Here is a 54,390-nt window from a genome sequence, read left to right as displayed (position 1 = left end):
ACCCATAAGGTCAGCGCGACCACCGCCAGCGTCATCAGGCTCTGCACCGCATAGGCGAGCGGGATCGCGCCGCCCCAGCCGCGCACCGCGCCGAACGGCGTCATGATCTTGTGGAAGCCGGTCGCGCCCTGCTCGATCACCACCGAGCGGGTGAGGGGGAGGCTGTCGAGGAAGGCCGCCCAGACCGGCCAGCCCCACAGGGCCATGGTGACGGCCACCAGCAGCCCCGCCGACAGGCAAGCGCCGAGGATCGCGCGCCACTGCCGCGCGGCCAGCAGCATCACCGGAATGACGAGGGCGAACTGCGGCTTGTAGATGAGGCAGCCGAGCAACAGCCCGGCGGCAAGCGGCCGGCGCTCGAGCAGGAACAGCCCGCCGCCGAGGAGCAGCGCGGTGAGGAAGCCGTTATGCCCGTGGAGCAGGCAGATCATCGTCACCGGCGCAGCGAGCGCGAGGAGGATGGTCTCGTGCCGCGGCACCATGCGGTGGAGCAGCCAGAGGAAGGGCAGCAGCGTCGCCAGCTGCCAGACGATCAGCGCGGTCACATAGGGCATGGTTGCAAGCGCGGTCGCGACCAGCAGGAAGGGCGGCGGATAATGCCAGCCGAACAGGTCGACGTCGGGCTTGCCGTGTACCGCCCGCTGGACCGCGAAATGGTCGGGCCACGACCAGACCGCGGGCGCGCGTTCGTCGAGCACCATCCGCCCCGCCGTCCAGACATTGGAGAAATCGGTCCCGAGCGGACGCCCCCGCGCGTCGAGCGTCCCGTGCGCGGTCAGCAGGGTCCAGCCGATCATCACCGCCGAGGCGAGCAGGCAGAGAAGACCGATCCGGACGATGCGCGCGCGGTCGAGCCAGCGGCCTGATGCAAGACTTTCCACGGCCACGCTCATGGCCGGATCGCGGTTAAGAAAAAGGTCACCATGGCGCGCCCGAGAGGATGCGCGATGCAACGGCACTCGTGCTGTATTGCAATTGCGCCACACCGACTCCTTGTCGCCGCTTTCACCCTCCCTATATCGCCGCCGAAACATGGAAACGGATGGTCCGGAAAACCGGGCGTCCGGGGGCGAGTGAAAGGGTAGAAGAACAATGGCGAAAGTGATCGGGATCGATCTCGGCACGACCAACAGCTGTGTTGCGGTGATGGAGGGCGGCAAGCCCAAGGTCATCGAGAATGCGGAAGGCGCGCGCACCACTCCGTCGGTGGTCGCCTTCACCAAGGATGGCGAGCGCCTCATCGGCCAGCCGGCCAAGCGCCAGGCCGTCACCAACCCGGACAATACGATCTTCGCGGTGAAGCGCCTGATCGGCCGCCGCTTCGACGACCCGGTGACCAAGAAGGACACCGAGCTGGTCCCCTACAAGATCGTCAAGGGCCAGAATGGCGACGCCTGGGTCAATGCCGGGGGGCAGGACTACAGCCCGTCGCAGATCTCGGCCTTCATCCTCCAGAAGATGAAGGAATCGGCCGAGGCCTATCTCGGCGAGACGGTCACCCAGGCGGTGATTACCGTCCCGGCCTACTTCAACGACGCGCAGCGCCAGGCGACCAAGGACGCCGGCCAGATCGCGGGCCTCGAAGTGCTGCGCATCATCAACGAGCCGACCGCGGCGGCGCTCGCCTACGGCCTCGAGAAGAACGACGGCAAGACGATCGCGGTCTATGACCTTGGCGGCGGCACCTTCGACGTCTCGGTCCTCGAGATCGGCGACGGCGTGTTCGAGGTGAAGTCGACCAACGGCGACACCTTCCTCGGCGGCGAGGATTTCGACGCCAAGATCGTCGAGCATCTGGCGGCCAAGTTCCAGGCCAAGGAAGGCATCGACCTGCGCAAGGACCGTCTTGCGCTGCAGCGCCTCAAGGAAGCCGCGGAGAAGGCCAAGATCGAGTTGTCGTCGGCCCAGACGACCGAGATCAACCAGCCGTTCATCACCGCCCGCATGGAAGGCGGCGCGACCACCCCGCTGCACCTCGTCGAGACGATCACCCGCTCGGATCTCGAGAAGCTGGTGGCCGACCTCATCGACCGCACCCTCGAGCCCTGCAAGAAGGCGCTCAAGGATGCCGGGCTCGACGCCTCGGCGATCGACGAGGTGGTCCTCGTCGGCGGCATGACCCGCATGCCGCGCGTGCGTGAAGTCGTGAAGGAGTTCTTCGGCAAGGAGCCGCACACCGGCGTCAATCCGGACGAGGTCGTCGCCATCGGCGCCGCGATCCAGGCCGGCGTGCTCCAGGGCGACGTCAAGGACGTGCTGCTGCTCGACGTGACCCCGCTGTCGCTCGGCATCGAGACCCTCGGCGGCGTCTTCACCCGGATGATCGATCGCAACACGACGATCCCGACCAAGAAGAGCCAGGTCTTCTCGACCGCCGACGACAACCAGAATGCGGTCACCATCCGGGTCTTCCAGGGTGAGCGCGAGATGGCGGCCGACAACAAGATGCTGGGTCAGTTCGACCTGGTCGGAATCCCCCCGGCGCCGCGTGGCGTGCCGCAGATCGAGGTCACCTTCGACATCGACGCCAACGGCATCGTCAACGTCTCGGCCAAGGACAAGGGCACCGGCAAGGAGCAGCAGATCCGCATCCAGGCGTCGGGCGGTCTTTCGGACGCCGACATCGACAACATGGTCAAGCAGGCCGAGCAGTTCGCCGAGGACGACAAGAAGCGTCGTGCGGCGGCCGAGGCGAAGAACCAGGCCGAGAGCCTCGTTCATTCGACCGAGAAGCAGCTCGCCGAGCATGGCGACAAGGTGTCGGCCGAGGTGAAGACCGAGATCGAGACCGCGATCGCCGAGACCAAGACGGCGATCGAGAGCGGCGACGGCGAGGCGATGACCGCCAAGTCGAACGCGCTCACCCAGGTCGCGATGAAGCTCGGCCAGGCGATCTACGAGAGCCAGCAGGCGCAGGGCCAGGCCGGCACCGCCGACACCGAGGCCCAGCCGCAACAGGCGGACGAGGAAGTGGTCGACGCGGAATTCTCCGAAGTCGACGACGAGAAGAAGGCGTAACTAGATGACCGACGTCGTCCCGGCGAAGGCCGGGACCTCAGGGGGGTGGGCGAAAAGCTCGTTCGCTGAGGTCCCGGCGTGCGCCGGGACGACGGTTGTTGGGAAGCGTCAATGACCGTTCACACCGACTATTACGAGCTGCTCGGAGTCCAGCGCGGCGCCGACGATCGGACCATCAAGGCCGCCTATCGCAAGCTCGCGATGGAATGCCATCCGGATCGCCACGGCGGCTGCACCGAGCAGGAAGCCAAGTTCAAGCAGTTGAACGAGGCCTATGACTGCCTCAAGGACCCGCAGAAGCGCGCCGCCTACGACCGCTTCGGCCATGCCGCCTATCAGCAGGGCGGCTTCAGCGGGGGCGGGGGCGCGGGTGCCGGCCCCGACTTCTCCGACATCTTCTCGTCGATCTTCGGCGAGTTCATGGATCCGCGCGGCGGTGGCCGCCAGAATGCCGCGCGCGGCTCGGACCTTCGCTACGATCTCGAACTGACGCTCGAGGAAAGCTTTGGCGGCAAGTCGGCGACGATCGACATCGAGACCATGGCCGCGTGCGAGCCGTGCGAGGGCGACGGCGCGCGCGGCACCAGCGTGCCCGAGCGCTGCAACACCTGCGGCGGCGCCGGCAAGGTCCGCGCCCAGCAGGGCTTCTTCGTGGTCGAGCGCGCCTGCCCGACCTGCTACGGCCATGGCGTCACCATCGCCGACCCGTGCCCGGTCTGCCAGGGCGAGGGCCGGGCGCTCAAGCGTCGCACCCTCACCATCCAGGTCCCGGCCGGAGTCGACGAGGGCACCCGGATCCGCGTCGCCGGCGAAGGCGAGGCGGGCGTGCGCGGCGCCCCGGCGGGCGACCTCTACCTCTTCGTCCACCTCAAGCGGCACGCCCTCTACGAGCGCGAGGGCACGACCCTCATCGCCGAATGCCCGGTCAGCTTCACCACCGCCGCGCTCGGCGGGTCGATCACCGTCCCCGGGATCGACGGCGAGAAGATCGAGGTGAAGATCCCGTCGGGCATCCAGTCGGGCGAGACGCTGCGGATGCGCGGCAAGGGCATGGCGGTGCTGAACGGCCGCGGCCGCGGCGACCTCGTCGCGCGCATCCTGGTCGAGACCCCGACCAAGCTCAGCGCCAAGCAGAAGGAATTGCTCTGCCAGTTCCGCGAGACCGAGACCGGCGAGGAATGCCCGGCGAGCAAGAGTTTCTTCTCGCGCATCAAGGACGCGCTCGGCTAGGCTGCGGACATTGTTCCGCTTTCTTCCCGAGGCACGATGACTGAACTCACCCGGCGCTCCTTCGTGGGCGCCGTCGCCGCCGTGCCGATCCTCTCCGCGGCGCGGCCCGCGTCGGCCGCGGCCACCCTGCCGCCGGGCGCCGCGGCGCTGGTCGACCGTTTCATCGCCGAGCAGGGCCTCAGCGGCTCGGTTGCCTTCGGGCGGCAGGGGCGGGTGACCGCCTTCCGCGCCTTCGGCCTCGCCGACCGCGAGCGCGGAATTCCCTTCACCGCCGCGACCACGGTCCGGATCGGGTCGGTCTCCAAATGGCTGACGAGCGTCGCCGTGCTGCGCCTCGCCGAACGCGGCCTCCTCTCGCTCGACGCGCCGCTCCGCGCCGCGCTGCCAGAGCTCACCGGCCCCTATGGCGGCGTGCCGCTGGTGCAGCTCCTCGCCAACAGCAGCGGCATTCCCGACCGCGTGACCCAGGCGATCGGGGCCGAGCCGTCGCTTCGCTCGTCGCGCGCCGGCTCGCGCGAGATGGTTGCCCGCTTCGGCAGCGGCGACCTCGCCTTCGCGCCCGGCACCCGCTTCGACTATGCCTTCCACAATTGGGTGCTGGTCCATGCCGCGATCGAGCGGGTGGCCGGCGCGCGCTTCGAGGAGGTGCTCGCCCGCGAGGTCTTCCGCCCCGCGGGCCTTCGCCGGACGGGCTTCGCCGACACCGTGACCGGCCCCCTGCCGGGCTCGGCCCGCGCCTATGACAAGGCCGGCACTCCGAAGGAGGCGCTGGTCCCGCCCTTCGGCGGCGCCAGCGGCAATATCGTCAGCGGGGCGGCCGACCTCGTCCGCGCCGCGCACCTCATCTTCGATACCTCCCGCCTGCTCCGGCCCGCATCACGCGCGCGGCTGGTGACGGTGCGGATGGCCGACGACCATTATGCGCTCGGGGGCCGGGTCCGCGAGATCGCCGGGCGACGGATCGCGTGGGAGACGGGCAAGGTCCAGGCCTATCGCACCCACCTCGCGCACGACCTCGGGAACGGGCGCTCGGTTGTCTTGCTGTCCACCTCCGACACCAGCCAGGACGACATGACCGCTTTGGTCGAGCGCCTCCTGCCGCTCGCCTGACCCCAAGGGCGGTCTTCCCGCCGGGCGCCAAGGCGACTAGCCTTCGTGCCGACACAGGGGAGAAACTGATGCGCCGTCTTGCCGCCCTCATGCTGGTGGGCCTCGCCACGCCCGCCGCCGCCACCGCCGCCGTCCAGCAGGACGACATGAGCAAGGTCGAAGTCCGGCTCGAGCAGCTCGCGCCCGGGGTCGCGGTCCTGTTCGGCGCGGGCGGCAACATCGGCCTCAGCTATGGCGCGGACGGCAACATCATCATCGACGACCAGTTCGCCCCGCTCGCGCCCAGGATCGTCGCCGCCATCCGGACGGTCGATCCCGATCCGGTCAAGTTCGTCATCAACACCCACTGGCACGGCGACCATACCGGCGGGAACGAGGCGATGGGCAATGCCGGCGCGGTGATCGTCGCCCACGACAATGTCCGCCGCCGGATGAGCGTCGACACCTTCTCCAAGCAGATGAACCAGACGATCAAGGCCAGCCCCAGGGCCGGGCTCCCGGTCGTGACCTTCGCGCAGGGCGTCAACCTCAACCTCAACGGCGATCGCCTCGAGGTGACCCATGTCCGCAACGCCCACACCGACGGCGATGCGCTCGTCTACTGGCGGAACGCGAACGTCATCCACATGGGCGATACCTTCTTCTTCAAGGCGACCTATCCCTTCATCGACCGCGAGAGCGGCGGCTCGATCGACGGCATGATTGCGGCGGCGAGGATCGGCCTCGGCATCGTGAAACCCGGCGGCAAGGTCATCCCCGGCCACGGCCCCGTCGCGGCCCGCGAGGACTTGGCTGCCTATCACGCCATGCTGGTCGACGTCCGCGCCAAGGTCGCCGCGGGCATCCGCGCCGGCCGCACCAAGGCGCAAGTCCTCGCCTCCCGCCCGACCGCCGCCTACGACGGCAAGGTCGCCACCAACGGCTTCATCACCCCGACCCGCTTCGTCGAGACGATGTATGACGAGCTGAAGGCAAAGGCGAAAAGATAGCGACCCGGGTGAAGGCGCGGGCGCCCGCCACGTCCGCTTCCGACCCATTGCGGACGTTAAATTTCAATGCGAGCTTGGGGAAATGGTCCTGCACGACACCGAAGCTGAGAAGTCCTTCACTGCACCTTTTGACTGCCGTTTCCCGTATGACGACCCGTCGGCCTCCGCGCTCATCAGGCAGGGCTGGGGAATCTCTCTGAATGCGGCCTTTTGCGTCTTGCATGAGCTATGCCGCCCACCTCAGCATGGCGTCGTGACCAAAGATCGGCTTCGGGAACTCGTCGCCGAATGGGCGGCGGGTCCCGACCATCCCATCAAGGCTCCCATCCTTGATGCTGCTCATGCCCTTATCGATGGCACAGCTCTTCCTTGGCCTGAGGGCGTCCGATTGATGAAGCGTGTGGCGGACTATGATGGCCAGCGTGCCGCTCTCGCCATCGCCTATTTTGCCTCGGACTGCGACAAACCCGAAGGTGACGATGCGCTCACTCAAACGGACATGGAGATACGCCAGAAGTGGTATGCGAAAGGCGTCTGACGCAATTTCTGCTTCCGACCCATTGCGGACATTCGAGCCACGTCGCATTCTCGGCAGATGACCGACGAGGGCAGAATAGTAGAGACGGCTGTCAGCATCGACGCTGAGCGCCGATGGGCGCTCCGCGAAAGAGCAGACGGTCGGTTCGACTACGCTGAATACCTGTATGTAGATTTGCGGCCTGATGGAGCGATCGAGGGCTACTGGATCCAGAGTTACACTTCGGGTCTTTTCGAGAGTGCTCGCACGGCACGCGATGATGCGCTTGACGCCATCGAGTGGTTGCCGGGCCAGCTTTAGAGCCGATGCAAGGAACGTCTGCAATCCACCCAAAGCAGACCTCCGCCGTTGCCATTGCAAAGTAGGATTTGCCCTGCTCTACTAACCGGAGCGGTTAAACGCTAGGCTCTTTCCATCCATCGATCAGCATATTTGCCCACAAGCGCGGGCAAGGTCACGGCATGTCGCCTTCGTACTTTTCTGAGGAACGGCGGATTTCAGAGACAAAGGGCCGGATCCGGCGCTGCAGCGCCACCCCGGCCTGTGTCACCTTCGTGACCTCTCAGGCCGAGCGGCCGAACACCCGCTGGAAGATCGTGTCGATCTGGCGGAAGTGATAGCCGAGGTCGAAGCTCGCCTCGAGCTGCTCGGGGCTGAGCTTGGCGGTCACCTCGGGATCGGCCTTCAACAGATCGAGCAGCGACAGCGCTCCGTCCGATTCCCACACCTTCATCGCGTTGCGCTGGACCTTGGCATAGGCTTCCTCGCGACTGAGCCCGGCCTGGGTCAGCGCCAGCAGCACGCGCTGCGAGTGGACCAGCCCGCCCATACGGTCGAGGTTCTTCTGCATCCGCTCCGGATAGACCAGCAACTTGTCCATGACGCCGGTCAGCCGGGCGAGGGCGAAGTCGAGGGTGATGGTCGCGTCGGGGCCGATGAAGCGCTCGACCGAGCTGTGGCTGATGTCGCGCTCGTGCCAGAGGGCGACATTCTCCATCGCCGGGACGACCGCCGAGCGGACCATCCGGGCAAGGCCGGTCAGATTCTCGGTCAGCACCGGGTTGCGCTTGTGCGGCATCGCGCTCGAGCCCTTCTGGCCGGGCGAGAAATATTCCTCGGCCTCGAGCACTTCGGTGCGCTGGAGGTGGCGGACCTCGACCGCCAGCCGCTCGATCGACGAGGCGATGACGCCGAGCACCGCGAAGAACATCGCGTGGCGGTCGCGGGGGATGACCTGAGTCGAGGTCGTCTCGGGCGTGAGGCCGAGGCGCTTGGCCACATGCTCCTCGACCCGCGGGTCGATATTGGCGAAGGTCCCGACCGCGCCCGAGATGGCGCAGGTGGCGATCTCCTCGCGGGCGGCCTCGAGCCGCTTCAAATTGCGGGCGAATTCGGCGTGCGCCTGCGCGAGCTTGAGGCCGAAGGTGACCGGCTCGGCATGAATTCCGTGGCTGCGCCCGATGGTCGGGGTCAGCTTGTGCTCGAAGGCGCGCCGCTCGAGCACCGCGAGCAGGGCCTTCAGGTCCTCGATCAGGATGTCGGCGGCCTGGCTCAGCTGGACGTTGAGCGCCGTGTCGAGCACGTCCGAGCTGGTCATGCCCTGGTGGAGCCAGCGCCGCTCGGAGCCAAGCTTCTCGCCGGCCCAGGTCAGGAAGGCGATGACGTCATGCTTGGTGACCGCCTCGATCGCGTCGATCGCGGGGACGTCGACCGGCTCGATCACGTTGCGGCCATGCGCGGCGACGATGGTCCGGGCGTCCTCGGCCGGGATCATCCCGATCTCGCCCATCGCCTCCGCGGCGTAGACTTCGATGTCCCACCAGATCTTGAAGCGGTTTTCGGGCTCCCAGATGGAAGCCATGGCGGGACGGGAATAGCGCGGGACCATGGCGCGGGCGGCTAGCAGGAGAGGGCGGTTGCCGCAATCAGGCGGCTTGCATCTCCAGCTGTTCGCTCAGCTCCATCCAGCGCGCTTCGGCCGCTTCGAGCGCGGCGGCGACCTTGGCCCGGCGCTGCGACAATTCGCTCATCGACAGCCTGGCCAGCGCTGGCTCGGCGCCCGAGGGGTCGAACATCGCCTTGTCGAGCGCGCTGCGCTGCTCGGCGAGGCGGGCGCTTTCCTTCTCGGCCTCGGCCGCCGCCTTCTTCAGTTCGCGCTGCTCGTCGCGGGCCTTCTTGTCGTTCTTGCCCTTGGCCTTCGTCTCCGACTTGGGCTGATTCCGGCCGAGGACGAAGTCGATGTAATCCTCGATGCTGCCGTTATAATCGACCGCGCGGCCGTCATCGACCAGCACCAGCCGGTCGGCGGTGAGCTCGACCATGTGGCGGTCGTGGCTGATCAGGATGACCGCGCCGTCATAGTCGTTCAGGGCCTGGACCAGCGCTTCGCGGGCGTCGACGTCGAGGTGGTTGGTCGGCTCGTCGAGGATCAGGAGGTGCGGGGCCTCGCGGGTGATCAGCGCCAGCGCCAGCCGCGCGCGCTCGCCGCCCGACAATTTGTTGGTGACGGTGGTCGCCTTGTCGCCCGAGAAGCCGAACCGGCCGAGCTGGGCACGGACCGCGGCGGGGCTCATGCCCTCCATCGCCCGGCTCATGTGCTGGAGCGGTGTGTCGTCGCCGTGCAGCTCTTCGACCTGATACTGGGTGAAATAGCCGACCCGCATCTTGCCGGTCGCGACCATGCCGCCCTCCATCGGCGTCAGCTGCGCGGCGAGCAGGCGGGCGAGCGTCGTCTTGCCATTGCCGTTGCGGCCGAGCAGCGCGACCCGGTCGTCGGGGTCGATCCGGAGGTTGAGCTTCCTGAGGATCGGCTTGTCGTCATAGCCGACGCTGGCCATTTCGAGCGTGATCAGCGGGGGCTTGAGTTCGCTCGGGCTCGGGAAGGCGAAGCTCAAGGAGGGATCGTCGGCCATCGCCGCGATCGGCTGCATCTTCGCTAGCATCTTGGCGCGGCTCTGCGCCTGCTTGGCGGTCGAGGCGCGGGCCGAGTTGCGGGCGATGTAGTCCTGGAGCCGGGCGCGCTGGGCTTCCTGGCTGGCGCGGGCGGCGGCAAGCTGGGCGGCGCGTTCGGCCCGCTGCCGCTCGAAATCGTCATAGCCGCCCGAATAAGCGGTCAGCGTGCCCCGCTCGACGTGAAGGATGGTGTCGACGACATTGTTGAGGAGGTCGCGCTCGTGGCTGATCACCACCAGCGTCCCGGCATAATCCTTGAGGAAATTCTCGAGCCACAAGGTCGCTTCGAGGTCGAGGTGGTTCGACGGCTCGTCGAGCAACAGGACGTCGGGCTCGGAGAAGAGCAGGGCGGCGAGCGCGACGCGCATCTTCCAGCCACCCGAGAAACTGTCGAGCGGCCGCTGCTGCATCGCCTCGTCGAAGCCGAGGCCGAGGAGAATCCGCGCGGCCCGCGACGGAGCCCCATAAGCGTCGATCGCGAGCAGCCGCTCGTGAACCTCGCCGAGGCGGTCCATGTCGCTGTAATCCTCGGCGGCGAGCATCAGCTCGGCCCGCTCGGTATCGGCGGCGAGCACCGTGTCGAACGGGGTCGCATCCCCGCTCGGAGCTTCCTGCGCGATATAGCCGAGGCGCGTGCGCTTGGGCATTTCGATCTCGCCCTCGTCCGCCTCGAGCTGGCCGATCATGACCTTCATCAGGGTCGACTTGCCCGCGCCGTTGCGGCCGATCAGCCCGACGCGGCTCTTCGGGCGGATGGTCGCGGTGGCGCGGTCGAGGATCGTCCGCCCGCCAAGGCGCACCGTGATTCCATTGATGGTCAGCATGAGGCGCCGCTTACACGGCTTTCATGGCGAACTGAAGGCGGGCACGAACGCCCTCCTAATCGGCTGCCGCGGTGTCATCGCGGCGCCTCCGCTGCCGCGTCGCGGTCGCGCTTTCAGTCGACCGATAGTCCTTGCCCAGCAGCGGCCGGAGGGTCCGGTCGTAGGCACGGTCACCGCGAATGGCCGACGCCTTCATCATCCGGAAAGCGCGCCAGACCGTGAAGCCCATCCACGGCACGGCAAGCGCTAGCCCAGTCCACAAGCGCCACGGTTCGGCCAACGTCAGCCATGGCAGCAGGAACAGCCCACACCCGATGAGGAGCGAGAGGCTTCCCGCCCGCACACCGTCGCCAAGGTCCCAGTCGACGAACGCGCGAAGACGGCGATAGGTCGAACGTTCACGGATCTTCACATCAGCCCCATCGCGCGCAGGCTCGAGCGGCCCTGCGCGCCGACGATGACATGGTCGTGGACGGTGATCTTCATGTGCCGCCCGGCGTCGATGAGGTCGCGGGTGAGGCGGATATCCTGCTTGGAAGGGGTCGGGTCGCCGCTTGGATGATTGTGGACAATGATCAGCGCGGTGGCGCCGAGCGCGATCGCACGGGCGATGACCTCGCGGACATGGACCGCCGCCTCGTCGACCGAACCGCGCCACATCGCCTCGTTGGCGACCAGCGTGTTCTTGGCGTTGAGAAAGAGGACGCGGACCTCCTCCACCCGCATGTGCCCCATCGCCGCCTGCAGATAGTCGCCGAGCGCGTCCCAGCTCGACAGCAAAGGCCGCGCTTCCATCCGCGTCTCGAGCAGGCGCAGCGCCGTCGCCCGGGCGATCGCAAGCGCACCGATCACGCTTTCGCTGAGGCCTTCGCGCCGGAGCACCTCCGGGGGTGCGTCGAGCAGTGGTCCGAGCCCGCCAAAGTGCGAAATCAGCTGCTTTGCCAAAGGCTTGGTGTCGCGGCGGGGAATTGCGAGAGTCAGCAGATATTCAACCAGCTCATGGTCGAGCAAAGCGTCGCCACCGCCGTCCAGCAGCCGATGCCGAAGGCGCGCGCGATGCCCATCGGCGCCATTCGGCTTGTCGCCCATGGGAAGAAGGCTATGCCGTCGCTCCGCTTTAGGCAACATGTCGGACGCGGAACGGTCGCGGACACCAAGGGTTAGAAGCGGTTAGTGACAGAAGAGACGACGGCCAGTCAGACGGGTGGGGAAACGGTGGCCGTGGTTCGCCGTCGCCGTCGAATCGCGCGCCTGTTCGGCTATGCCGTCATCGCTCTCCTGGTCATCCTCGTCGTGGTGGCGATCGTTCTCTGGTCGCAGCGCCGCCCAATCGCCTCGAATATTCTCGAACGCGAGCTTACTCGCCGCGGGGTGCAGGCGAGTTTCACGCTCGACCGGATCGGGCTCCGCACCCAGCAGGTATCGAACCTCGTCATCGGCGACCCGCGCAACCCGGACCTCACCGCCAGGGTCGCGCAGATCCAGATGCGGATTCGCTGGAACGGGCAGGTCGAATTCTACCGGGTCGTCGCGCGCGGCGTCCGGCTTCGCGGCAAGGTGATCGGCCGCCGGGTGAGCTGGGGCCAGGTCGACAAATTGCTCCCGCCGCCCTCGGGAAAGCCCTTTTCGCTCCCCGATATCAGCGTCGACCTCGCCGACACGTCGATCGCGGTGGCGACGCCCTACGGTCCGATCGGCGTCGCGATCGAAGGCGCGGGCAATCTCACCGGCGGGTTCAAGGGCAGGCTTGCCGCGGCCTCGCCGACGCTGGACGCGGGCCGCTGCACACTTGGCGGGCTTCGCGCGCAGCTTGCGGTTTCGGTCACCGCCCGCCGGCCCCTGGTCAGCGGGCCGCTCAGCGCCAGCCGCTTCGCGTGCCCGACCAGCAACATCGCCATCGCCGACCCCAGGCTCGATATCGAGAGCCAGTTCTCCGAAGGCTTCGACCGTTTCACCGGCAAGGGCCGGATGAGCGCAATGGCACTGGCGGCGGGGGTCAACCAGCTCGACCGCTTCAACGCGGAGCTGAGCTTCGGCGGCGACCCGACCCGTGTGCTCGGCAAGGTCCGCCTGTCCGCTGCCGGCGCGCGCATGGCGCAGCTGACCGCCGACCGGACCCGGCTCGAGGGGAGCTACCTTCTCAACGCCGCCAGGGGGCATATCGCGCTCGTCGCCGATTATGCCGCGCAGGGCGTCGACCTTGATGCGGGACTGACCCGCGGCCTCACCGGTGCGCTCGCCGGGGCTGACGGCACGCCGCTCGCGCCGATCGCCGCCGAGCTCCGCCAGGGGATCGAACGCGCGACCCGGCGGATGAACGCGCAAGGCGCGCTGCGACTGGTCAATTTCGCCGGGGGCGGGGCGGTGCGGGTCGAGAGGGCCGACGTCCGCAGCGCGTCGGGCGCCCGGATCCTGGTCGGCGGCAATGGCGACGGCATCACTTATTACTGGCCGGGCAACCGGCTCCGTCTCGACGGCCGGATCCGTACCGCCGGCGGCGGGCTTCCGACCGCCGACCTTGCGCTGTCGATGCCGCGCGGCGGCGGCCCGGTCAGCGGCACGCTCGTGATGCAGCCCTATGCCGCGGGCGGCGCGCGGCTCGCCCTTGCGCCGGTCCGCTTCGGTGCGCTCGCCAATGGCGCGACCCGGATCGACACGGTGGCGCTGCTCGACGGCCCGCTGTCGGGCGGCCGGGTCACCGGGCTTCGGGTGCCGGTCAATGGCACGGTCGGGCCGGGCGGGGCGCTCGCCTTCGGCCGCGGCTGCGTCACCCTGTCGGCGAACAGCCTCCGCCTCGGAGCGCTGCAGCTCGGGCGGACCCAGCTGCCGGTCTGCGCGACCGGGCAGGCGATCGTCTTCCGCCAGCCCGATGGCGATCTCGCGGTGCGCGCCTTCAGCCGCAACGTGGCGCTCAACGGGCGGCTCGGCTCGTCGCCCTTCGCGCTTCGGGCAGAGCGCGCCGCGCTGGTGGGGTCGCGCGGGTTCGACCTCGTCGGGGTCCGGGCACGGATGGGCAATCCCGACGCCCCGATCCTGCTCAACGCGCGGACGCTCGAGGGCACCTTCGCCGGAAGCGGGATCAACGGGACCTTCGCCAATGCCGACGCGACCATCGGCCGGGTTCCGATCAAGCTGACCGATGCCGCCGGCCGCTGGCTCTACTATCGTGATCGCCTGTCGGTGAATGCCGCGGCGACTGCCAGCGATATCGGCGCCGAACCGCCGCGCTTCTATCCGTTGCGCTCCGACGACCTCAGCTTCACGCTTGCCGGCAATGCCATTCGCGCCGGTGGTTCGCTTCGTCATCCGACGACGGGCGCGCTGGTAACCAACGTCGCCATCCGCCACGATCTCGGCAACGGCCGCGGCGATGCGACGCTCGACGTGCCCGGGCTGGTCTTCCGCCAGAACGGCCTCCAGCCCGAGATGATCACCCGCCTGACCGAAGGCGTCATCGCGCTCGTCAACGGGACGATCACGGGGCAGGGACGGATCGCCTGGAACGGCAATGGCGAGGTCACTTCGACCGGCGAGTTCGGGACGGAGGGCATGGACCTCGCCGCGGCCTTCGGTCCGGTTACGGGCCTCAAGGGCACGATCCGGTTCAACGACCTCCTCGGCCTCACGACCGAGCCCGGGCAGACCATCCAGGTCGCGACCATCAACCCCGGCATCCTCGTCGAGAACGGGGTCATTACCTATCAGTTGCTGCCCGACCAGCTGGTCCGGATCCAGGCCGGGCGCTGGCCCTTCATGGGCGGCGAGCTGATCCTTCGCGAGACCGTCCTCAACCTCGGCCGGCCGAGCCCGAAGCGGCTGACCTTCGAGGTCCGCGGCCTCGACGCCAACCGGTTCGTCAGCAGCTTCGGCTTCGCCGACATCAGCGCCGAGGGCACGTTCGACGGCGTGCTGCCGATGATCTTCGACGAGAATGGCGGACGGATCGTCGGCGGGCGGCTCGACAGCCGCGAGCCGGGCGGGCGCCTGTCGTACAATGGCGCGGTCAACAAGGCGAACCTCGGCACCGCCGGCAACCTCGCCTTCAATGCGCTAAAGGACCTGCGCTTCCGCTCCATGATCATCCGCCTCGACGGGGACCTCGCGGGCGAATTCGGCACCACGCTGGTCATCGACGGGGTGGGCCTTGCCGGCACCAACGGCACGCAGCGGCTGATCAGCCGCTTCGTCAGCCGCCTTCCGCTCAAGTTCAACGTCTCGATCCGCGGACCCTTCCGTGCGCTGATCGGCACCGCCAAGTCGCTCCGCGATCCGCGCGCGCTCATCGACACCACCCTCGACCGGCCGCTCGAGGGCCGTCCGGGGATCGTGACCGAGGTCCGCCGGCGCGAGGAAGAAAGCACCCAGACCCAGACGCCCGTCGTCGAACAGATCACCCCCGCGAGGTAGAAGCATGAACAAGCGCCCCCTCCTGATCGCCGTGCCGTTCGCCGCCGCTGCCCTTGGCGGCTGCGTCAACGTCCGCACGCCGGAGAAGCCGATCGAGATCAACCTCAACGTCGTCATCCGCCAGGAAGTGCTGGTGCGGATGCAGCGCGACGTCGATCAGCTGATCAACCAGAATCCCGAAGCCTTCCCGCAGCGGCCTGCCGGGACCACGCCGCAGGGGCAGCGATGATCCGCCTCGCGCTGGGCCTTGCGCTGGCGCTGACCGCGGGCGCCGCAGCGGCGCAGCAGAGCGCCCTGTTCGACGCCATCGCGGCGGGGCAGGTGGGCGAGCGCTATGACGGCTATCTGGGCTATGCGGGGCCGGCGACGGGGGCGGTCCGGGCGCAGACCGAAGCGATCAACATCCGCCGTCGCGCGCTCTACAGCGACCTTGCGCAGCGCAAGCCCGTCAGTCCGCAGGAAGTGGGGATCACCGCCGGCTGCACCCTGCTCGGCCGGGTCCGCGTGGGCGAAGCCTATATGCTGAGCGACGGCCAGTGGCGCCGCCGCGCGCCCGGTCAGCCCGCACCGGTCCCCGATTACTGCACCGGCGGCTGAGGCTCGAAGTCGGCCCGGTAGGCGGGCTTGAGGCGGGCCAGCATGGTCGCGGTCAACGGCAGGCTCACCTCATAGGCGCCTTCGGCATAGGAACCCGCGACATAGGCGTCGGCGGTAAGGTCGAGATGGTCGAAGCGCCCGTCGCGGTCATGGTCGGCGAGCGCGATGGTGAGCTCCTTGAGCGCCGGGCATTGGTTCGGCCATTCGCCGCTCTTGACCGGTTCCTGCCGCCGCTTGGTGCGCTCGCGGTCGAGCAAGATGCAGAAGGGCTGGCGGATCGCGCCGCCCCAGCTCTTGCCCGGCTGGAGCAGGCCGGCGAGCGTGACCTCGCGGCTTAGCGCGCGCTCCCACAGCAAGGCGGTCGTCCCGCCATTGGAATGGGCGCCGCCGGTATAGGCGCTGGTGGCGCCGACCAGCGACAGCAGCCGCCGGCTTTGTCCCGAGGTCGTCCAGGCCCGCGAGAATTGGAGCCCGTTGAAGTCGAGCTTCATCTTTTTGCGCATTGCCTTTTCGGTTGCCACCATGGCCATCATGTCGCGCTTCTGGCGGGCGGCATCGGCACGGAAGCGGCGGGCGAGGGCGGGGACCGCCTCGGCCTCCCTTGACCAGCTGTAAGAGAAGTCGAGGCCGTCACGGTCCGAGGCGATCGAGACCGGCGCGGCGGCGAGGAGTAGCGGCAGGAGGGCAACAGGCATGGGCCAAGGCTAGGATCCCCGCCGGTCGACCGCAAGGCGCCAGGGATGCACGGTTGACCTCATCACCGGCCCTGCTAAAGGGGCGGCGCCTTGGCGAGCTCGACGCCGCCATGTTCCTTGCCTGAACCGCGTGAGATGCTCTTTTCGGAGTGTCGCCACGCACATGAGGAAGAGTGAGAACATGGGGGAAGACGGGCTCGGGCAGGACGACAGGCTTCCCGCCGACGCGCGGCTCGACCACCTCGAACAGAGGGTGGCCGAAGCGCAGCGGAAGGAAGCGGTCAGGACCGGCAAGGGACCGGCCCCGGATGCGAATGAGCAGCTGGGGCAGCGGGTCCTCGCCACCCTGATCGGCGGTCTGCTTGGCGGCACGTTGATTGGCTGGGCGCTCGATCGCCTGCTGGGCACGTGGCCGATGCTCTTTATCACGCTGATGGTGCTCGGCACCGCCAGCGGCTTTTGGAGCATCATCAAGATGTCGAACGCACGAGCCAAAAGGGACCAATAGTGGCGGCCGAATCGGGCAAGATCGATCCGATGCACCAGTTCCAGGTCGAACCCCTGTTCGGCCATGACTGGCAGATTGCAGGGCATTCGATCGCCTTCACCAACAGCTCGCTGTGGATGCTGTTCACGCTCGTCGTCATCTGGATGTTCATGCTGGGCGGCATGAAGCGCGAGCTGGTGCCCGGCCGCTGGCAGGTCGCCGTCGAAGGCGTCACCGGCTTCATCACCAACATGATGGAGACCAACATCGGCCCGGCCGGCAAGAAGTTCGTGCCCTACGTCTTCTCGCTGTTCATGTTCATCCTCGTCGCCAACATCCTCGGCCTGCTGCCGTTCGGGATCATTCCTGGCGTCCACCCCTTCACCGTCACCAGCCACCTCAGCGTCACCGCGGTGCTGGCGATCGTGTCCTTCTCGATCGTGCTGATCGTCGGCTTCGCGAAGCATGGCTTCCACTTCTTCAGCCTGTTCGTGCCGCACGGCGCGCCCTGGTGGATGATGCCGATCCTGATCCCGGTCGAGTTCGTCTCCTTCATGGTCCGCCCCTTCAGCCTGGCGCTGCGACTGTTCGTCGCGATGACCGCCGGCCACATCCTGCTGAAGGTGCTCGCGGGCTTCGTGATCAACGGCCTCAATGCCGAGGCCCTGTGGGTCGCCCCGGTGGTGAGCGTTCCCAGTCTGATCCTGATGATCGGCATCAGCGCCCTCGAGCTGCTGGTCGCCGCCATCCAGGCCTATGTCTTCGCGCTACTGACGAGCCTGTATCTCAACGACGCGATCAATCTTCACTAAGCCTTACAACAAGATACAAAAGGGAGTTTGAACATGGACGCAGAAGCCGCAAAGCTGCTCGGTGCTGGTCTCGCCGCCATCGGCGTCGGCATGGCCGCCCTCGGCGTGGGTAACGTCTTCGGCTCGTTCCTCGAGAGCGCGCTGCGCAACCCGGCCGCGGCCGACAGCCAGCAGGGCCGTCTCTTCATCGGCTTCGCGGCCGCCGAGCTTCTCGGTCTGCTCGCGTTCGTCGTTGCGATGATCCTCCTGTTCGTCGCGTAAGCGCCGGACAACCTTCAAGACTAGAGGTCGGCCAGTGCCGCAAATCGCGCAACTTTCGGAGATTTTTGCATCCCAGCTGTTCTGGCTGGTGATCACCTTCGGATTGATCTTCGTCGTCGTGGGTCTGGGCATGGTGCCCAAGATCCAGGGCACCGTGGATCTGCGTGACAGCAAGATCGCGGCCGACCTCCAGACCGCCGCCAGCGCCCGCGACACCGCGGACAGGCTCGAGGCGGATTATCGGGCCACCCTCGATCGCAGCCGGGCCGAAGCGGCCAAGGTCGCGGCCGAGGCCAAGGCGGCGGCCGCGCAGGCGACCGAAGCCCGGGTCAAGGCGGCCGACAGCGCTGCCCAGACCAAGCTCGAGGAAGCGTCGCGGCGGATCGCCGAGGCGCGCACCTCGGCCCAGTCCGAGATCGAATCGGTGGCCGCCGAGGCTGCCGCCGCGATGGTCAGCCGGGTGGCTGGCCTGACGGTCGACGAGGGCACCGCCCGCGCCGCCGTCCAGCAGGAGCTCGTCCGTGGCTGACGAACTGCAGAACAAGACCCACACCGAAGTCGAGGCCGGGAGCGAAGTCCACACCGACCCGCGCGCGCTCGGTTTCGATGCGACCATGCTGGTCGGCCTCGCGATGGCGATCGTCGTTGCGCTGATGCTGTGGAAGAAGGTCCCGGCCGCGATCGGCAAGGCGCTCGACGGCAAGATCGCGGGGATCCGCGCCCAGCTCGACGAGGCTGCCGCGCTCCGCGCCGAGGCCGAGAAGATCAAGGCCGAATATGAGCAGCGCGCCGCTGCGTCCGAGAGCGAGGCCGCGGCCATGCTCGAGCGCGCCCGGCACGAGGCCGATTCGATCCGCGCCAAGGCCGAGACCGACGCCGCCGCGCTGGTCGAGCGCCGGACCCGCATGGCCGAGGACAAGATCGCCGCCGAGGAGCGCGCCGCGCTCCAGCAGCTTCGCGCCACCGCCGCTGATGCTGCCGCCAAGGCCGCCGCCCGGATCATCGCCGACAAGCATGACGCCGGTGCCGACAAGGCGCTGATCGACCAGGCGATCGCCGGCATCCGCTAAGCGCTTCGCCTCGGGACGGGAAACAGGCCGCTGGAGCGATCCGGCGGCCTTTTTCGTGCGCGCGAGGATCACGAAGGTGACACAGGAACGGGTGTCGGCGCGAGGGCGGCCCCGAGCGTTTCACGAGAGAAAGCAACAGCTTGGCGGAAAGCACCAAGGTGACATGCCGTGACCCGCGCGGGTGCGGGAGGGATGAGAATCCAACAGGTTCAAAGAACTCGTGAAGAAACCGCTCCGGTTATTCGAGCAGGCGAAATCCTACTTTGCAAGCTCTCGCGCTCAAGAAGGCTGCCGAAGGGCCGACGCCTGGGCGGGGCAATTCGCATCCGGGCGTCGGTCGGTGCGTTGTGGGATCATGTCGGACACGATCGAGAGCCTGCGCGAGCGGATGGAGCGGGCGGCGCTTGCGCTGGATTATGAGGAAGCCAAGCGCTGCCGCGACCAGATCGCGATGCTGCGTGGGGGCGCGACTCCGGACGAGGCGAAGGAGGCCGATTTCGCGGGGCTGGAACGGCAGGAGCCCGGCGCGATGGGGCTCGGCACCAGCCAGCAGCGCCTCACCCCGCCGCCGGGGTGGAAGCGCCCGGCCAAGCCCGATCCGATGACCTCCGGGCGGACAACGCGGGGGCGGCGTCGCCGACCGTGAGTTGCGCTGCGCGCCAGGCGATACTGACCCTGCTCGCGTCCCGTTCTCCAGGCGGCTCGATCTGCCCGAGCGAGGTGGCGCGGGCGACGACGTCGGGGGAGGAGTGGCGCGCGGCGATGCCGGCGGTCCACGCCGCGGTCGATGGCCTCCTCGCCGAAGGAGCGATCCGGCTGAGCTGGAAAGGGCAGCAGCTCGTGTCGCGCGCCGGGCCTTACCGGATCAGCCCCGGCGCGCCGGACGAAGGGGGAGGGGGGGGCGCCCTGAGGGCCAAGGTGCCGCCTGAGCTCAATCGACCTGCTCCTTGCCGGGCTCGTCTTCGCCGACACGCTTCAAGGGGGTCACGAACCACAAAGTCGCGACGGTCACGACCGACAGCATGAGCGCAACGTCGAGGCGGCCAAGTCCGACCGACACGCCGATGGCGCCCGTCACCCACAGGCTCGCCGCCGTGGCGGTGCCCTTGACCGAATCCTCCCGGCGCAGGATCGCGCCGCCGCCGATGAAGCCCATACCCGTAATCAGGCCTTCGATGATCCGCGCCATCGCTTCGGGCGATTCCGCCGTCAGCGATTCCGATGCCTGGATGAAGCCGCAGGTGGCCACGGCCACGAGGGGAAAGGTGCGAAGGCCCGCGCTCCGTCCCGAATGCTCGCGGTTCCAGCCGATCGGCAGGGCGAGCAGATAGGCGACGGCTAGGGCCACCAGATGCGGCATGATGTCGAAATGGTCGGCGCCGAGGAACTGATCGAACAAGGCATACTCCACGAGATAGCCGGGCGGCTGCCCGACCCTTGCGCCTAACGAGCTATCCCGCCGTAGGATGCGTGCTTCCACCGTGGGGTGGCATGCGGCGACGGCCAAGGATGGCGCCGTCGACGTGGCGCGCTACCGGCCTGACATGACGGCCGCGCCGGCCATGCCGCTGAGCTCGAGCCGGCCCTTGCTCGGCCTCTTTTATCTCGGCTCGCCGGATAGCTTCGGCGGCACGCTCTCCATGGCGCAGCGCCTCGGGCCGGGTCATGTCCGGCTGATCTCGATGGCGTGGAGCGAGGAGGGCCTCCGGAGCCGCTAGGGCCCCGGGGCAAGGCGCCGCCGCTGACACGCCCTCAGGGCACGTTTTCGGTCAGGAGATCGTAGGTCGCGACCAGTTCGTCCTTCTGGTTGAAGATCTCGACCGCCCAGCGGACCACGCCGGTCTCCTCGTTCTTGAGGCTCTTCGAGCGGACGGTCAGCTCGACCCGCATCGAATCGCCCGGATAGAGGGGGGTCAGGAAGCGCAGATTCTCGAGGCCGGTATTGGCGAGGACGGGGCCGGGATCGGGGTCGACGAACAGGCCCGCGGCGAAGCTCAGGATGAGATAGCCGTGGGCGACGCGGCCTTCGAAGATGGGCGAGGCCTTGGCCGCTTCCTCGTCCATGTGGGCGTAGAAGGTGTCACCCGTGAAATGGGCGAAATGCTCGATGTCCTCGATGGTCACGGTGCGGCTTGCCGTCTTGAGCGTGTCGCCGATGTGGAGCTCGCTCATCCGCTTGCGGAAAGGATGGGCGGCAAGGACATTCTTGGGACCACCGGGGATATATTGGCGGGTGATGGCGGCGATCATCGCGGGCGAGCCCTGCAATGCGGTCCGCTGCATGTAGTGGCTGACGCCGCGGACCCCGCCCATCTCCTCGCCGCCGCCGGCGCGGCCCGGGCCGCCGTGGACGAGGACGGGGAGGGGCGAGCCGTGGCCGGTCGAGTGGCTGCCGTTGGTGCGGTCGATGACCAGCATCCGCCCGTGGAAAGCGCCCGCGCCGAGGACGAAGTCGCGCGCGGCCTCGGGCGAATGGGTGAAGAGCGAGAGGGCGAGGCTGCCCTTGCCGCGGTTGGCGAGGCGGACCGCATCGCCGAGATCGGCATAGGGCATGAGCGTCGCGACCGGGCCGAAGGGCTCGACGTCGTGCGCGGCCTCGCACGCCCAGGGATCGTCGGCGCGGAGCAGGACAGGGGGCATGAAGGCGCCGCCGTCAGGGCCGGGGCGCTGGTCGGGATCGCCGGAAGCGATGCGGGCACCGCCGGCGGTGATGGCGGCAATGGCCTCGCGGACGCTGCTCCGCTGCGCCTCGCTGACGAGCGCGCCCATGCGGGTCTCGGCCGCGCGCGGGTCGCCGACGGGGAGGGCCGCGAGCTGTGCGGCGATTGCCTGCTCGGTCGCGTCGAGATAGGCCGCGGGGACCATCGCCCGGCGGATGGCGGTGCACTTCTGGCCCGCCTTCACCGTCATCTCGTTGACCACCTCGGCGACGAACAGGTCGAATTCGGGCGTGCCGGGAGCGGCGTCGGGGCCGAGCAAAGAGGCGTTGAGGCTGTCCTGCTCGGCGATGAAGCGGACGCTCTCGCGCTGGATGTTGGGGTGGGTGCGAAGCTTCAACGCGGTCGCGGCCGAGCCGGTGAAGCTGACCACGTCCTGCCCGCCGAGATGGTCGAACAGGTCACCGACCCCGCCGACGACGAGCTGCACCGCGCCGGGCGGAAGGACGCCGGCCTCGATCATCACTCGGAAGGCGGCCTCGGTCAGCCAGGCGGTGGCGCTGGCGGGCTTCACGATCGCGGGGACGCCGGCGAGCAGGGTCGGGGCAAGCTTCTCGAGCATGCCCCAGACGGGGAAGTTGAAGGCGTTGATGTGGACCGCGACGCCCTGCAGCGAAGTGTAGACGTGCTGGCCGATGAAGTCGGGCGACTTTGACAGCGGCTCGACCCCGCCGTCGAGGAGAACATGCGCGTCGGGCAGCTCGCGGCGGCCCTTGGAGGAGAAGGAGAGCAAGGTGCCCGCGCCGCCCTCGATGTCGATCCAGCCGTCCTTGCGGGTCGCGCCGGTGGCGAAGTTGAGGGCGTAGAGCTCCTCCTTGCGGGCCATGATGGCAAGGCCGAGCGCCTTCAGCATCCGCGCGCGCTCGTGGAAGGTCATGGCGCGCAGGGCCGGGCCGCCGACCTCGCGGGCGAAGCGGGCCATGGCGCCGAAGTCGAGCCCGCCCGAGCCGGTCAGCGCGACCGGGGAGCCGTCGATTGCGCTCGGCAGTTCGACGAGGCTGGAGGCGGCGCCCGGGGTCCATTCGCCGCGGGCAAAGTTGAGCAGTTGCGCAGTCTTCATGGCCACTTCTCTAGGCATGTGCGGACGGGCCGTCATCCCTGGGCGTGGCCGGTTAACCATCTCGGGCAACGGCTCGGCAAGCGGGGCGGGGTCATGCTCGGCGCATGCCGCTCGGCCTTGCCCTCGCCGCCGCGCTCAGCGCCGCCGTTCCGACCCTCCCGCCGCGCCAGACGGACGGCATCGCGGGGCGGCTGCTGGCGGTGCACAATGCGGCGCGGGCCGAGGTCGGGGCGCCGCCGCTCGTCTGGGACGAGGAGCTGGCGCGGAGCGCGGCGAGCTACGGGCCGCGGCTGGCGGCGCTGAAGCGGCTGGTCCATTCCCCGCGCGAGGAGCGCCCCGGGCAGCGCGAGAATCTCGCCATGGACCTCGACTGGCGCGGCACGCCCGAGAGCCTCGCCACCATGTGGGTCGAGGAGAAGAGGCTGTTCGTCCCCGGGCTGTTTCCGGCGGTGACTCGCACCGGCAAGTGGGAAGACGTCGCGCATTACACGCAGATGATCTGGAAGGGCACGACTCACGTCGGTTGCGCGATCCACGACGAGGGCGGCTGGCGCTACCTCATCTGCCGCTATTCGCCGCCGGGGAACCGGGACGGCAAGCCGGTCCCCTGATGCTGTTCCCCGGCGAAGGCCGGGGTCCAGTGCCTTCGCGATCCAAGAAAACTGGGCCCCGGCTTTCGCCGGGGAACAATCATTTGCCCCTGTAGACCGCCGGCCTTTTCTCGAGGAAGGCGGTTACGCCTTCGCGATAGTCTTCGGTGAATCCGAGGCGGCGCATCTCGTCGCGCTGGAGGTCGAGTTCCTGCGGAAGCGTGCGCTCGCCGGTCGTGCGGATGATGTGCTTGATCGCGGCAAGGCCGAGCGGGGGGAGGGACGCAAGCCTCTTCGCGAGCGCGTCGACCTCGGTGTCGAGCGCATCGTCGTCGACGCATTTCCAGATGAGGCCCCAGTCGGCGGCCTTGTCGGCGGGCAAGGGCTCGGCGGTCAGGGCGAGGCCGAGCGCGCGGGCCTGGCCGACCATTCTTGGCAGGTGCCAGCTGCCGCCGCTGTCGGGAATGAGTCCGAGGTTGGCGAAGCTCTGGATGAACTTGGCCGAGCGGCCCGCCACCACCAGGTCGCAGGCGAGCGCGATATTCGCGCCGGCCCCCGCCGCGACGCCATTGACGCGGGCGATGACCGGCTGGTCGAGCGTCGCGAGGCGGCGGATGAGCGGGTTCCAGCTCGCCTCGACCGTCTCGCCGAGATCGACGGCCTGGCCCGGGGTGACCGCACGGTCGTTGAGGTCCTGCCCGGCGCAGAAGCCGCGTCCGGCGCCGGTGAGGATGATGACCCGCGTGCTTCCGGCGGCGGCGTCGAGCGCGTCGCGAAGCTCGGCGTGCATCGCGGCCGTGAAGCTGTTGAGGCGATCGGGGCGGTTGAGGGTGATCCGAGCGACGCCCTGGTCCTCGCTGACGATCAGTGTCTCGTACGTCATTCGGTCACGTCCTCGATCAGGCCTTCGTCGCGCAGCTTGGCCATCAGTTCGGCGACATCGGCGCGGCATTCGCCTTCCGCCACGTCGTAGTCGGCAAGCAAGGCGGCGACGATCTCGTCTTCGCTGCGCGGCTGGTCGAGCAACTGCCAGACGGCGGCGGTGACGCCTTCCATGCCGAAGGCGAAGCCGCGCTCGGCCTGGAGGGCGACGATATCGTCGCCGACTTCAGCCGACAGCGCCTGCGGGGAGCGGCGATAGCGGGTCATGCGGCGACGTCGAACTGGAGGCGGGCAAGGCGGGCGTAGAGGCCGCCGCGCGCGGTCAGGCTGGCATGATTGCCTTCCTCGACGATCCGGCCCTCGTCCATGACGATGATCCGGTCGGCGGCGCGGACCGTGGCGAGGCGGTGGGCGATGACCACCGTGGTCCGGCTTTCCATGAGGCGTTCGAGCGCTTCCTGGACCGAGGCTTCGCTCTCGGCGTCGAGCGCGCTGGTCGCTTCGTCGAGGAGCAGCAAAGGCGCGTCGCGAAGCAGCGCGCGGGCGATGGCGATGCGCTGGCGCTGGCCGCCCGAGAGGCGCGCGCCGCCTTCGCCGAGATAGGTGTCGTAGCCCTCGGGCATGGCGGCGAGGAAGTCGTGCGCATTGGCGGCGCGGGCGGCCGCTTCGATCTCGGCCTCGCTCGCGTCCCAGCGACCGTAGCGGAGGTTGTCGCGGGCGCTGGCGGCGAAGATCACCGTCTCCTGCGGCACGAGCGCGATGCGATGGCGAAGGTCGGCAGGGTCGCAGTCGCGAAGGTCGACGCCGTCGAACGAGACAATGCCTTCCTGCGGATCGTAGAAACGCAGCGCGAGCTGGAAGAGGGTGGACTTGCCCGCGCCCGAAGGCCCGACCACCGCCACCGTCTCGCCCGGCGCGACCGACAAGGTAAGGCCGTGCAGCGCCTTGGCGTCGGGCCGGGTCGGGTAGCGGAATTCGACATTGTCGAAGGAGAGCGCGCCGCGGGCAGGGAGGGGCAAGGCGACCGGCTGGGCGGGGGCGCTGATCTCGGCCCGGGCGGCGATCAGCTCGGCGATCCGCGCCGCCGCGCCCGACGCGCGGAGGAGATCGCCGTAGATTTCGGACAGGGCCCCGAAGGCGCCGCCGACGAGCAGGCCGGTGAAGACGAAAGCCGCGATGTCGCCACCGGTCATGCGGCCCGCGGCGACGTCGATTGCGCCTTCCCAGATGACCAGCACGATCGCGCTGGTGAACATGGCGATGAGCAGCACGGTCATCACCGCGCGCAGCCGCATCCGCATCTTGGCGGTGGCGAAGGCGCGCTCGACCGTGTCGGCGAAGCGCTGTTCCTCGCGCCCTTCCTGCCCGAAGGCCTGGACGATCTTCATCGCGCCAAGCACTTCGCTGACGTTGCTGCCGACGTCGGCGATGCGATCCTGGCTGGCGCGGCTCAACGTCCGGACCTTGCGCCCGAACAGGATGATCGGCCCGAACAGGAGCGGGATGGCGATCAGCAGCATGCCGGCGAGCTTGGGGCTCAGGACGAACAGGTAGATGATCCCGCCGACGCCGGTGACGAAGTTGCGAAGCGCGAAGGAGATGGAGCTTCCGACGACTTGCTCGAGGATCGCCGTGTCGGCGGTGAGGCGCGAGGCGATCTCGCTCGGGCGGTTTTCCTCGAAGAAGCGCGGCGGCAGGGTGAGGAGGTTGCGCTGCACCTGGCGACGGAGGTCGGCGACGGTCCGCTCGCCGAGCCAGGAGACGAAGTAGAAGCGAAGGCCGGTCGCGAGCGCGAGCACCAGCACGATCATCAACAGATAGTGGAAGGCCTGAGTCACCGCGGCGGTGCTGATGGTGCCGCTGGTGAAGCCGCGGTCGATCACTTCCTTGAAGCCGCGCGGGATCGCCAGCGTCGCCGCCGAGCTGATCGCGAGGAAGAAGAGCGCCGCCGCGATCCGCGCCGGGTAGCGGGCGGCGGCGCGATAGACGAGGGCGAGATTGCCGAGGCTGCGGCCCTCGGGCTTGTCGTCGGAGGCGGATCGGGAAGCCATGAGCGCGGGAGGTAGCAGCGCGGGGCGGTGAAACAAAGGGGAGGTGCGGGCGCTGCCCCGCACGGGGATGGCGGGCCCATGCCGCTTGCGTTCGGACCCTTTCGGTCCCATGCCGGTTGATGGGCAAAAGGATAAGATCAAACGCATGCTTTATGATGCCTATGAGGTGCAGCGCTCCTGGCTTGCGGGGGCGAGCCAATGGGCCAACCTCTCGTCCGACTGGCTGACCAGCACCGCCAATCCGCTGAGCTACAACGGGATGAGCGGGATCGTCGCGGCGAGCCTCGACGTCTTCGCCCATGCCGCCGCGCCGCGCGGCAAGCCGGCGTTCGGGATCGAGACCACCCTCGTCGAGGGGCGGTCGGTAACGGTCCGCGAGGAGATCGTCGACCGGCTGCCGTTCGGGCAGCTCAAGCATTTCGTGAAGGAAGGCGGGCCCGAGGGCCAGCCGCGGCTGCTGATCGTCGCGCCGATGTCGGGTCATTTCGCGACCCTCTTGCGCGGCACGGTCGAGCGGCTGCTGCCGGGGCATGAGGTGTTCATCACCGACTGGCGCGACGCCAAATATGTCCCCACCCGCGACGGCGGCTTCGATCTCGACGATTATATCGACTATCTCGTCCGCTGGCTGGAGAAGATCGGGCCGGGTGCACACATGCTCGCGGTCTGCCAGCCGAGCGTCCCGGCCTATGCGGCGGTGGCGCTGATGAATGCCGACGACCATCCCGCGACACCCAGGAGCCTGACCATGATGGGCGGGCCGATCGACACGCGCGAGGCGCCGACCGCGGTCAACACGCTGGCGACCGAGCGGCCGCATGCCTGGTTCCAGCAGAATGTCGTCTGCACCGTTCCGGGCATGTATCCGGGCGGCGGACGGCGGGTCTATCCGGGCTTCCTCCAGCTCGCCGGCTTCATGACCATGAACCTCGGCAACCACCTCATCAGCCACTGGGAGATGTTCAAGCATCTGGTCGAGGGCGACGAGGAAAGCGCTGAGGCGACGCGCAACTTCTACGACGAATATCGCTCGGTCGCCGACATGACCGCCGAATTCTATCTCCAGACCGTCGACGTGGTGTTCCAGCGCCATCTCCTTCCCAAGGGCGAGATGACCCATCGCGGCCGCCCGGTGCTGCCGGGGGCGATCACGAAGACCGCGCTGCTGGCGATCGAGGGCGAGCGGGACGATATTTCGGGGGTTGGCCAGACCAAGGCCGCGCTCAAGCTCGCGACCGCGCTTCCGGCCGGCGACAAGAAGTACCACCTCGCCAAGGGTGCCGGCCATTACGGTATCTTCAACGGGCGCAAGTGGCGCGAGACCATCGCGCCGGTGGTCGAGAAATTCATCGCGGAGCACGACTAGACCCGAAGCGGGAGGATCAAGCGCCCTTGCATGCTGGCGCGGCGGCCTTAAGCGGCGGGGCGAATGTCCGACCGGCCCATCCTCCTCGTCGCCAACAGTAGCTGGAACCTGTCGCACCAGCGTTTCGGGCTGATCAAGGGCCTGAAGGGCAAGTGGCCGCTCGAGGCCGTGGTGCCGATGGGCGACAAGCCGGTGCTGCTGCTCCCGACCTATCAGGTGCCGCTGGTCGCCGACGGGACGGCGCCGGTGCAGGAGCTGAAGAGTCTGCTCGGCCTGATCCGGCTGTTCCGCGCGGTGAAGCCGGCAGCGGTGATGAGCTGGACGCCCAAGGGCAATATCTATGCGGGCCTCGCGGCGCGGGCGACCGGCGTGCCGTTCCTGCCCAACGTGTCGGGGCTCGGCACCGCCTTCATCAAGGGCGGGCTGTTGCTCAAGATCCAGGCGGCGATGTACCGCGAGGCCTTCCGCAACCTCCCCACCGTCTTCTTCCAGAACCGCGACGATGCGGCGCTGTTTGAGAAGATGGGACTGGTGACGACGGACCAGGTCAGCTTCCTCCCGGGCTCGGGGGTCGACTGCAAGGCTTATGCCGCGACCCCGCTCAAGAAGCGCAAGGACAATGGGGTCGAGCTGCTGTTCATCGGGCGGCTGCTCGGCGACAAGGGCGTGCGCGAGCTGGCCGAGGCGATGCGCCTGCTTCGCCCGCGCTTCCCGAACCTGCGCGTGACCTTGCTGGGCGAGCTTGGCGCGGCCAACCGCACCGCCATTTCGGCCGAGGAGGTGGCGGGCTGGGTCGCGGACGGGCTGGTGGTCCATGCCGGGCGGACCGACGACGTGCGGCCGTTCATCCGCGCGTCCGACGGGGTGATCCTTCCCTCCTATCGCGAGGGCATGCCCAAGTCGCTGCTCGAGGCGGCGGCCTGCGGGCGGCCGTTGGTCGCGTCCGACGTTCCCGGCTGCCGCGAGATCGTCCGCCACGGCGAAAACGGCCTCCTGTTCGAGGTCCGCTCGGCCGAGGCGATGGCGGCGGCGATCGCCGAGTTCGTCGAGGCAGGGCCCGAGCGGCGGCAGGAGTGGGGCCGCAACGCCCGCGCCATCGCCGAACGCGAATATGACGAACGACTGGTCGTCGCGGCCTATGATGAAGCAGTCATGAGACTGACAGGGAAGGCAGCCTAGGGCGCCCCATGCCTTTGAATTTCTTCTCTTCCCCCGCGGCCCGGACGCGCGGACTCGCAGGCTGGCGGGCCTATGTGATCGGCGACGTGCACGGCTGCCTGACCGAGCTCGACGATCTCCTCAAGCGGATCATCGCCGACCATGAGGGGCGGCCGCGCGCCAAGGGGCTGATCGTGCTGCTCGGCGACCTCATCGACCGCGGCCCGGCCTCGGCCGAGGTGATCGAACTGCTCGCGACCGTGAAGCTGCCGGGTTTCCGGATCGTGTCGATCGCCGGCAATCACGAGGAAGTGCTGCAGCGGATTCTCGAGGGCGACACCAGCCGGATCGAGGGCTGGCTCCGGTTCGGCGGGAGCGAGACGCTGCGCAGCTATTCGGCCGACGCCGAGCAGATCGCGCTCCAGAACCCGCGCGAGGCGCAGGCCAGCGTCGCCGCCGCCATTCCCGCCTCGCACCGCGACTTCCTGCTCGGCCTCGCCGACAGCCTGCGCTTTGGCGATTATCTGTTCGTGCATGCGGGGATCCGCCCCGGCGTTCCGCTCGAACAGCAGAGCCTCACCGACCTGCGCTGGATCCGCGAGCCCTTTCTGTCGGACCGGCGCGACCATGGCGCGATGATCGTCCATGGCCACACGATCAGCGAGCGGGTCGAACAATCGGGTTGGCGGATCGGGATCGATACCGGCGCCTATGCGAGCGGCCGGCTGTCGGCCCTCTGCCTCGAAGACGAACGGCGCTGGCTGATCGACACGGTCGACGGCTATCGCGACTGGGAGAGCGTGAATGTTTGAGAAGTTGTTCGCCGCGCCCGGTCTTGCCGCGCATGAAGCGGACTTGCGGGCAAATCCGCGCCGCTGGCTTGTGACGGGCGCCGCGGGGTTCATCGGGTCGAACCTCGTCGAGACCTTGCTCCGGCTCGACCAGGACGTGGTCGGGCTCGACAATTTCGCGACCGGTCACCAGCGCAACCTCGACGAGCTGCTGGCGGCGGTGACCCCGGCGCAGGCGGCACGCTTCCACATGATCGTCGGCGACATCCGCGATGGCGAGATCTGCGCGGCGGCCTGCGCCGGCCGCGACATCGTGCTTCATCAGGCCGCGCTCGGCTCGGTGCCGCGCTCGATTGCCGACCCGCTGACCAGCCACGAGGTCAATGTCACGGGCTTCGTCCAGATGCTCGAGGCGGCGCGCAAGGCCGGGGTGGGGCGCTTCGTCTACGCCGCCTCGTCGAGCACCTATGGCGATGAGCCCAATCTGCCCAAGGTCGAGGACCGGATCGGCAATCCGCTCTCGCCTTATGCGGTGACCAAGCTCGCCAACGAGTTGTACGCCGCCGTCTATGCGCGCTCGTACGGCTTCCGCGCGACCGGGCTTCGCTATTTCAATGTCTTCGGTCCGCGCCAGGACCCGCACGGCCCCTATGCCGCCGTCATCCCCAAGTGGATCGATGCCTTGCTCACCGACACCAAGGTGATGATCAACGGCGACGGCGAGACCAGCCGCGACTTCTGCTTCGTCGCCAATGCGGTGCAGGCCAATCTGCTGGCCGCGCTCGCGCCCGACGAGGCGCAGGGCGAGGTCTACAATGTCGCGGTCGGCGAGCGGACCACGCTCAATCAGCTGTTCGGACTGCTCAAGGAGAGCCTCGCGAGCCACGGTTCGCCGGTCGATGCCGAGCCCGACCACGGTCCGTTCCGGGCTGGCGACGTGCGCCACAGCGAAGCCGATGTCGGCAAGGCCGGACGCCTTCTCGGCTATCGTCCGACGCATGACATCGTGGCGGGGATCGCCGCCGCAATGCCTTGGTATTTGGCGCAAAGGCAGTCACAGGCCTAAAATCGACGCTGTTGATTCGTTTCGGCTTGCGCTATCGCTCCCCGCAGGGGGAGCTGCATTTGTCTTGGGAAGAGTATGAGCCGCAAATCGCAACTCCATAAGCTCGCCGTCATTTCCGCTGCCGTCCTGGTCGCCTCCTGCGCTGACAAGCCGGGTGGCCCGATCCCGTACAATGTCGCGCTCGGCGCGCCGGATCAGCCCAAGACGGTCAGCCTCGAGGACAATTACCGGATCTCGCCGCTCGACACGCTGACGGTGAACATCTTCCGCCAGAAGGATTTGTCGGGCGACTATGAGGTCGACCTGACCGGGCGCATCAACCTGCCGCTCATCGGCAGCGTCGAGGCGGCCGACCTCACCACCGCCGAACTCGACCAGCGCCTGACCACGGCCTACAGCCGCAAGTATCTGGTCAATCCCGACATCGCCGTCGGCGTGAAATCCTCGACCCGTCGCCTCGTGACGGTCGACGGCGCGGTCAAGCAGAGCGGGTCCTTCCCGATCAATGCGCCGCTGACCCTGATGCAGGCAGTCGCTCTCTCGGGCGGCACCACCGAGGATGCCAACCTTCGCCGCGTCGCGGTCTTCCGGACCATATCGGGCCAGCGCCAGGCCGCGGCCTTCGATCTCCAGGAGATCCGCCGCGGCCAGGCGGTCGATCCGCCCGTCTATCCGGGGGACATCATCGTCGTCGACGGATCGAGCGTGAAGAAGACGCAGAAGCAGATCCTCAACAACATTCCCATCCTGTCGATCTTCCGCCCGTTCTAAGCCGAACGCGCGGCTGCGGCCTGCAAGGATTATCCACTCGTGAATCGTGATCTCGCCTTCCGTCCTGAAGGCCGTCTCCCGGCCGCCCCCGGCGACATTCCCGCGACCGCGCCGCAGGCGGGGCAGTCGCGCGCCGCGGTGCATGGCACGCAGCTCGACATCACCAGCCTCATCCGGATCGTCAAGGAATGGCGCTGGCTGATCCTGGCGGCGATGGTGCTCGGGATCGCGGGCGGGATCATCGTCTCGATGCTGACCACGCCGCTCTATCGCAGCTGGGTGACGCTCGAGGTCAATCCGCCGCGCTTCGAGGTCCTCGGCGAGAGCAAGGATTATCAGAACGACGGCCAGCAGGCGTGGGACTTCATCGCGACCCAGGTCGGCCTGCTGCAGAGCCGCGCGGTCGCCGAGCGCACCGCGCAGGACCTCAACCTCGTCAGCAATCCGGCAGTGGCCGGGACCGAGGGCTCGGTCGAGGACCGCCTGCGCGAAGCGGGCAGCGTCGTCGCCGACGGGCTCGAGGTCGAGGCGCCTAAGGAAGGCACGCTCGTCCGCTACAGCTTCACCTCGCCCGATCCGCGCCTTGCCGCCCAGATCGCCAACGGGGTCGCCGACAGCTTCATCAATGCCGGCCTCCAGCGCCGGTTCGAAAGCTCGGCCTATGCCCGCCAGTTCCTCGAGCGGCAGATCGCCAAGACCCGCTCGGACCTCGAGAAGAGCGAGCGGCAGCTGGCGCAATATGCGCAGGCCGAAGGCATCATCACGCTCAATTCGGGCGGGCAGGGCGGGTCCAACTCGCCCGAGGCCGGCAACAGCCTCCAGGGCGAAAGCCTCGCCGCGCTGAACGAGGCGCTCGCCCAGGCGACCGCCCGCCGCGTCGCCGCCGAGGGTGCCTATCGCGCCGCCGCGGCGTCGGGTCCGACCAGTGACGTCAATGCCTCGACCCAGGCGCTCCGCCAGCAGCGCGCCGCGCTCGAAGCGGAATATAGCGACAAACGCACCGAGCTTCAGCCCGAGCATCCCGAGATGATCAGCCTGCGCTCGCGGATCGACGCGCTGGCGCAGCAGATCAATCGCGAGGGCGCTCAGGTCACGGCCGGCCGCACCAACACGCTGGCGCAGGAATATCGCGCCGCCGCCGCCGCCGAGCGCGCGCTCCAAGGCCGCGTTTCGGGCCTCAAGGGCGAAGTGCTGAACCTGCGCGGCCGCAGCGTCCGCTACGCCATCCTGCAGCGCGACGTCGACACCAACCGCAGCCTCTACGACGCGCTGCTCGGCCGCTACAAGGAAATCGGCGTCGCCGGCGGGGTCGGCAACAGCCCGGTCTCGATCGTCGACCGCGCCGAGGTCCCGACCACGCCGTTCAAGCCGCGCCTGCCGCTGAACCTGCTTGCCGGCCTGACGCTCGGCCTGATCGCCGGCCTCGGCGCCGCCATCGGCCTCGACATGCTGCGCGACACGATCCGCACCCGCGAGGACATGCGCAACAAGCTCGGCATCCCGTGCCTCGGCATGATTCCGAAGCGCCTGACCAAGGGCGACTTCATCGACGACCTGAAGGATCCGGGGTCGGCGGTGTCCGAAGCCTATAGCGCCGCCGCCGCGGCGCTGCGCTTCACCACCGAACATGGCGCGCCGCGGACGATGATGGTCACCTCGACCTCGCCGGCCGAGGGCAAGTCCTCGTCGGCGCTGTCGCTGGCCCAGAATTTCGCTCGCCGCGGGATTTCGGTGCTGCTGATCGACGCCGACCTGCGCAAGCCCGCCTTCCGCGCGGCGAGCGACGAGATCGGCCTGACCAAGCTGCTGACCAACGACGACGACGTGCTACAGCATGTCGCGCCGACGCAGTTCGACAATCTGTCGCTGCTGCCGTGCGGGGCGCTTCCGCCCAATCCGGCCGACCTGCTCGGCTCGGGCCGCTTCGGCATGATCATCGAGGAAGCGCTGATGCACTTCCAGATGGTGATCGTCGACTCGCCGCCGGTGATGGGCCTCGCCGACGCGCCGCTGATCGCGCACACCTGCCGCAACGTGCTGTTCGCGGTCGAGGCGGGCCGGACCCGTACCCGCCAGGCGGCCGAGGCGCTCAACAACCTCGAGGCGTCGGGCGCGCACCTCTTGGGCGGCCTGCTGACCAAGGCGACCGAAACCACCGCTGGCTACAGCTATTATAACTATCGCTACGGCGATCTCGACGACCGGCGCGAGCGGATCGCGCTCATCCCGCACCACCAGGAGGGCTGATGCCGGACTTGGGGGGCGGGCCGGGCTCACATCGCTGGGGCCGCTGGCTGGCGGTGGCTGGGCTTGCGGTCCTCGCCGCCCATGCCGGACGGACGGCGATCGTCGCGGCCAAGGCGGAGCAAAGGCCGGCGATCGCCCATGCGGCCTGGCCGTCGCACCCCCAGCCGCTGCTCAACCTCGCCTTCGCAGAGATCGGCGCGGCCGCAGCCCGGGGCCAGACTCCGCCCGCCGCCGCGGTGGCGATGGTCGGCGAGGCCGCGCGGTCCGAACCGCTCGCCTCCGAGCCGCTCCTGGTCGCCGCCACCGACAGTCTCGCCAGGGGTGACGGCAAGCGCGCCGAGCAATTGCTGAGCGCGGCGCTGCGCCGCGACCCGCGCTCGACCGCAGGGCATTTCCTCTTCGCCGACCTCCTCATCCGCCAGCAGCGGCTGGGCGAGGCGATGGTCCATATCTCGGTGCTCGGCCGCCGCCTCGGCGCCGCCACCGCGGGCTTCGCGGGTGCGCTCGCCACCTACATTCGCCAGCCGGCGGCACTGGCCAAGGTCGCGCCGGTGCTGGGCGAGGATCCGGCGCTTCGGACCGAAGTGCTCAAGCAGCTTTCTCTCGATCCGGCCGCGACCATGATCATGGCGCGCCTCGCGACGCCGCGCGACCGGGGCGAGGACTGGCTGCGCCGCGCGGTCGACGTGCAGCTCGGCGCCGGCAAGGTCGACGGGGCGCGGCTGCTGCTCGCCCGGACCGGGGTGTCGGCGACGGGCGGGCTCGGCAGCTGGAACCAGGGCGCGGCCGCGGGGCCGCTCGCCTGGCGCTATCCCTCGGCCACGGGCGGGGTCGCCGAAGCGGTCGCCAACGGGCCGATGCGGCTGGTCTCCTACGGACGCGAGGACGCGTCGCTCGCCGAGCATGTCCTGCTCCTTCCGCCGGGCCGCTACCGTTTTTCCTTCGCCTTTGGCGCGGCCGTCCCGGCGGGCACGTTCGAGTGGCGCCTGACCTGCCCGGCGAGCTCGGTCCCGCCGGTCATCATCCCGATCAGCGGACAGACGCAGGACAGCATGATCACCATTCCCCCTGGCTGTCCCTCGCAGAAGCTGGCCGTGTGGGCGCGCATCGGCGACTTCCCGCGGACCACCTCGGCGGACCTCGTTCGGATCGACCTCAAGCCGGTCGGAGGCGCGGCATGAGCCCGGCGCTGCGCCAGGCGGTGGTGCCCGCCTATCTCTTCCTTTGCCTGCTGCTCGGCGGAAGCACGCAGGGCATCTGGTTCAACCTCACGCTCCAGCTCGGCGGGATCCTCCTCCTCGTCTGGGCGATGCTCGCCGAGCAGCGCAGCCACGTGACGCCGCCGGCGCGGATGCTGATCTGGCTCGGGGTCGCCTGGCTTGCGCTGGCGCTCGCCCAGATCATTCCCCTGCCGCCCGAAATCTGGTCAGCGCTTCCCGGCCGCCAGGCCGCGGCGGAAAGCTTCACCCTGCGCGGCGAACCGCTGCCGTGGCTGGAGTGGTCGCTGTCGCCGAGCGCGACCGCGGCGATCCTCCCGATCATTGCCGTCCCCCTCGGCGTCATCGCCGCGATGTTGATGCTCGGCGCGTTCAAGGCCCGCTGGTGCATCGCCGCATTGGGGCTCGGCACGACCATCTCGGTCCTCCTCGGCGCGGTCCAGCTCGCGCAGGGCGGGCCCTATCTCTATCCGATCAGCAACACCGGCACCGCCGCCGGGCTGTTCGCCAATTCCAACCATCAGGCGACCCTGCTGCTGGTGACCATTCCCTTCCTCGCCGCGGTGATCGGCCGGGCGCAGCGCAAGTCGCGCCGCTCGGACGCCAAGGCACGGATGGGGCGGATCACCATCGCGCTCGGCGCGCTGGCGGTGGTCGTCATGGGGATCGTGCTCAACGGCTCGATGGCGGCGCTCGCCCTGTCGGGGCCGGTGATCCTCGCCAGCATCGGCCTCGCGCTGCCCGGCGCGGCGCGGCACGTCCGCTGGCTCGGCGGGCTCGCGCTGGCGCTCCTGATGGCGGGCGCGGCGGTGCTGGCGATCTTCACCGATGCCGGAAGCAGCAGCTCGGTCGCGAGCCGCAGCGAAATCTACCGCAACACCATCCCCGCGATCGCCGAGACCTTCCCGGTCGGCACCGGCCTCGGCACGTTCGAGCGTGTCTACCGCCTGCGCGAAGACCCGGCCAAGGTCGACAGCTTCTACATCAACCACGCCCACAGCGATCCGCTCGAGTGGCTGCTCGAGACCGGGCTTCCCGGGCTCCTGCTGCTGGTCGCCCTGCTTGCCTGGTGGGCGACGCAGGCGGTGCGGCTGTGGCGGTCGGAGCAGAAGGACGGGGTGGCGCTGGCCGCGACCATCGCCTCGGCCGCGATCCTTGGCCACAGCCTGGTCGACTATCCGCTGCGCGATGCCTCGATCCAGGCGATCTTCGCGCTCTGCCTCGCCTTCATGGCCGAGCCGCGCAGCCGCAAGGCCGCGAGCGTGCCGAGCGACGGCGCGCCCGAGCGGGCGCCGCGCCACCTCGTCCTGACGGACGATGGCTTCGTCAGCGCGTGAGCACGGCGCCGAACTGGCGCAGCGCTTCGCCCATATAGAAATGCGAGCCCGGCAGCAGGATCAGCTGCGCCCGGTGCATGGGCATGGTCCCGAAGGCATGTTCGGTCGGTTCGCGCGGGTCGGACAGCGCCTTGATCGCGAGGTCGACCAGTTTCTGACTGCCCTTGTCGAAGACGAGCTCGGGCGGGAGCCGGGTGCCGAGCAGGCGATTGGCGGTAACCAGCCCGGCGGCGACCGCGCGCCCCGCGCCGAGGCGCGGCGCTTCCTCGGCGATGGCAGCGAGTTCCTGTGCCGGCAGGCGGCTGACGATGGCCGCGAAGTCGGCCAGCCATTTCAGCCGGAACCAGGCGCTCGTCACGCCATGCACCGCGAGATAGGGGACGAGGAGCCGCGTCGGCAGGGTCGGAAGCGCGATGCTGCCAGTGATCTCGACCATCCGGCTCGGGCCCGTCGCGGTGACGGTCGGGAGCACCGCCTTGTTGTCGGCGACCCGGCTGTGAAGGTCGAGCAGGATCCCGTCGTCGCTGCGCCAGACGCTTTCCTTGCGGCTGCGATGCCAGTCGGCGGGGTCGACCGAGGGTTCGGGCACCTGCTGGACATAGCCGAGGCCCGACAGCAGCGCCGCCGCCTTGCCGATCGCGCCCGGGGGGACGAGCAGGTCGATGTCGAGCTGGCGCTTGAGCATGGGATTGTCCCACGCCAGCACGCCCACCGTCTGTCCCTTGAGGAAGAGATGGGGGAGCGAGGCCGCGCCGAACACGCGGTGGATGCGGGCCGCCTCGACCGCCATCAGCAGTCCGTCGGCGGCGATCTGCCGCGCGTCCTTGCCAAGCTTGCCCGCCCAGACCGGCGTGACGCCCGCGCGCTGCAGCGTCCGCCACACCAGCCCTTCAACGCGGTGGCGGCGGGCGAGGGCGACCAATGCCTTGCCGTCGGCGGAAGCGAGGCGATTGCCGATGAGCGTCAGCTCGGCATCGCTCAGCCGGGGGCGGCAGCTGTCGAGCAGCAGGCGAAGGGTGGGATCCATTTGCCAGTCCATAGCGAAGCCGCCGCCCTTGTGAACGCCAGCGGGCCACGATGAGGCTTTTTCGCCAGTCGCCGGCGCGCCTTCGCCTCGCGGCCGAGGCCGGGCCTTTGCTCGTCCGGGCCGCGCTTGCGATCAAGCGCCGGAGCTTCGCGGAAACGGTCGGGTTCGGGACGGTGCCGCTCGGCCCCGTCCGCCCGGTCGACGTGACGGAGCTCTCGCGCACCGTCGCCGCGGTCGCGCGGCGGATGCCCTTTCGCGCACTCTGCTTCGAGCAGGGGCTGACGGTCCAGCGGATGCTCCGGCGGCGCGGGCTTCCTGCCGTCCTCCATTATGGCGTGGCGCTCGGCGAGGAGATTGCGGCGCATGTCTGGGTCAGCCTCGATCGCCGGATCGTCCATGGCGGCGAGACGGCGGCGAACTTCACCGAGGTCGGGCAATGGCCATGACCCGGGTGCGCCTGTTCGGCCTCACCATCGACAGCGAGATCGTGCTTCCGGGGCTGCCGGCGGTGACGACGGGGGGCGAGGCCGATGTTGTCGTTCGCCGCGCCGACCTTAGCGGGATGGCCGATCTCGTCGTCGAGGAGGCGGGCGCCTTCGCGGTCCGCGACGGCCGCGAGATACTGGTCGACGCGCCGCCCGGCATGCCCGAGCGCAATGTCCGCCTCTATCTTCTCGGCAGCGCGATGGGGATGCTCCTCCACCAGCGCGGCCTGCTTCCGCTACACGCCAATGCGATCGCGCTCGAGGGCGGGGGAATCGCGGTGGCGGGGCCGTCGGGAGCGGGCAAGTCGACGCTCGCGGCCTGGCTCACGCATCACGGGCAGAAACTGATCGGCGACGATGTGGTCGCGATCCGGATCGAGGGCGGGCAGGCGCTGGCCTTCCCCGGGGTGCCGCGCTTCCGGCTGTGGCGCGATGCGATCGACACGCTCGGCCTCTCGGCGGACGGGCTCCAGCGTTCCTATGTCGACGAGGATTTCGACAAATGGGACGTGCCCGCGTCCAGCGGCGATCTCGCGCCCGAGGGACTCGCCTTACGCGCGCTCTATGTCCTCGAGGACGGGCCGGAGATCGCAATCACGCCGCTCGCCGGGGCGGCGGCGGTCGAGGCGCTGTTCGACCACACCTATCGCGGCGAATATGTCGCGCGCACCGGCAGCGCGGCGAAGCACTGGCTCGAGGTGACCGCGCTTGCCCGGATCATGCCCGTCTTCCGGCTGGCGCGACCGCGCGACCTTACTCGGCTGGCGCAGCTCGGGCAGGCGGTGCTTGATCACGGTCGGGCGTGCGTCGCTCGAACATCCGCCTAGGCTCGGTCGCGACGATCAGCGCGAGGCCGAAGGCACCGCACAAGGACAGGCCCCACAGGAAGGGCAGCTGGGTCCCGTCGAAGGCCTGGCCGATCATGAACCCGCCGATTGCGGCGAAGATGGTCCCGATCACGCCCTGGATCGACGAGGCCATGCCCGCGATCGGTGCCATCTTCTCCATCGCCAGCGTGTTGAGGTTGGCCGAGCAGAAGGCGAAGCTCGCCATCACCAGCCCCTGGAACAGGACAAAGCCGGTCAGGCTCTCGCCGACGACGGTCCCGACGAGGGCGTGGGCGAGGGTCAGGGTGGCGAAGGCCGCGGCGCCCGAATGGCCGACCCGGCGCAGGCCGAACCGGCCGACCATCCGGCTGTTGAGCCAGCTCGCGAGCGCCATCGGCGCGGCGATGACGCCAAACACAAGCCCGATCGATTCCGGCCGCTGGAAGGCGTCGAAGATGATCTGCTGGATCGAGCTGATGTAGGCGATCAAGCCGGCGAAGATGGCGGTCTGCGCGACCGTATAGCCGAGCGACTGGCGCTCCGTCAGGACGGTCCGCGCGGCGCCGAGGAGCTCGCCGAAATGCAGCGAGCGGCGATATTCGGGGTGCAATGTTTCGGGGAGGCGGAAGAAGCTCCACAGGCCGATCAGCAGGCCGTAGCCGCCGAGCACCCAGAAGATCGCCTGCCACGGGCCCACGAGCAGGATCGCCTGGCCAAGGCTGGGCGCGAGCACGGGGACCAGCATGAAGACCATGAAGACCAGGCTCATCACCCGCGCCATCGCCTCGCCTTCGAACAGGTCGCGGACCATCGCCACGACCAGCACCCGGGTCACCGCCGCCGACGCTCCCTGGAGCAGGCGTGCGCCGACGAGGAAGGCGAAGCTCGGCGCGGCCGAGCAGGCGAGGGCGAAGACGACATAGGCGCTGATTCCGGCGACCAGGATCGGCTTGCGCCCGAAGCGGTCGGCAAGCGGGCCCCAGAGCAATTGCCCGAGCCCGAAGCCGAAGGTGTAGGCGACGATGATCAGCTGCCGGCGATTCTCCTCGGTGATCCCGAGATGCGCGCCGATGTCGGGGAGCGCGGGGATCATCGCGTCGATCGCGAAGGCGTTCATCGCCATCAAGGCGGCGAGCAGCGCGATCGTCTCGCGCGTGCCGGGGCGCGGCCCGGTGCCGTGCGCGGAGGAGTGAAGGGAAACCATGGGGAGTGCGCCCTACGTTCGAGCGCCGACCGGGGTTCCGAGCTGCGTCACGGTCCCGACCGGCCGCCAGCCGTCGGGGAAGAGCGGCGCCTCGCCGGCATGGATGCCGCCGCTGACGAAGAGGGCGTCGATGCCATAGGCCGCCGCGCCCGCCATGTCGGTCTGGAGCCCGTCGCCGATGGCGAGGACCGCGCTCCGGTCGGCGAGGCCGGCGAGCGCCAGCGCGTGGTCGTAGACCGCCGGATAGGGCTTGCCGTACCAGATGACCCGCCCGCCGAGTGCTTCATATTCGTCGGCAAGCGCGCCCGCGCAGACCATCACCTCGCCCTGGTGGTGCACGATCCGGTCGGGGTTGAGGCAATGGAGGAGGACGTCGGCGTCGCGCCATTCCCGCAGCCGACGGTCATAGTCCGCCACCGTCTCGCCCGCGGCGAGGCCGGCGCAGGCGAGCTCGGTAAATCCCTCGGCGACGAAGGCGAGCCCGCGCTCCTCGAGGTCGCGCCGGTCCTCCGGGGTCCCGCAAAAGCCGACCGGGCGGCCGAGAAGCGCCGCCGCGCCCGCTTCGCCGGCGGTGACGATGCCGTCGTCGAGCGCGGGATCGAGGCCGAGCGCGAGGAGTTGCGCGCGGATCGCCCTCGCGGTGCGCGGCGCGTTGGTGAGGAAAAGGATCGTCCGCCCCTGCGCCTTCCAGCGCGCCAGCGTCGCGGTCACACCGGGGAAGATCCGCCACCCGTCATGGACGCAGCCCCACAGGTCGCAGAGGATCAGCCGGTAGCGGTCCGGCAGCGCTTCAAGGTCCACGTCAGACGGTGGGCGGCGGCGGGGGCACGTGGCTCGGCGCGTGCGGATGCTCGATGATCGGGCTCTCCTCGACGTCGAGCGGGCCTTCCCACTTGGCGACCAGCACGCTCGCCACCGCATTGCCGACGACGTTGGTCGCCGAGCGGCCCATGTCGAGGAAATGGTCGACCGCGAGGATCAGGAGCAGCCCGGCCTCGGGGATGTTGAACATCGCGAGGCTCCCCGCGATCACCACCAGGCTCGCGCGCGGCACGCCGGCGATGCCCTTGCTGGTGATCATCAGGGTGAGGAGCAGCAGGATCTCCTGCCCGATCGACAGGTCGATGCCGTAGGCCTGCGCGATGAAGATCGTCGCGAAGGTCATGTACATCATCGAGCCGTCGAGATTGAACGAATAGCCCAGGGGCAACACGAAGCTGGCGATGCGCGGCGGCACGCCGAACTTGTCGAGCGCCTCGAGGGTGCGGGGATAGGCGGCTTCCGACGAGGCGGTCGAGAAGGCCAGCACCAACGGATCGCGGATGTAGCGGGTGAGGTGCGTCACGCGCTTGCCGACGGCGAGGAAGGCGATCCCGAACAGGAACAGCCAGAGGATCACCAGCCCAAGGTAGAAGCTGCCGATGAACTGGCCGAAGGTGAGGATGACGCTCGGCCCGTTCTCGGCAATCGAGGCAGCGACTGCGGCAAAGACGGCCAGCGGGGCGAGCCGCATGACATAGCCGGTGACGGTCAGCATGACCTCGACCAGCCCCTCGACCGCACGGACCAGCGGCTTGGCTTTTTCGCCGACCGCGGTGATCGCGACGCCGATGAACAGCGAGAAGACGACGATCTGCAGGATCTCGTTCTCGGCCATCGCCTGGATGCCCGAGGCGGGGACGACGTGGGTGACGAACTTGGCGAGGTCGAAGTTCGACGTATCGACCCCGCTCGCCGCATTGGCCGGGGGCAGGGGAAGGTTGAGCCCGACGCCCGGCTGGAGGAGATTGACGAGCACCAGCCCGAGGGTCAGCGAGACGAGGCTCGCGGTGATGAACCAGGCCATCGTCCGCGCGCCGACGCGGCCGAGCGCGGCGGTGTCACCCATGTGCGCGACGCCAGCGACCAGGGTCGCGAAGACGAGCGGGGCGATGATCATCTTGATTAGGCGGAGGAAGAGGGTGGTGACGATCCCGAAATAGCCGGCGATCGCCTCGAGCTGCGCCTTTCCTTCGGGAGTGGAGTCGCCGACACCCGAATTGATCGCCCAGCCGGCCAGCAGGCCAAGCACGAGGGCGAGAAGGATGTACCAGGTCAGGCGCTTACCCACGTGTCACTCCGTATCGACAAGTGCCAAGCGGGGTCGCGGCGCGGGCGCGGGTTGTCAAGCCGCGAGAGGGCGTCGTCCCTGCGCGGGCAGAGACCTCGGAAGCCGATGCCGACCGTCCGGAGTCTCCGCCTCCGCGGGGACGACGCGGCTCAGGCGTGCTCGGGCTCGCCGGCCTTCACCACCTTGTCGGCAAGTGCGCCATTGAGTTCGGCGAGATGGTCGAAGCTTGCCTCGTAGGTTGCCAGCCCCTGGCTCAGCGAGCGCAATTCGCCCTCGAGCCCATGAAGCTCGGCCTCGGGCACCATCGCCTCGACCCGGTCCCAGCCGGCCCAGCCGTCGCGCGGGGCGAGGCCGAGGACCTGGCCGCGCCTCGCGGCGAGGGCCGAACTCACCTTGCTGGTCGCCATATTCGGGGAGACCACCACCACGCGGTGGACGGGTTCGAGGAGGTGCGGCTGCGCGCTGCCGAGCGCTTCCTGCATCGCCATCCGCCCCGCCGTCCGGAAGGCGAGCTCACTCGAATCGACGCTATGATAGCTGCCGTCCAGCAAGGTCACCGCGACATCGACCACCGGGAAGCCGAGCGCGCCCCTGGCGCAGGCGTCGCGCACGCCCTGCTCGACCGCGGGGATATATTGGCGCGGGATCGCGCCGCCGTGGATCTGCTCGGCAAAACTGATCCCGGCGCCGCGCTCCTGCGGGCGGATCTCGATCACCACGTCGCCGAACTGGCCGTGGCCGCCCGACTGCTTCTTGTGGCGGCCACGCTGGGTGACGCTGCGGCGGACGCTCTCGCGATAGCCGACGCGCGGGCGGCGCTGGGTGACGCTGACGCCATGACGCCGCTTCAGTTTGGCGAGAACATTGGCGAGCTGCTCCTCGTTGACCCCGGACATGACCAGCGAATGATCCTCCTCGTCATGCTCAACGAGCAGGGTCGGATCCTCTTCCGCAAGCTTGTGGAGGGCGCCCGACAATTTGACATCGTCCTTGCGATCGGCGGGCTGGATCGCGACCCGGACGTTGCGCGAGGGCAGCGGAAGATCGGGAAGCGGAGGCAGTATCCCGCGCGAGAGCCATTCGCCCGCGCGCAGGCTGTCGGCCTTGGCGAGGGCGACGACTTCGCCGTCGCGGGCAGCGGGCAGGCGCTGGTTGCGCTCGCCCTGCAGCGCGAACATCGCGCCGACCTTGACCGAGCGGCCTTCGGCGCCGGTCAGCTCCTGGCCTTCCCTGAGGTCGCCGCCGATCGCACGGGCGAGCACCAGCCGGCCGAGGGCATGGCCGTGGCTGACCTTGAAGGCGAACAGCGCGGGGTCGGTGACTCCGAGCCGTCCGGCGGTCGCGGCCGGGGAAGGGGCCTCGTGCCTGATCGCCTTCATCAGGCGGCGGATGCCGAAGCCGTTGGAGGCCGAGCCGAACAGGACCGAGACGCCGAGATTCTCGCTGGTTTCGCGGGCAAGGTCGTCAAGGACGGTGTCGAGCGGCGGGGTCTCGTCCATCAGCAGTTGCTCGAGCAGCGCATCGTCATGGTCGGCGAGCTGTTCGAGGAGGCGGGTGCGAGCCTGTGCCTCGACCGCATCGAGCTCGGCCGGCATGGCGATGGGTTCGGACGGCTGGCCGGGGCGATAGTGGAAGGCGCGTTCGAGCGCGACGTCGACGAAGCCGCTGATCGTGTCGCCGCTGCTGATCGGGATCTGTCGGGCGATCAGGGGCGAGACGCTGAGGGGCTGGAGCGCCTCGAGCACCTCGCCGATCGAGCCGCGCGCGCCGTCGATCCGGTTGACGAAGATGAGGTGGGGGATGCCGAGCTCGTCGAGCAGCCGCAGCGTCGGCGCGGCGAGCGGCGCGCGGGCGGGGTCGGGATCCACCACTACCACCGCGAGGTCGGCGACCGCGAGGGCCCGGGCGCCATCGGCCTGGAAGCCGGTCCCGCCGGGCACGTCGATCAGGGCGAAACGCTCGCCCAGCCAGTCGAAGTGCATGAGGTTGAGCTCGGTGGAGCCGCCGCGGGCACGGGCCTCGGGGCTCGGATCCCCGACGCTGGTCCCGCTCGCCGTATCACCCTGCCGGTCGATCGTGCCGCTGGCGAACAGCATCGCTTCCGCAAGGCAGGTCTTGCCTGCGCCTGCGGGACCGACCAGCGCAATGGCTCTCGTGCCGGGGACATGCTCATGCATTGCAGCTCTCCTTCGTCCTGGAACCAGGGCGTCGCGAGTCGCTGCCGGGCGCCTCACGCGCCAATTGGAGGAGAAGGCTCTACCTCTCGGGCACGGCTGGCAAGGGGGAACGGCGCGTGCGGGCGTCGGTTGGGCGCAGCATGACCAGTCCCGTGTCTTCCGCTTCCGCTTCCGCTCCCGACCGACCGACCGACATCCCTGCGCCGGGGTGGAAGGCGATCGCGAGGCGGACCTGGGGGGAGAGCCAGAAGGACAATGTCGGGATCGTCGCGGCGGGCGTCGCTTTCTATTTCTTCCTTGCGCTGGTGCCCCTGCTCGGCGCGACGGTGCTGACCTACGGCTTGTTCGTCTCGCCCGACGCGGTCGCGCGGCAGGCGGCGAGCCTGACCAAGGTCCTGCCCGGCGAGGCGGCGAAGCTGATTGGCGACCAGCTCGAGCAGGTGGTCTACACCTCGGGCGGGAAGAAGGGTTTCGGCCTCGCGGCGGCGATTCTGCTCGCTTTCTGGGGCGCCCGGAGCGCGGCGGGCGCGATCGTCACCGCGCTCAACATCGCCTATGAGGAAAAGGAGACGCGGGGGTTCGTGAAGACGACCCTCCTGGCCCTGGCGATGACCGCGGGCGCGGTGCTGATGGCGGGCGTGGTCGCGGCGGTGACCGGGCTCCTTGCCTCGCTCGAGAAGCTGCTCCCCGACATGGGGGTAGTGGGCAAGGTCGCGATCTCCCTTGTCACCTATGCCATCCTCGGCGGGATCGCGGCGGCGGCGGCGGCGACGCTCTATCGCTATGGACCGAGCCGGGCGAAGGCGCGGTGGGTGTGGCTGACGCCGGGCTCGATCTTCTTCGCCGCGGTGTGGCTGGTGCTGACCCTGGGGTTTGGCTTCTACGTGCGCAATTTCGGCAATTACGGCGCGACCTACGGATCGCTGTCGGCGCCGATCGTGCTGCTGACCTGGCTCTACCTGTCGAGCTACGTCCTCCTGTTCGGAGCCGAGGTGAACAGCGAGGTGGAGCGGCAGGCGCGGACCCAGAAAGCGGTGGCCGCCGAACCCGAGACGGTCCCCGCGGCGCAGAAGGCTCGGACGGTGGAGGTGACTGCGCCGGCGAAACCCCGGCCGCTCCCGGTGCTACTTCGCGCCGGGGTCGGGCTGGTGGTTGCGGCGAGCCTCGTCAAACGGCTCTTCCGCCGCTGACCCCGAAGGATCAGGCGGCGGGGAGGAGGCGCTGCTCGGTAGCCGACTTCATCAGCGCGGCCTGGAGCTTTTCGAACGCCCGGACCTCGATCTGCCGGATCCGCTCACGGCTGACACCATAGACCTGCGAGAGCTCCTCGAGGGTCTTGGGATCATCGACCAGCCGTCGCTCGACCAGGATGTGCTTCTCGCGGTCGTTCAGCGACTGCATGGCGGTGTTGAGGAGCGCATGGCGGACCTGCTTCTCCTCCTCGTCCGCGACCAGCTCGTCCTGGAGCGGGCCGTTGTCGACCAGGAAATCCTGCCACTGGCTTTCACCGCCCTCATCGCCCTTCAGGGGCGCGTTGAGCGAGGTGTCGCCACCCATGCCCATGCGGCGGTTCATCGAGATGACCTCTTCCTCGGTGACGCCGAGATCGGTCGCGATCTTGGTCACGTCGGCAGGCTTGAGGTCGCCTTCCTCGAAGGCGTCGATCTGGTTCTTCATCCGCCGCAGGTTGAAGAAGAGCTTCTTCTGGGCGGCGGTGGTGCCCATCTTCACCAGGCTCCACGAGCGGAGGATGAATTCCTGGATCGAGGCCCGGATCCACCACATGGCGTAGGTCGCGAGGCGGAAGCCCCGGTCGGGCTCGAACTTCTTGACGCCCTGCATCAGCCCGATGTTGCCCTCGGAGATCAGCTCCGAGACGGGCAGGCCGTAGCCGCGATAGCCCATGGCGATCTTGGCGACGAGGCGCAGGTGCGAATTGACCAGGCGCGCGGCGGCGTCGGTGTCACCATGCTCCCGCCAGGCCTTGGCGAGCATATATTCCTCTTCCGGGGCGAGGATCGGAAACTTCTTGATCTCGCTCAGGTAGCGGTTGAGCCCGGCTTCGCCGGACGCCGCAGGAATGGAAAGTGCCTTCGCCTGTGCCATGAGAATATTCGGTCCTTCTTCTGGCAGAGCACGCCACAGCCGCCCTGCCATCTCCCTTCTTATACACCAAGTGCCTTGAACAGTTCCTGCATGTCCTTTGGGACAGGGCTGTCGAACGACAAACGGTGCTTCGTCACCGGATGAGTGAAGCCGAGGCGTGCCGCGTGGAGCGCCTGCCGCTTGAATTCCAACGCCTTACAAACGGCTGCGACCGCCTTGTTGTTGCGTCCGTAGACCGGATCGCCGACCAGGGGGTGTCCGAGGCTGGCCATGTGGACCCGTACCTGATGGGTCCGTCCGGTCTCCAGACGGCATTCGACGAGCGCCGAGTCGCGCCCGACGGACAGGCGGGTCCAGTGGGTCACCGCGCGCTTGCCGCGGCCTTCGCCGACGATCGCGATCTTCTTGCGGTCGTGGACCGAGCGGGCGAGCGGCGCGTCGACCGTGCCCTGCGGCGCCATCGGCACCCCGTTGACCGCGAGGCGGTACCGCCGGTCGATGCTGTGGGCGGCAAATTGCCTGGCCAGCCCCTCGTGGGCGACGTCGGTCTTGGCGACGACCATCAGCCCCGATGTATCCTTGTCGATCCGGTGGACGATGCCCGGGCGGGCGACCCCGCCGATGCCGCTCAGGCGACCGGCGCAATGGTGGAGGAGCGCGTTGACGAGCGTCCCGTCGAGATTGCCCGCCGCAGGATGCACCACCAGCCCGGCCTGCTTGTCGACGACGAGGAGATGATCGTCCTCGAAGACGATGTGGAGCGGAATGTCCTGCGCCTCGGCCTCGGCCGGCGCGGCCTGGGGAACGGTGAGGCGGAAGGTCTCGGTACCGCTGACCTTGAGCGCGGGGTCGCGGACCGCGGTCCCGGCTCGATCGAGCGCGCCCGACTTGACGAGGCTCTTGAGCCGCTCGCGCGACAGGGTCGGGACGGCATCGGCCAGCGCACGGTCGAGCCGCCAGCCAGCGTGACCGGACCCAAGCGCGATGTCGATGATGTCGGACCCCCCGGTCATGAACAAAGGAGATGGGAAGGGGGCAGCGCCTTTTCAAGGCGCGGACGTCGAGTCGGACGGGTCTTTGTTCCGCGCGGCAAGGTCACGAGGGTGACACAGGGCGGGGGGGCGGCGCTTCTCCGGGATGTGACCCCGGTTGCGAGGGGAAAAGGGTCACGGATCGTCCGGCAGCGAAGGCGACATGCCGTGACCTTCGGCGGCCGGGTGCGAGGCTGGAGCGGCGGCGGCAATCGGTGGGAAGGGCAGGATCGAACCCGCATCGCCCTCCACTCATCATGCGAAATCCTACTTTGCAAGCCGCCGCGGATGGATCGCTCCTTGCGCCGGGACCCGGCATGAGCCACTTCCCGAACCATGAATGCGATCGAACTCGCCAGTCTGCTTTGCTCGCGGCTGTGCCACGACCTGCTCTCGCCCGTCGGCGCGCTCAACAACGGCCTCGAACTGATGGCCGACGAGCAGGACCCCGAGATGCGCGAGCGCTGCCTCGAGCTGCTCGCCGAGAGCGCCCGGGCGAGCGCCGCCAAGCTGAAGTTCTTCCGCCTCGCGTTCGGCGCCGGCGGCGGCTTCGGCGAGGAGATCGAGACCCGCGAGGCGCGGACCGCGCTCGAGGGGCTGTTCGGGGCCGAGAAGAAGATCACGCTGGGCTGGATGGTCAGCGACGACAAATTGCCCAAGGACGTGGTGAAGGTGCTGCTGAACCTCGCGTTGGTCGCGGGCGATGCGCTGGTCCGCGGCGGGCAGCTCGACATCGGCGCCGAGCGCGGACCGAGCGGGACCGAGATCGTGATCCGCGCCGAAGGGCCGCGGCTGCTGCTCGACCCCAACCTTCGCGCCACGCTCGAACGCGGCGCCGCGGGCACCGTCGAACCCCGCGCGGCGGGGGCGTGGCTGGCGCATGCGCTGATCAGCGAAGCGGGCGGCAAGCTGCGCCTGTCGCCGGCGGACCATCCGGTGCTGCTGATGGGCGCGACGTTCTAGGGCCTTGTTCCCCTGCGAAGGCAGGGGCCCAGTGCCTTTCCGGCTTCGTCGTAATGGGATGAGCGCGAGAAGTTTACTGGGCCCCTGCCTTCGCAGGGGGACAGTCAGGCGAGGATCATCGGGTAGAGGTCGCGCCAGTCGGGATTGTCGCGCTCGATCAGGCTCAGCTTCCAGTCCCGTTTCCAGCGCTTGATCTGCAGTTCTCGGGTCCGAGCGACCTGGAGGTCGTCGTGGGCTTCGAACCAGACGAGCAATCTACATCCGTAGCGGGCGGTGAAGCCGGGAAGCGCGCCGGTCCGGTGCTGGTGGGCGCGCTGGACGAGATTGCTGGTCACGCCGGTGTAGAGGGTGCCGTTGAGCCGACTGGCCATGATGTAGACGAAGCCCGGTTTCATGGAGGGTCCCTCCGACCGAGCGCTGGGAGCGTAACCTAGGCTGTTGTCCTGCGAAAGCAGGAGCCCAGGGCCTTCTTCACTTCTGCTCGGAGAAAGGGAACTGGGCCCCTGCTTTCGCAGGGGGACAGTATGTTCAGCGTTGGCGCTGTCCCTCAGTCTTCCCCGACTTCGATACGCTCGCGCTCGGTTTCGCCCTTGGCCGGGACGGCGGGTTGGCGCAGCATTGGGGTCTTGGCGGCGAGGTCGTTGCGGATGGTGGTGGCGGCTTGCCCGCCTTCGCCCATGGCGTGGCTGATCTGGTCGAGGCCGTGGACCACGTCGCCCGCGGCGTAGAGGCCCTCGACGCTGGTGCGCATCTTTTCGTCGCAGACGATGCAGCCGTCCTCGGGGCTGATCCTGGCGCCGAGCATCTCGGCGAGCTGGATGTGGGTGTCGCTGCCGAGCGCCGGATAGATGCTGTCGAAGGTGAGGAGCCCGTCGGCGGTGTCGATGGTGATGCAATTCTCGACGCAGCCGATCGCCTCGGCCGGGCCGTCGACAAGGGTCACGCCGGCGGCTTCGAGGCGGGTCCGGTCGTCTTCGTCGATGTCGAGCTTGCGGTCGGGGGCGATGAGGGTGACGTCGGCGGTGTAGCTGCGCAGGAAGATCGCCTCGCCGACCCCGCCGCTGCCCGAGCCGATCACGCCGACGCGCTTGTCGGTGACTTCGAAGCCGTCGCAGATCGGGCAATAGCGGATGAGGCCGCGGGCCATGGCGACGTCGTGGAGCTCGGGGTCCATCGGCGGCTTGCGGTTGGTGAGCCCGGTGGCGAGGAGGATCGCGCGGGCCTGGCGCGGGCCGGCTCCCCAGTCGGCGGCGAACAGGCCGTCCTCCTCCTTGTCGAGGCGGTGGACCCGGCCGGTCTCGATGCTGGTGCCATATTTCTGCGCCTGCGCGCGCATCCGCTCCAAGAGCTCCTTGCCGTTGATCCCGTCGGGATAGCCGGCATGGTTGTGGCTGCACGGGATCCAGCTCGCGCGGCTCTTGCCCTCGTCGATCACGAGGATGTCGAGATGGAAGCGCGCGAGATAGATGGCGGCGGTGAGGCCGGCGGGCCCGCCGCCGATGATGAGGACGTCGTGAATCTGTTCGTTGGCCATGACGCGGGCGTAATGAGCGGCGCGGCTTGGCGGTTCCCGCCGGCTGGGGCTAAGAGCCCGGCATGACCTTTTTCGTCGTAGTGCGCTGGTGGGTGTGGATGGCGGTCGCCCTCGCCGGGCTGATCGCGGGCTTCGTCGGCGACGGGCTGTTCGAGCGGCGGCGGCCGGCGTGGAGCGGTGTGAAGCGGAGGCTGGCGGCGGCGAGCCTCGCGCCGGGACTGATCCTCGCCGGGACGATCGCGGGCATGGCCTATGTCGCCGCGGCCTGGCCGAAGGACGGGTGGGACGATCTGGCGCTGATGGCGATGCTGACGATGGGCGGGATGGTTGCGCTGGTGGCGTTCGTGGCCGGGCTCGCGGGAGCCTGGCTCGGCGGACGGGCGGCGGCGGCATGACCTTCCGCGCGAGTGTCCTCACCCTCTATCCCGACATGTTTCCGGGGCCGCTCGGCACCAGCCTTGCCGGCCGCGCGCTCGAGGCGGGGACGTGGAGCCTCGAGACGACCAATATCCGCGACTTCGCGATCGACCGGCACCGGACCGTCGACGACACGCCGGCGGGCGGCGGCGCGGGGATGGTGCTACGCTGCGACGTGCTGGCGAGCGCCATCGATCATGTCGCGGACGGGCGGCCGGTCCTGGCGATGAGCCCGCGCGGGGCTCCGCTGACGCAGGAGCGCGTGCGCGACTTGGTGGCGGGCGAGGGGGCGATCATCCTCTGCGGCCGGTTCGAGGGCTTCGACGAGCGGATCTTCGAGGCGCGCGACGTCGAGCCGGTCTCGATCGGCGACTATATCCTGTCGGGGGGCGAGCTCGGGGCGATGGTGCTGCTCGATGCTTGCGTTCGGCTGCTTCCCGGCGTAATGGGCGCCCCCGATAGCGGTGTGGACGAGAGCTTCGAAACGGGGCTGCTCGAACATCCGCATTATACCCGACCAGTGACATGGGAAGGGCGCACGATCCCCGAAGTGCTGCGATCGGGGGATCATGCGAAGATCGCTGCATGGCGCAAGTCGCGCGCGATCGAGGATACACGGCTACGGCGGCCGGACCTGTACGAGCGCCATGGGGGCGTCTCGCAGGCGTCGCCCTCTGGTGCGCGGCAACGAGACGAAGGCAAGAACAAGTGAACCTGATTCAGACCCTCGAGCGCGAGCAGATCGACGAACTGACCGCCAAGCGCGCCATCCCCGACTTCCGTCCGGGCGACACGCTCCGCGTCGGCGTCCGCGTCGTCGAAGGCGAGCGCACCCGCGTCCAGAATTACGAGGGCGTCTGCATCGCCCGCTCGAACAAGGGCATCGGCTCGAACTTCACCGTTCGCAAGATCAGCTTTGGCGAAGGCGTCGAGCGCGTCTTCCCGCTCTATTCGCCGTCGATCGAAGAGATTGCCGTCGTCCGCCGTGGTGTCGTCCGCCGCGCCAAGCTCTATTACCTGCGTGGCCGCACCGGTAAGTCGGCGCGTATCGCCGAGCGCCGCGACGTGCGTCCGGCCAAGGCGACCGCCCAGGCCGAGGGTTCGACCGAAGCCTAAGCTTCGCGAACCAGCGCAAAGGAAACAGGGGCTCGACCGCAAGGTCGGGCCCTTTTTCTTTGGCTCAGAGCTTCAGGCGGCTGACGAGGATGGTCGCGTCGGGAAGATATTGGGGGCGGGCGAAGCGGGGCCGTGCGGCGGCGATGGGCGCGGCGGCCGGCGGAAGGCGCCAGTGGGTGGCGGTGAGCTGGACGCTGACGGGCGCGAGGCCGAGATCGAGCTGGAGCACCGCGCCGTCGCAGCTGCGGCCGGTGCAGGTCAGGCTGTAGGGGGCCTTGGTCCCGGATTTGAGCAGCACCGCGCGGCCGTTGAAGCCGCCGCCGATGAGTGCGCCTTGCTTGTCGATGGTCAGCGCCACGCTGTCGGCGCCGTTGGTGCGAAGGCGGAAGAGCTGGGATCGACCGATCGGCGTGCCGGGACCGCCCGAGACCGGCGCGCTGAGGATCGGAATGTCGCCGACGGGTTCGAGCGACGGCGCGGCAAAGCCAGGCTGGATGGGCGCGGGGGCGATCCAGCGCTGTCGTTTGCCCAGTGGGAGCAGGCCCTGGCGCCATTGACCGAGCTTGTGAACTTTCGCGGGCAAGGGCTTGCGATCGTTGACGATCGACCAGACCGGCGGCTTGCCGGCCTCGAGCACATATTGGAGAGTCCACTGCTGCTGGCGGTCGGCGCTGTAGGCGGGGGCGAAGGCGGCGGGGAGCCAGGCAAGCGCGGCAAGGGCGATGGCCGCCGGGAGCGCCCGGCGGAGCCCAAAGTCCTCTACAAGCGGCCGCGCTTCGATCAGCCAGGGCATGAGGACGAGCGCACCGAGGATGGCGAAGATCCACAAGGGGCCGCTGTTGGCGAGGTCCTGCAGGAGCCCGAGCATCGCGCCCAGCGTCACGAAGGTGAAGAAGGTGGCGGCAAGGCTGCCGGCAAGCTCGGCATGGCGCCAGCGTTGCTGGTTCATGGCCCCAATGAGGAAGAGCAAAGGCGGCACGAAGAAATAGACCAGGGCGCCCGGCGCGAAGAAGGTCAGCAGCAGCCCGAGTAGCAGGTAGAGCGTCCACCAGGCGCGGCGCAGCGCGGACTGGCTGGCGCGACTGACGGAAAGGACGAGGAGGCCCGCGGCGATGACCCCGGCGTAGATGGCGAGCTCGCTCGCCTGCGGGACCGCGCGCCAGAACTGGCCATCGCGGAGCGTCCCGACGCCTGCCAGCCCGAGCCAGGCGAAGGCGGGGGCGAGGAGGGGGACGCAGAGCAGCAGCGGAACGGTCACGAGCCAGCGCAGGTCGGTCCCGCCCTTGCGCGCGGCACGGATGCCAAGGCCGGCGAGATAGGCGGCGCCGAGCCCGAGCGCGAGGCTGAAGGGGAAAGTGAAGAGCCAGCGCGTGCCGATGTTCATGAAGAGGAGGTTGTCGAAGGTACGCGATGTCGGCGGCGGCCCGGCGGCGAGCGCGGTCGTGGTCGCCTGCAGCTGGTCGCCCATGTGCTGTAGCGTCGCGACATCCATCGCCTGCAGATTGTCGCCCGGCGAATGGTAGCGGGTCTCGTTGCCGATGGGCGCGAAGTTGAGCGTCAGCCATTTCCGGCTCTCGGCGAAGCTGTTGACGTCGGTGTAGTTGGGGATGAGCCGGTAGGCGCTGACGGCGAGGCTGTTGGCGACGGGGTGAGCGACGCTATTTCCGAACAGGCGCACCGCCGCGCCGTTGGGGACCGAGGTCTCGAACATGTTGACCGGGCCGGTCGTCCCGCGCGCCTCGAGGTTGATCAGCGCGTCGACCCGGTCGCGCAACGGATCGCCGTCGAGAAAGGCGCGGGCGCCGACCAGGCCCAGTTCCTCGCCCTCATTGAAGAGGAAGGTGACGGGGCGGGGAAGCGCGCGATCCTTCAGCAGGAAGGCCGTTTCCAGCATGCTCGCTACGCCGAGCCCTGCGTCGCTCGCGCCGGGACCGACGGGGACGCTGTCATAATGCGAGTTGATGAGGACATGCTTCGCGCCCGGCCGCTCGCCCAGCGTGACGAGAATGTTGCGGACCCGGGCGCAGGCGACGCCCGACTGCTTGTGGAGGTTGTTGCAGGCGAAGCGGTCGTCGATGCGGGGGCTGAGCCCCATGCCGCGAAGCTCGGCGATGAGACGGTCGCGGACGCCGTCGCTCGCGGCGCTGTCGGCGGGGTGGGGGGCCTCGTCGCCGAGCAGGCGGGCAAGCCGGGCCTTGGCGCGGACGGCGTCGAACTGGTCAGGGGCGCTGGCGGTGCGGACGGGCGGGGGCAGGGTCAGCCAGCGGGTCGCGGCCATCAGGCCGAGCAGCCCAGCGACGACCAGTCCGAGCCACAGCATCTTGCGCATCGCTTCCCCCTCGCCACATGGCCAGCCGGACGATAGAGGCGCGTCCAAGGAGAACAAGCATGGGTTATCGGGTCGTCGTGGTCGGCGCGACGGGCAATGTCGGGCGCGAGATGCTGCAGATCCTGTCGGAGCGGCAGTTTCCGATCGACGCGGTGGCGGCGGTCGCCTCGGCGCGCAGCCAGGGCGACATCATCGACTTCGGCGACAATGGCGAGGAGCTCAAGGTCACCAACCTCGAGCATTTCGACTTTGCCGGCTGGGACATCGCGCTGTTCGCGGCGGGTTCGGCGGTCAGCAAGGTCCATGCTCCGCGCGCGGCGGCGGCAGGCTGCATCGTGATCGACAACAGCTCCTATTTCCGGATGGACCCGGACGTGCCGCTGATCGTGCCCGAGGTGAATGCCGAGGCGCTGGCCGGCTACAAGGCGAAGAACATCATCGCCAATCCCAATTGCTCGACCGCGCAGATGGTCGTGGCGCTGAAGCCGCTCCACGATGCGGCCGGGATCAAGCGGGTGGTGGTCTCGACCTATCAGTCGGTATCGGGCTCGGGCAAGCAGGGCATGGACGAGCTGTTCAACCAGTCGCGCAACATCTTCGTCGGCGACAGCGTCGAGCCTGGCTTCTATCCCAAGCAGATTGCCTTCAACGTCATCCCGCACATCGACGACTTCCTCGACGACGGCTCGACCAAGGAAGAGTGGAAGATGGTCGTCGAGACCAAGAAGATCCTCGATTCCAGGATCAAGGTGACCTCGACCTGCGTCCGGGTGCCGGTGTTCGTCGGCCATTCGGAAAGCGTGAACGTCGAGTTCGAACGC

55 protein-coding genes (2 of these 55 running past the window's edge) are annotated in these 54,390 nt (G+C 68.7%); 34 read left to right on the top strand and 21 right to left on the bottom strand.

Features of this window, described 5'->3' with window-relative positions; genetic code table 11:
• On the bottom strand, positions 1 to 893 hold the 5' portion of the coding sequence (locus tag AC4GYU_RS11150; RefSeq protein ID WP_491087025.1) for a glycosyltransferase family 87 protein. It extends 322 nt beyond the left edge of the window; 893 of the gene's 1,215 nt are visible here — the first part of the coding sequence; it begins with the start codon at positions 891 to 893; its stop codon lies off the left edge, out of view.
• A 199-nt stretch (positions 894 to 1,092) separates the two neighbouring features.
• Between AC4GYU_RS11150 and dnaK the strand changes: the two genes are divergently transcribed.
• The 6 genes from dnaK to AC4GYU_RS11120 all read left to right on the top strand — a co-directional run bounded on the left by dnaK (position 1,093) and on the right by AC4GYU_RS11120 (position 7,185).
• Positions 1,093 to 3,018 carry a molecular chaperone DnaK gene (gene dnaK, locus AC4GYU_RS11145; RefSeq protein ID WP_491087024.1) on the top strand — a complete coding sequence of 642 codons (1,926 nt, stop codon included), beginning with the start codon at positions 1,093 to 1,095 and terminating at the stop codon, positions 3,016 to 3,018.
• Positions 3,019 to 3,129: 111 nt separating this feature from the next.
• The gene (dnaJ, locus tag AC4GYU_RS11140) at positions 3,130 to 4,248 is read left to right on the top strand and encodes a molecular chaperone DnaJ (RefSeq protein WP_491087023.1); all 1,119 of its coding nucleotides are present in this window, start codon (positions 3,130 to 3,132) and stop codon (positions 4,246 to 4,248) included.
• A gap of 36 nt (positions 4,249 to 4,284) precedes the next feature.
• Positions 4,285 to 5,358 (top strand): serine hydrolase domain-containing protein, encoded by a 1,074-nt coding sequence (locus AC4GYU_RS11135; RefSeq protein ID WP_491087022.1) that lies wholly within the window; start codon positions 4,285 to 4,287, stop codon positions 5,356 to 5,358.
• Positions 5,359 to 5,426: 68 nt separating this feature from the next.
• Positions 5,427 to 6,347: an MBL fold metallo-hydrolase gene (locus AC4GYU_RS11130; RefSeq protein WP_491087021.1), complete on the top strand. Its 921-nt coding sequence runs from the start codon at positions 5,427 to 5,429 to the stop codon at positions 6,345 to 6,347.
• 82 nt (positions 6,348 to 6,429) lie between these two features.
• Positions 6,430 to 6,885 carry a hypothetical protein gene (locus AC4GYU_RS11125; RefSeq protein ID WP_491087020.1) on the top strand — a complete coding sequence of 152 codons (456 nt, stop codon included), beginning with the start codon at positions 6,430 to 6,432 and terminating at the stop codon, positions 6,883 to 6,885.
• Between the two features lie 57 nt (positions 6,886 to 6,942).
• Positions 6,943 to 7,185, top strand: a complete 243-nt coding sequence (locus AC4GYU_RS11120; RefSeq protein ID WP_491087019.1) for a hypothetical protein — start codon at positions 6,943 to 6,945, stop codon at positions 7,183 to 7,185.
• Positions 7,186 to 7,447: 262 nt separating this feature from the next.
• Here the strand turns inward: AC4GYU_RS11120 and purB are convergent, their stop codons facing one another.
• The 4 genes from purB to radC are packed head-to-tail and all read right to left on the bottom strand — an operon-like array spanning position 7,448 to position 11,750.
• A complete protein-coding gene (gene purB / locus AC4GYU_RS11115) occupies positions 7,448 to 8,773 on the bottom strand; it encodes an adenylosuccinate lyase (RefSeq protein WP_491087018.1) in 1,326 nt (441 codons plus the stop codon).
• Between the two features lie 37 nt (positions 8,774 to 8,810).
• Entirely contained in the window at positions 8,811 to 10,661 is a 1,851-nt protein-coding gene (locus AC4GYU_RS11110) for an ABC-F family ATP-binding cassette domain-containing protein (protein WP_491087017.1), read from the bottom strand.
• A 55-nt stretch (positions 10,662 to 10,716) separates the two neighbouring features.
• Positions 10,717 to 11,073 (bottom strand): hypothetical protein, encoded by a 357-nt coding sequence (locus AC4GYU_RS11105; RefSeq protein ID WP_491087016.1) that lies wholly within the window; start codon positions 11,071 to 11,073, stop codon positions 10,717 to 10,719.
• On the bottom strand, positions 11,070 to 11,750 hold the full coding sequence (radC, locus tag AC4GYU_RS11100) for a RadC family protein (RefSeq protein WP_491087015.1): 681 nt from the start codon (positions 11,748 to 11,750) through the stop codon (positions 11,070 to 11,072). The genes AC4GYU_RS11105 and radC overlap by 4 nt, the downstream gene beginning before the upstream one ends.
• Before the next feature lie 132 nt (positions 11,751 to 11,882).
• Here radC and AC4GYU_RS11095 point away from each other — a divergent pair, with 132 nt between their 5' ends.
• Genes AC4GYU_RS11095 through AC4GYU_RS11085 form a run of 3 tightly spaced genes read left to right on the top strand, consistent with a single transcriptional unit; the run spans position 11,883 to position 15,665 of the window.
• Entirely contained in the window at positions 11,883 to 15,068 is a 3,186-nt protein-coding gene (locus AC4GYU_RS11095; RefSeq protein WP_491087014.1) for an intermembrane phospholipid transport protein YdbH family protein, read from the top strand.
• A 4-nt stretch (positions 15,069 to 15,072) separates the two neighbouring features.
• On the top strand, positions 15,073 to 15,297 hold the full coding sequence (locus AC4GYU_RS11090; protein ID WP_491087013.1) for a YnbE family lipoprotein: 225 nt from the start codon (positions 15,073 to 15,075) through the stop codon (positions 15,295 to 15,297).
• Positions 15,294 to 15,665, top strand: a complete 372-nt coding sequence (locus tag AC4GYU_RS11085; RefSeq protein ID WP_491087012.1) for a YdbL family probable chaperone protein — start codon at positions 15,294 to 15,296, stop codon at positions 15,663 to 15,665. The genes AC4GYU_RS11090 and AC4GYU_RS11085 overlap by 4 nt, the downstream gene beginning before the upstream one ends.
• On the opposite strand, the gene AC4GYU_RS11080 is transcribed toward AC4GYU_RS11085, so the two are convergent.
• Positions 15,647 to 16,360 (bottom strand): hypothetical protein, encoded by a 714-nt coding sequence (locus tag AC4GYU_RS11080; RefSeq protein WP_491087011.1) that lies wholly within the window; start codon positions 16,358 to 16,360, stop codon positions 15,647 to 15,649. The genes AC4GYU_RS11085 and AC4GYU_RS11080 overlap by 19 nt on opposite strands.
• 163 nt (positions 16,361 to 16,523) lie before the next feature.
• On the opposite strand from AC4GYU_RS11080, the gene AC4GYU_RS11075 reads away from it, so the two are divergent.
• The 7 genes from AC4GYU_RS11075 (at position 16,524) to AC4GYU_RS11045 (ending at position 20,016) form a co-directional block, all read left to right on the top strand.
• Positions 16,524 to 16,868 (top strand): AtpZ/AtpI family protein, encoded by a 345-nt coding sequence (locus AC4GYU_RS11075; RefSeq protein WP_491087010.1) that lies wholly within the window; start codon positions 16,524 to 16,526, stop codon positions 16,866 to 16,868.
• Positions 16,868 to 17,659 (top strand): F0F1 ATP synthase subunit A, encoded by a 792-nt coding sequence (locus tag AC4GYU_RS11070; RefSeq protein ID WP_491087009.1) that lies wholly within the window; start codon positions 16,868 to 16,870, stop codon positions 17,657 to 17,659. Before AC4GYU_RS11075 ends, AC4GYU_RS11070 begins: the two co-directional genes overlap by 1 nt.
• 33 nt (positions 17,660 to 17,692) lie before the next feature.
• A complete protein-coding gene (locus AC4GYU_RS11065) occupies positions 17,693 to 17,920 on the top strand; it encodes a F0F1 ATP synthase subunit C (protein WP_129383163.1) in 228 nt (75 codons plus the stop codon).
• A 34-nt stretch (positions 17,921 to 17,954) separates the two neighbouring features.
• Positions 17,955 to 18,449: a F0F1 ATP synthase subunit B family protein gene (locus AC4GYU_RS11060; protein ID WP_491087008.1), complete on the top strand. Its 495-nt coding sequence runs from the start codon at positions 17,955 to 17,957 to the stop codon at positions 18,447 to 18,449.
• Positions 18,442 to 18,990 (top strand): F0F1 ATP synthase subunit B family protein, encoded by a 549-nt coding sequence (locus tag AC4GYU_RS11055; protein WP_491087007.1) that lies wholly within the window; start codon positions 18,442 to 18,444, stop codon positions 18,988 to 18,990. Before AC4GYU_RS11060 ends, AC4GYU_RS11055 begins: the two co-directional genes overlap by 8 nt.
• Positions 18,991 to 19,345: 355 nt before the next feature.
• Complete coding sequence (locus tag AC4GYU_RS11050; protein WP_491087006.1) at positions 19,346 to 19,636, top strand: UvrB/UvrC motif-containing protein; 291 nt, start codon at positions 19,346 to 19,348, stop codon at positions 19,634 to 19,636.
• On the top strand, positions 19,564 to 20,016 hold the full coding sequence (locus AC4GYU_RS11045; RefSeq protein WP_491087005.1) for a DUF3253 domain-containing protein: 453 nt from the start codon (positions 19,564 to 19,566) through the stop codon (positions 20,014 to 20,016). The genes AC4GYU_RS11050 and AC4GYU_RS11045 overlap by 73 nt, the downstream gene beginning before the upstream one ends.
• Here the strand turns inward: AC4GYU_RS11045 and AC4GYU_RS11040 are convergent.
• Entirely contained in the window at positions 19,922 to 20,389 is a 468-nt protein-coding gene (locus AC4GYU_RS11040; RefSeq protein WP_491087004.1) for an MgtC/SapB family protein, read from the bottom strand. The two genes, AC4GYU_RS11045 and AC4GYU_RS11040, sit on opposite strands and share 95 nt — an antisense overlap.
• A gap of 67 nt (positions 20,390 to 20,456) precedes the next feature.
• Here AC4GYU_RS11040 and AC4GYU_RS11035 point away from each other — a divergent pair, with 67 nt between their 5' ends.
• The gene (locus AC4GYU_RS11035; RefSeq protein WP_491087003.1) at positions 20,457 to 20,708 is read left to right on the top strand and encodes a hypothetical protein; all 252 of its coding nucleotides are present in this window, start codon (positions 20,457 to 20,459) and stop codon (positions 20,706 to 20,708) included.
• A 34-nt stretch (positions 20,709 to 20,742) separates the two neighbouring features.
• Here AC4GYU_RS11035 and paaZ read toward each other — a convergent pair whose 3' ends face one another.
• Positions 20,743 to 22,767, bottom strand: a complete 2,025-nt coding sequence (gene paaZ, locus AC4GYU_RS11030; protein ID WP_491087002.1) for a phenylacetic acid degradation bifunctional protein PaaZ — start codon at positions 22,765 to 22,767, stop codon at positions 20,743 to 20,745.
• A gap of 104 nt (positions 22,768 to 22,871) precedes the next feature.
• Between paaZ and AC4GYU_RS11025 the strand changes: the two genes are divergently transcribed.
• Positions 22,872 to 23,378 carry a CAP domain-containing protein gene (locus tag AC4GYU_RS11025; RefSeq protein ID WP_491087001.1) on the top strand — a complete coding sequence of 169 codons (507 nt, stop codon included), beginning with the start codon at positions 22,872 to 22,874 and terminating at the stop codon, positions 23,376 to 23,378.
• A 79-nt stretch (positions 23,379 to 23,457) separates the two neighbouring features.
• Here the strand turns inward: AC4GYU_RS11025 and paaG are convergent, their stop codons facing one another.
• Genes paaG through AC4GYU_RS11010 form a run of 3 tightly spaced genes read right to left on the bottom strand, consistent with a single transcriptional unit; the run spans position 23,458 to position 26,290 of the window.
• On the bottom strand, positions 23,458 to 24,240 hold the full coding sequence (gene paaG / locus AC4GYU_RS11020; RefSeq protein ID WP_491087000.1) for a 2-(1,2-epoxy-1,2-dihydrophenyl)acetyl-CoA isomerase PaaG: 783 nt from the start codon (positions 24,238 to 24,240) through the stop codon (positions 23,458 to 23,460).
• Positions 24,237 to 24,506 (bottom strand): PqqD family protein, encoded by a 270-nt coding sequence (locus tag AC4GYU_RS11015; RefSeq protein WP_491086999.1) that lies wholly within the window; start codon positions 24,504 to 24,506, stop codon positions 24,237 to 24,239. Before AC4GYU_RS11015 ends, paaG begins: the two co-directional genes overlap by 4 nt.
• On the bottom strand, positions 24,503 to 26,290 hold the full coding sequence (locus AC4GYU_RS11010; RefSeq protein WP_491086998.1) for an ABC transporter transmembrane domain-containing protein: 1,788 nt from the start codon (positions 26,288 to 26,290) through the stop codon (positions 24,503 to 24,505). The genes AC4GYU_RS11015 and AC4GYU_RS11010 overlap by 4 nt, the downstream gene beginning before the upstream one ends.
• Positions 26,291 to 26,435: 145 nt before the next feature.
• On the opposite strand from AC4GYU_RS11010, the gene AC4GYU_RS11005 reads away from it, so the two are divergent.
• From AC4GYU_RS11005 to AC4GYU_RS10970, 8 genes are all read left to right on the top strand, one after another.
• Positions 26,436 to 27,656 carry a polyhydroxyalkanoate depolymerase gene (locus AC4GYU_RS11005; protein ID WP_491086997.1) on the top strand — a complete coding sequence of 407 codons (1,221 nt, stop codon included), beginning with the start codon at positions 26,436 to 26,438 and terminating at the stop codon, positions 27,654 to 27,656.
• Positions 27,657 to 27,719: 63 nt separating this feature from the next.
• Positions 27,720 to 28,835 (top strand): glycosyltransferase family 4 protein, encoded by a 1,116-nt coding sequence (locus AC4GYU_RS11000; protein ID WP_491086996.1) that lies wholly within the window; start codon positions 27,720 to 27,722, stop codon positions 28,833 to 28,835.
• Positions 28,836 to 28,843: 8 nt separating this feature from the next.
• Entirely contained in the window at positions 28,844 to 29,626 is a 783-nt protein-coding gene (locus AC4GYU_RS10995; RefSeq protein WP_491086995.1) for a metallophosphoesterase family protein, read from the top strand.
• Positions 29,619 to 30,671: an SDR family oxidoreductase gene (locus AC4GYU_RS10990; protein ID WP_491086994.1), complete on the top strand. Its 1,053-nt coding sequence runs from the start codon at positions 29,619 to 29,621 to the stop codon at positions 30,669 to 30,671. The genes AC4GYU_RS10995 and AC4GYU_RS10990 overlap by 8 nt, the downstream gene beginning before the upstream one ends.
• A 75-nt stretch (positions 30,672 to 30,746) precedes the next feature.
• A complete protein-coding gene (locus tag AC4GYU_RS10985; RefSeq protein WP_491086993.1) occupies positions 30,747 to 31,442 on the top strand; it encodes a polysaccharide biosynthesis/export family protein in 696 nt (231 codons plus the stop codon).
• A 39-nt stretch (positions 31,443 to 31,481) separates the two neighbouring features.
• A complete protein-coding gene (locus AC4GYU_RS10980) occupies positions 31,482 to 33,689 on the top strand; it encodes a GumC family protein (protein WP_491086992.1) in 2,208 nt (735 codons plus the stop codon).
• The gene (locus AC4GYU_RS10975; RefSeq protein WP_491086991.1) at positions 33,689 to 34,870 is read left to right on the top strand and encodes a tetratricopeptide repeat protein; all 1,182 of its coding nucleotides are present in this window, start codon (positions 33,689 to 33,691) and stop codon (positions 34,868 to 34,870) included. The genes AC4GYU_RS10980 and AC4GYU_RS10975 overlap by 1 nt, the downstream gene beginning before the upstream one ends.
• The gene (locus AC4GYU_RS10970) at positions 34,867 to 36,243 is read left to right on the top strand and encodes an O-antigen ligase family protein (RefSeq protein ID WP_491086990.1); all 1,377 of its coding nucleotides are present in this window, start codon (positions 34,867 to 34,869) and stop codon (positions 36,241 to 36,243) included. Before AC4GYU_RS10975 ends, AC4GYU_RS10970 begins: the two co-directional genes overlap by 4 nt.
• On the opposite strand, the gene AC4GYU_RS10965 is transcribed toward AC4GYU_RS10970, so the two are convergent.
• Complete coding sequence (locus AC4GYU_RS10965; RefSeq protein WP_491086989.1) at positions 36,233 to 37,270, bottom strand: nucleotidyltransferase family protein; 1,038 nt, start codon at positions 37,268 to 37,270, stop codon at positions 36,233 to 36,235. The genes AC4GYU_RS10970 and AC4GYU_RS10965 overlap by 11 nt on opposite strands.
• A 50-nt stretch (positions 37,271 to 37,320) precedes the next feature.
• Here AC4GYU_RS10965 and AC4GYU_RS10960 point away from each other — a divergent pair, with 50 nt between their 5' ends.
• Positions 37,321 to 37,716, top strand: a complete 396-nt coding sequence (locus tag AC4GYU_RS10960) for a lasso peptide biosynthesis B2 protein (protein WP_491086988.1) — start codon at positions 37,321 to 37,323, stop codon at positions 37,714 to 37,716.
• Positions 37,707 to 38,582, top strand: coding sequence for a hypothetical protein (locus AC4GYU_RS10955; protein WP_491086987.1), 876 nt, complete (start codon positions 37,707 to 37,709; stop codon positions 38,580 to 38,582). The genes AC4GYU_RS10960 and AC4GYU_RS10955 overlap by 10 nt, the downstream gene beginning before the upstream one ends.
• On the opposite strand, the gene AC4GYU_RS10950 is transcribed toward AC4GYU_RS10955, so the two are convergent.
• The 4 genes from AC4GYU_RS10950 to AC4GYU_RS10935 form a co-directional block, all read right to left on the bottom strand.
• On the bottom strand, positions 38,509 to 39,786 hold the full coding sequence (locus AC4GYU_RS10950; RefSeq protein WP_491086986.1) for a multidrug effflux MFS transporter: 1,278 nt from the start codon (positions 39,784 to 39,786) through the stop codon (positions 38,509 to 38,511). The genes AC4GYU_RS10955 and AC4GYU_RS10950 overlap by 74 nt on opposite strands.
• A 12-nt stretch (positions 39,787 to 39,798) precedes the next feature.
• A complete protein-coding gene (locus AC4GYU_RS10945) occupies positions 39,799 to 40,587 on the bottom strand; it encodes an HAD-IIA family hydrolase (protein ID WP_491086985.1) in 789 nt (262 codons plus the stop codon).
• 1 nt (position 40,588) lies between these two features.
• Positions 40,589 to 41,896 carry a dicarboxylate/amino acid:cation symporter gene (locus AC4GYU_RS10940; protein WP_491086984.1) on the bottom strand — a complete coding sequence of 436 codons (1,308 nt, stop codon included), beginning with the start codon at positions 41,894 to 41,896 and terminating at the stop codon, positions 40,589 to 40,591.
• Between the two features lie 149 nt (positions 41,897 to 42,045).
• Positions 42,046 to 44,073, bottom strand: coding sequence for an elongation factor G (locus AC4GYU_RS10935; protein WP_491086983.1), 2,028 nt, complete (start codon positions 44,071 to 44,073; stop codon positions 42,046 to 42,048).
• 140 nt (positions 44,074 to 44,213) lie between these two features.
• Between AC4GYU_RS10935 and AC4GYU_RS10930 the strand changes: the two genes are divergently transcribed.
• The gene (locus tag AC4GYU_RS10930) at positions 44,214 to 45,263 is read left to right on the top strand and encodes a YihY/virulence factor BrkB family protein (RefSeq protein WP_491086982.1); all 1,050 of its coding nucleotides are present in this window, start codon (positions 44,214 to 44,216) and stop codon (positions 45,261 to 45,263) included.
• Between the two features lie 10 nt (positions 45,264 to 45,273).
• Here AC4GYU_RS10930 and rpoH read toward each other — a convergent pair whose 3' ends face one another.
• Positions 45,274 to 46,179, bottom strand: a complete 906-nt coding sequence (gene rpoH, locus AC4GYU_RS10925) for an RNA polymerase sigma factor RpoH (RefSeq protein WP_491086981.1) — start codon at positions 46,177 to 46,179, stop codon at positions 45,274 to 45,276.
• A gap of 59 nt (positions 46,180 to 46,238) precedes the next feature.
• Positions 46,239 to 47,192: an RluA family pseudouridine synthase gene (locus AC4GYU_RS10920; protein WP_491086980.1), complete on the bottom strand. Its 954-nt coding sequence runs from the start codon at positions 47,190 to 47,192 to the stop codon at positions 46,239 to 46,241.
• Between the two features lie 354 nt (positions 47,193 to 47,546).
• Here AC4GYU_RS10920 and AC4GYU_RS10915 point away from each other — a divergent pair, with 354 nt between their 5' ends.
• Positions 47,547 to 48,173, top strand: a complete 627-nt coding sequence (locus AC4GYU_RS10915) for a histidine phosphotransferase family protein (protein ID WP_491086979.1) — start codon at positions 47,547 to 47,549, stop codon at positions 48,171 to 48,173.
• A 104-nt stretch (positions 48,174 to 48,277) separates the two neighbouring features.
• On the opposite strand, the gene AC4GYU_RS10910 is transcribed toward AC4GYU_RS10915, so the two are convergent.
• Both AC4GYU_RS10910 and AC4GYU_RS10905 read right to left on the bottom strand, forming a co-directional pair.
• Complete coding sequence (locus AC4GYU_RS10910) at positions 48,278 to 48,568, bottom strand: GIY-YIG nuclease family protein (protein ID WP_491086978.1); 291 nt, start codon at positions 48,566 to 48,568, stop codon at positions 48,278 to 48,280.
• Positions 48,569 to 48,720: 152 nt separating this feature from the next.
• Positions 48,721 to 49,707, bottom strand: coding sequence for an NAD(P)/FAD-dependent oxidoreductase (locus tag AC4GYU_RS10905; protein ID WP_491086977.1), 987 nt, complete (start codon positions 49,705 to 49,707; stop codon positions 48,721 to 48,723).
• Positions 49,708 to 49,769: 62 nt separating this feature from the next.
• Between AC4GYU_RS10905 and AC4GYU_RS10900 the strand changes: the two genes are divergently transcribed.
• The 3 genes from AC4GYU_RS10900 to rplS are packed head-to-tail and all read left to right on the top strand — an operon-like array spanning position 49,770 to position 51,240.
• Positions 49,770 to 50,102 (top strand): hypothetical protein, encoded by a 333-nt coding sequence (locus AC4GYU_RS10900; protein ID WP_491086976.1) that lies wholly within the window; start codon positions 49,770 to 49,772, stop codon positions 50,100 to 50,102.
• On the top strand, positions 50,099 to 50,836 hold the full coding sequence (trmD, locus tag AC4GYU_RS10895) for a tRNA (guanosine(37)-N1)-methyltransferase TrmD (protein WP_491086975.1): 738 nt from the start codon (positions 50,099 to 50,101) through the stop codon (positions 50,834 to 50,836). The genes AC4GYU_RS10900 and trmD overlap by 4 nt, the downstream gene beginning before the upstream one ends.
• Positions 50,833 to 51,240 carry a 50S ribosomal protein L19 gene (gene rplS, locus AC4GYU_RS10890; protein WP_491086974.1) on the top strand — a complete coding sequence of 136 codons (408 nt, stop codon included), beginning with the start codon at positions 50,833 to 50,835 and terminating at the stop codon, positions 51,238 to 51,240. The genes trmD and rplS overlap by 4 nt, the downstream gene beginning before the upstream one ends.
• A gap of 64 nt (positions 51,241 to 51,304) precedes the next feature.
• Here the strand turns inward: rplS and AC4GYU_RS10885 are convergent, their stop codons facing one another.
• On the bottom strand, positions 51,305 to 53,569 hold the full coding sequence (locus AC4GYU_RS10885) for a M20/M25/M40 family metallo-hydrolase (RefSeq protein WP_491086973.1): 2,265 nt from the start codon (positions 53,567 to 53,569) through the stop codon (positions 51,305 to 51,307).
• Positions 53,570 to 53,628: 59 nt separating this feature from the next.
• On the opposite strand from AC4GYU_RS10885, the gene AC4GYU_RS10880 reads away from it, so the two are divergent.
• Positions 53,629 to 54,390, top strand: partial view of an aspartate-semialdehyde dehydrogenase gene (locus AC4GYU_RS10880; protein WP_491086972.1) — the 5' portion only. 264 nt of this gene lie beyond the right edge of the window; the window shows 762 of its 1,026 coding nt (coding positions 1-762); it begins with the start codon at positions 53,629 to 53,631; the stop codon falls past the right edge of the window.

It is taken from the genome of Sphingomonas sp. SP2, from assembly GCF_058313385.1.
This window is presented reverse-complemented; position numbering and strand designations above follow the sequence as displayed.

Excerpts from the sequence above, each read along its gene's own strand:
- dnaK (WP_491087024.1), top strand. The coding sequence starts at position 1,093 with ATGGCGAAAGTGATCGGGATCGATCTCGGCACGACCAACAGCTGTGTT.
- dnaJ (WP_491087023.1), top strand. The coding sequence starts at position 3,130 with ATGACCGTTCACACCGACTATTACGAGCTGCTCGGAGTCCAGCGCGGC.
- AC4GYU_RS11135 (WP_491087022.1), top strand. The coding sequence starts at position 4,285 with ATGACTGAACTCACCCGGCGCTCCTTCGTGGGCGCCGTCGCCGCCGTG.
- AC4GYU_RS11130 (WP_491087021.1), top strand. The coding sequence starts at position 5,427 with ATGCGCCGTCTTGCCGCCCTCATGCTGGTGGGCCTCGCCACGCCCGCC.
- AC4GYU_RS11125 (WP_491087020.1), top strand. The coding sequence starts at position 6,430 with ATGGTCCTGCACGACACCGAAGCTGAGAAGTCCTTCACTGCACCTTTT.
- AC4GYU_RS11120 (WP_491087019.1), top strand. The coding sequence starts at position 6,943 with ATGACCGACGAGGGCAGAATAGTAGAGACGGCTGTCAGCATCGACGCT.
- purB (WP_491087018.1), bottom strand. The coding sequence starts at position 8,773 with ATGGTCCCGCGCTATTCCCGTCCCGCCATGGCTTCCATCTGGGAGCCC.
- AC4GYU_RS11110 (WP_491087017.1), bottom strand. The coding sequence starts at position 10,661 with ATGCTGACCATCAATGGAATCACGGTGCGCCTTGGCGGGCGGACGATC.
- radC (WP_491087015.1), bottom strand. The coding sequence starts at position 11,750 with ATGGGCGACAAGCCGAATGGCGCCGATGGGCATCGCGCGCGCCTTCGG.
- AC4GYU_RS11090 (WP_491087013.1), top strand. The coding sequence starts at position 15,073 with ATGAACAAGCGCCCCCTCCTGATCGCCGTGCCGTTCGCCGCCGCTGCC.
- AC4GYU_RS11085 (WP_491087012.1), top strand. The coding sequence starts at position 15,294 with ATGATCCGCCTCGCGCTGGGCCTTGCGCTGGCGCTGACCGCGGGCGCC.
- AC4GYU_RS11080 (WP_491087011.1), bottom strand. The coding sequence starts at position 16,360 with ATGCCTGTTGCCCTCCTGCCGCTACTCCTCGCCGCCGCGCCGGTCTCG.
- AC4GYU_RS11075 (WP_491087010.1), top strand. The coding sequence starts at position 16,524 with ATGAGGAAGAGTGAGAACATGGGGGAAGACGGGCTCGGGCAGGACGAC.
- AC4GYU_RS11065 (WP_129383163.1), top strand. The coding sequence starts at position 17,693 with ATGGACGCAGAAGCCGCAAAGCTGCTCGGTGCTGGTCTCGCCGCCATC.
- AC4GYU_RS11050 (WP_491087006.1), top strand. The coding sequence starts at position 19,346 with ATGTCGGACACGATCGAGAGCCTGCGCGAGCGGATGGAGCGGGCGGCG.
- AC4GYU_RS11035 (WP_491087003.1), top strand. The coding sequence starts at position 20,457 with ATGCGTGCTTCCACCGTGGGGTGGCATGCGGCGACGGCCAAGGATGGC.
- paaZ (WP_491087002.1), bottom strand. The coding sequence starts at position 22,767 with ATGAAGACTGCGCAACTGCTCAACTTTGCCCGCGGCGAATGGACCCCG.
- AC4GYU_RS11025 (WP_491087001.1), top strand. The coding sequence starts at position 22,872 with ATGCCGCTCGGCCTTGCCCTCGCCGCCGCGCTCAGCGCCGCCGTTCCG.
- paaG (WP_491087000.1), bottom strand. The coding sequence starts at position 24,240 with ATGACGTACGAGACACTGATCGTCAGCGAGGACCAGGGCGTCGCTCGG.
- AC4GYU_RS11015 (WP_491086999.1), bottom strand. The coding sequence starts at position 24,506 with ATGACCCGCTATCGCCGCTCCCCGCAGGCGCTGTCGGCTGAAGTCGGC.
- AC4GYU_RS11010 (WP_491086998.1), bottom strand. The coding sequence starts at position 26,290 with ATGGCTTCCCGATCCGCCTCCGACGACAAGCCCGAGGGCCGCAGCCTC.
- AC4GYU_RS11005 (WP_491086997.1), top strand. The coding sequence starts at position 26,436 with ATGCTTTATGATGCCTATGAGGTGCAGCGCTCCTGGCTTGCGGGGGCG.
- AC4GYU_RS11000 (WP_491086996.1), top strand. The coding sequence starts at position 27,720 with ATGTCCGACCGGCCCATCCTCCTCGTCGCCAACAGTAGCTGGAACCTG.
- AC4GYU_RS10995 (WP_491086995.1), top strand. The coding sequence starts at position 28,844 with ATGCCTTTGAATTTCTTCTCTTCCCCCGCGGCCCGGACGCGCGGACTC.
- AC4GYU_RS10990 (WP_491086994.1), top strand. The coding sequence starts at position 29,619 with ATGTTTGAGAAGTTGTTCGCCGCGCCCGGTCTTGCCGCGCATGAAGCG.
- AC4GYU_RS10985 (WP_491086993.1), top strand. The coding sequence starts at position 30,747 with ATGAGCCGCAAATCGCAACTCCATAAGCTCGCCGTCATTTCCGCTGCC.
- AC4GYU_RS10975 (WP_491086991.1), top strand. The coding sequence starts at position 33,689 with ATGCCGGACTTGGGGGGCGGGCCGGGCTCACATCGCTGGGGCCGCTGG.
- AC4GYU_RS10970 (WP_491086990.1), top strand. The coding sequence starts at position 34,867 with ATGAGCCCGGCGCTGCGCCAGGCGGTGGTGCCCGCCTATCTCTTCCTT.
- AC4GYU_RS10965 (WP_491086989.1), bottom strand. The coding sequence starts at position 37,270 with ATGGATCCCACCCTTCGCCTGCTGCTCGACAGCTGCCGCCCCCGGCTG.
- AC4GYU_RS10960 (WP_491086988.1), top strand. The coding sequence starts at position 37,321 with ATGAGGCTTTTTCGCCAGTCGCCGGCGCGCCTTCGCCTCGCGGCCGAG.
- AC4GYU_RS10955 (WP_491086987.1), top strand. The coding sequence starts at position 37,707 with ATGGCCATGACCCGGGTGCGCCTGTTCGGCCTCACCATCGACAGCGAG.
- AC4GYU_RS10950 (WP_491086986.1), bottom strand. The coding sequence starts at position 39,786 with ATGGTTTCCCTTCACTCCTCCGCGCACGGCACCGGGCCGCGCCCCGGC.
- AC4GYU_RS10935 (WP_491086983.1), bottom strand. The coding sequence starts at position 44,073 with ATGCATGAGCATGTCCCCGGCACGAGAGCCATTGCGCTGGTCGGTCCC.
- AC4GYU_RS10930 (WP_491086982.1), top strand. The coding sequence starts at position 44,214 with ATGACCAGTCCCGTGTCTTCCGCTTCCGCTTCCGCTCCCGACCGACCG.
- rpoH (WP_491086981.1), bottom strand. The coding sequence starts at position 46,179 with ATGGCACAGGCGAAGGCACTTTCCATTCCTGCGGCGTCCGGCGAAGCC.
- AC4GYU_RS10920 (WP_491086980.1), bottom strand. The coding sequence starts at position 47,192 with ATGACCGGGGGGTCCGACATCATCGACATCGCGCTTGGGTCCGGTCAC.
- AC4GYU_RS10915 (WP_491086979.1), top strand. The coding sequence starts at position 47,547 with ATGAATGCGATCGAACTCGCCAGTCTGCTTTGCTCGCGGCTGTGCCAC.
- AC4GYU_RS10910 (WP_491086978.1), bottom strand. The coding sequence starts at position 48,568 with ATGAAACCGGGCTTCGTCTACATCATGGCCAGTCGGCTCAACGGCACC.
- AC4GYU_RS10905 (WP_491086977.1), bottom strand. The coding sequence starts at position 49,707 with ATGGCCAACGAACAGATTCACGACGTCCTCATCATCGGCGGCGGGCCC.
- AC4GYU_RS10900 (WP_491086976.1), top strand. The coding sequence starts at position 49,770 with ATGACCTTTTTCGTCGTAGTGCGCTGGTGGGTGTGGATGGCGGTCGCC.
- trmD (WP_491086975.1), top strand. The coding sequence starts at position 50,099 with ATGACCTTCCGCGCGAGTGTCCTCACCCTCTATCCCGACATGTTTCCG.
- AC4GYU_RS10885 (WP_491086973.1), bottom strand. The coding sequence starts at position 53,569 with ATGCGCAAGATGCTGTGGCTCGGACTGGTCGTCGCTGGGCTGCTCGGC.